This window comes from Pseudomonas sp. 6D_7.1_Bac1 (assembly GCF_025465945.1).
Classification (GTDB): Bacteria; Pseudomonadota; Gammaproteobacteria; order Pseudomonadales; family Pseudomonadaceae; genus Aquipseudomonas.
Genome location: NZ_JANLNW010000073.1, coordinates 1 through 56,898 on the forward strand (window position 1 = coordinate 1; position 56,898 = coordinate 56,898).

Consider the following 56,898-nt stretch of genomic DNA (forward strand, 5'->3'; position numbering starts at 1 on the left):
CAAAAAAGGCCGCTTTTGCATAAAAGCGGCCTTCCCGAAGTAGCTAAAGACCAGCAAAAATCAATTAAGTTCCGTCTATAAAACAACAACTTAGAGAATTTTCATAAGTCGTGTTATTCGTCGGATTTCGATTGTAACCATCGTGACACAGCCTCAGGATCGCGCCGTCATCCCTTTGAGGCTCCGCTAATGAAGTTCTCCTCGATTCTCTTGTTGTCCCTTGGCCTGATCAGTGGCGCCGCGTCTGCAGGTGGCACCGCCGAGGCAGGTGTGGGCGGCGCATTGGGCGGGGTTCTAGGCTCAGTGGTAGGTCAATCACTGGGTGGCAACACCGGCTCGACCATTGGCGCGGCCTTGGGCGGTGCGGGTGGCAGTGCGGTAGGTGCCAACAGACACAGCCGTGGCGAAGCAGCCATTGGTGGTGCGCTCGGCGCAGCCGGCGGTAACGTGGTTGGCCGAAGCATGGGCGGCACTTCAGGCAGCCTGATCGGCGCGGCAGCCGGCGGTGGTGCTGGTGGTGCGCTGGGTAACTACATGGGCAACCAGAGCAACAACGAAGGCGGTGGCCGTGGCTATCGCGACCATGACCGTCGCTACTACCGCGACGATGACCACCGCGGTCGTGGCCATGCTTACGGCCATCACAAGCATCGCCATTACGAACATGATCGCGACTGAAACCTTAAGTAGCATCACGTAAGAAATTCCAAAAAATCGCAGCCCCTGGGCTGCGATTTTTTCGTTTCACACCACCAACCGCTCCAGCGCCCCGCGCAACCCGGCAGGAATCGCCACCGGCTGATTCGATGCCCGATCCACAAACACATGCACAAAACGTCCTGCCGCGCAGGCGTCCTCTTCTTCCGCCTTGAACACCGCCAGTTCGTATTGCACCGAGCTGTTGCCCAACTTACCCACCCGCAATCCGATTTCAATGCGCTCGGGGAAAGCAATCGAGGCGAAGTAATCGCAGGCCGAACTCACCACGAACCCCACCACTTCACCGTCGTGAATATCCAGGCCGCCGACCTCAATCAAGTAGGTATTCACCGCCGTGTCGAAGAAGCTGTAGTAGGTCACGTTGTTCACATGGCCATAGACATCGTTGTCGTGCCAGCGGGTGATGATCGGCTGGAAGTGCAGATAGTCGGCGCGCTGAGGCATGCAGTCGGTCATTGGGTTATCTCTCACAAAAGGCAGGCAGTGTAATCGCCGTGACCATTAATCAGGCGACCTGAACATTGGCAAAACGCCCACCTTGGGCCGCCAGCGCACTGATCAACCGCGCAGGCTTCCACAGTTCACCTTGCTCGGCCTCAAGTCGCAGCAAACGCGTTTGGATATCTGCCAACCCTTGCTGATCCGCCCAGGCCATCGGCCCGCCTTTATCAGCCGGGAAACCATAGCCATTGAGGTACACCAGATCGATGTCGTGAGCCGACTCGGCAATGCCTTCCTGAAGGATCTTCGCGCCCTCGTTGACCAGCGCCAGCAGGCAGCGCTCGAGAATTTCCTCAGGGCCAATCTCTCGACGCTGATAGCCGAGCTCTTCGCTGACCCGCAGCACCAGTGCATCGACTTCCACATCATGCTCGGCCTGACGACTGCCCGCCTCGTAGTGGTAATAACCGTTGCCGCTCTTTTGACCGAAGCGACCCAGCTCGCACAAGCGGTTATCCACCTGAACCTCGGCTTCGTCCTGGCCGACACCCGCCAACTCCCGCGCACGCCATCCGAGGTCGATACCGACCACGTCGTACATGCGGAACGGCCCCATGGCAAAACCGAAGCCTTGCAGCGCGGCATCGACCTGATAGGGATAAGCACCTTCAAGGAGCATCTTGCGCGCTTCAAGCACGTAGGTATTGAGCATCCGGTTGCCAATAAAGCCGTGGCAATTACCCGCCACCACACTCACCTTGCCCATGCGCTGGCCCAGCTCTTTGGCTACCTTGAGCACCGCTGGTGCAGTCTGCGCACCCCGGACGATTTCCAGCAACTTCATGATATGCGCCGGGCTGAAGAAGTGCAGGCCCAGTACCTGTTGCGGGCGTCCGGTAACGGCGGCTATTGCATCAATGTCCAGCGCCGAGGTGTTGCTGGCCAGGATTGCTTCGGGCTTGAGCAGACTGTCGAGTTCGCGAAAAATCTTCTGCTTGAGTTCGAGGTTTTCGTAGACCGCCTCGATCACCAGATCCACCTCACTGATCGCCGGGTAATCAACCGCCGCCGTCACTCGGGCGATGCGCACATCGGCTTCAGCCTGGTCAATTCGGCCCTGACGCACAGTGTGTGCATAGGTCTCGGTCACGGCAGCGAGTGCTTGCTCGAGCATCTGTGCATTGTTGTCGACCCATTGCACCGGCACCCCGGCGTTGGCCAGACACATGACGATGCCTCGGCCCATGGTGCCTGCACCGATCACGGCGGCACGCTGAATCTGGAACGGCGTCTGGCTCATTGTTTGCTCTCTTGTTGGCGATCCAAAGACAGCATTCACCATAGTCAGCGCAGCAGCGTTTTTGAAATTTATTCCTGTGATGAGCGGCATTCAGCGGATGGATGTTCAATGGCTACCTCCAGACTTCACACCCCCCGTAGCAGCTGCCGAGCCTGCGAGGCTGCGTTCGGCTGCGAAGCAGTCGCTAAATCTGAATGTGCGATTCTCCAGAAAGATTACGATCGCCGGATGACGACCACTACGTGGCCGAACGCAGCCTTCGGCAGCTGCTACGCAATCCTCGTCAATCTGCCAGATGGATTCCGGCCCACTCGCGCACCTCGGCATACGGATAATCCTCCAGCGCCGCAAACCCCGGAATCGCCCGCGCCTTGAGCTTGGTAAACAGCGGCACGCTGATACCGCACAAGAACCGTGTCAGCCGCTCCGCGCCCGGCAAGCTGCCGTTGTACGCCTCATGCCTGTGGATAAAGTCACCACACAGCGCCTTGAAGTTTTTATCCACAAGTGCTGGCAGCTCAGGCGGTTCCGGCAGACGGGCAACCTGCCCATGGCACACCGAGCAATGCCCGCACTGCTGCGGCGCGTTATCGTCGCCGAAGTACTGCGCCAATCGATAGCCCAGGCAGTGCTCGGTGGCGAACAGATCGAGCATCGCGTGGATACGCGCGATTTCGGTGCGTTCATGCTGCGTGAAGTAGCCATGCAACTCGGCGCTCAACGCCAGGGCATCGAAGTCCGTCATCAGCAGGCTATAGACCTCGGTCATCTGCTTGCTTTCCAGCTCGACCCAGCCCTTCTCCTGAAAGTAATCCAGCGCCTTGACCACCCGATTGCGTTCAGCCTGATGCTGTTGGTACAGCGCATCGAAATTCACCGTGGCCCAGGTTCGCGCACGGCTGGAGGTCTGGATGATCGCCTCGACGAAGTCCCGCCGCTCGCCTTCGAAACGCGCCAGCAAAGCTTCAGGCTCCAGCAAAAACTTGAAACGGTACTCGGCAAAGTAGGCGTAACGCGGTGCGATCAAGCCTTTGAGTTCAAGCTGCACCAGTAAGGTCTTGAGCGGCAGTTGGCGAATATTGCTCTGGTCGGCCAAGGGGCCCAGCAAAAACTCCCATTGCCCATCCGGCGCGGCGGCTTGCAGTTCATCGAGCACACAACGGATGCCATCCAGCTCCGGCGTGTCACCGTAAACGAAGTTTTCCAACACGTTGAGGCTGTCGCGGTTGGCCAATACCAGGCAGTCGGATGGCTGCCCATCGCGCCCGGCACGACCGATTTCCTGGCTGTAGTTTTCGATGGATTTCGGCAAGTCGAAATGCACCACGTTGCGGATGTCGCTCTTGTCGATCCCCATGCCGAACGCGATGGTGGCGACGATGCAATTGGACTGCCCGCCCATGAACCGGCGCTGAATCGCTTCCCGTTGTTCATGGGGTAAACCGGCGTGATAGGCCTCGGCCTGAAGACCGTTTTGACTCAGGTGCTGGGCAATCTGCTCAGCGGTTTTCTGCAAGGTCACGTAGACGATGCTCGGCTGCCCGGCACGCTGCCCCATCCACTCCACCAGACGGCGGCGCTTGTCCTGCCCCCGCACCGGTTCAACCAGCAAATTAAGGTTGTGGCGATAGAAACCGGTGGTCACCACATCGTCCGCCGCGATGGCGAATTTCGCCTGCATGTCGGCGATCACTTTAGGTGTGGCGGTGGCCGTCAGCAGCAAGGTTTGCGGGATGTTGAACTGGCGCTGGTAGTCCGGCAGCTTCAAATAGTCCGGGCGAAAGTTGTGCCCCCATTCGGAGATACAGTGCGCCTCGTCCACCACCAGCAACGAGATCGGCACCTGCTGCAAAAAGTTGCGAAAGCGCTCGTTCTTCAGGCGCTCGACTGAAATCATCAAAATCTTCAACTCGCCCGACCGTGCCCGCGCCATCACCGCGTTGGCGTCGTCACGGCTCTGGGCCGAATCGATACTCGCCGCCGCAATCCCGTGGCGCTGCAAGAACGCCAGTTGGTCCTGCATCAACGCCAGCAAGGGCGACACCACCAGCGTCAGGTGCGGCAACAACAAGGCCGGCAACTGATAGCACAAGGACTTGCCGGACCCGGTCGGGAAAATCGCCGCCGCCGAGCGCCCGGCCAACACCGCACTGACCGCCGCCTCCTGGCCGGGCCGGAACTGTGGATAACCAAAGACCTGTTCGAGGGTGTTGTGCATAAGCTGTCACTCCGTTGACTGCTGCCATGCCAAAAGCCTAGCCGGCAAAAGCAGCGAGTCGAGAAAAGGTCGGGCGCAAAAGAGATACGGGATGATACAGGGAGAACGGCGCAAGGCCCGCGATGCAATCCGTTTGCTGATGTTGTTCAAATTCGAAATCGTAAACCACGAAACGCCCTACACAGTCTGGCGCAGGCGTTACTGCGGCTCTATTCGCCACGCCTGACAAGCGCGTGGGAAATTCGACCTTTTGGAAAGCGGCTGAAAAAACCTCGCAAACCCTGTAGGCCAAAGGCTCATGGGCCAGTAAACGCCCTACACAATCTGTCCATGCAGGCCGTCTTGCTGCGTTTTGCTGAACCTCTCTATAGTTTGCGGCGCGGCTGAAAAGTCACCTGCCGGGCGACTTCGCGAACGCGTACTGGACTGATCCCAATGCACACCTTCACTCCGTTTATCGACCGCTACCGCCCCCTCAAAACTACATTCACCGACACCCCGGTGCTGGTCATCGACACCCAGGCCAGCCCCCAAGCCCTGCTCGACGCCGCCCAACAACGCATCCGCGCCGCCAGCGACCTGCTCGAAACCCTTTACTGCCAGTGCTTCAATCAGGCTGACGTCAAAGACATTCCGCATATCGTTAATGCGCTTTATCTACTGACTCAGGATGGCAGTGATTTGCTTGAGGTGGTTCAGCAGCGGATGCCGAAATAGAACACACCGAACACAAGGTTGAATTCAATGACGGAAAAGATTCCCAAGGAGCGCGCCGAAACGCAAAACCCTATCGACAATGCGCGGTTGGCCGAGCAATTAAAGGCCTGTGTTGACGATCCACAGCCCAGCATTTCTCACGAAGAAGCCATGCGTCTGATGGACGAAGAAATTGAGGCCCTTAGCCAGAAAAAAGACCGACAGACAAGACTGTAGAAAGCCTGCTCCCCTTCCTACAACCTTCGGCTCTGTATCGCCATTAACGGGCCTGCGACTCACATGTATATTGATACCGTCGCTGAAAAACCAGCGAACCGGGTTTGGTCACTCGAGAACAGAGATCGGTGTACACATCCCTTGAACGAGGTAATTCTCAGTGGCCATATTGAATCCGTTTGCAGACCGCTTCCGTCCATTAAAAACCAACTTCACCGACACCCCGGTTCTGATCATCGACACAGAGACCGACCCACAAGACATCCTCGAAGCCGCCCTTCAACGCATCCGCGCCTCCAGCGACCTGCTCGAAACCTTGCACTGCCAATGCTTCAAACACGGCGATGTCAAAGACATTCCGCACATCACCCACGCCCTATACCTGCTGACTCAAGACGGCCGTGACCTACTTCAAGTCGCCCAGCAACGCATGCTGAACTGGAAAGCGCCGGCCTGAAGTCCGAGTGAACAGATCGTTCCCACGTTCTGCGTGAGAACGATCATGAGCAACAAGACCTAACCGCCGATGAACGCAAAGCGTTGAAAGCCGTCATCGAACACTGGAGATAACCATGAGCACGTTTTTTGATGAGCTGATGGAAAGCGTGCAACAGATGGACGAGATCGTACGGGGTGAACGCCTACCTTCCCACGAACTCCATGTTGACGTGTTGCAAGTCAGAGAAATTCGTAAGCGTGGGAACGATCAACCGCGTAGCAAGGGCCTTCCACCCAAACCCTGCGCCCCATAACATTCCTGCATGCCTCAACCGGACTGTTAACCATGTACCTCGCCCCCAACTTCCCCGACGACCACGCCATGCAGTTACTCATGCAGCTGCTGCACGAAGAACTCGGCCTGCCCGAACGCAAAACCATCAGCCTCACCACCTCGATCAATTTCGACCTCGGCTGCGACGGATCAGACGCTCGACACCTGATGGAAACCCTGGAAGAACAGTTCGCCATCGACTTCATCGACTACGACGCCTATCGCTACTTCCAACCGGAAGGCTTTGACGTGTTCCTCAAGCGTCGAGCGAAGGGACGTGGCGACAAAGTCCCGCTGACCATCGGCATGCTCTACCGGGCCATCAAGGTACAGCAGTGGAATACACAGGAATTGGAAGGCATTCAGCCGAACGCATAAGTGCCATTATTCTGGCCGTTTAGCGTCTTTTCAGCTTGAATATTGGTAGTTCTGTCTCCGCTGGCCTGAATTGCGCTCACAAAAAAGCCGCCCCTAAGGGCGGCTTTCTCTTACCTCAAACCACTACCGAATAATTACAACTTCGGCCCAGCAGCCTTGATCGCGTCGCTCACTTCAAACTTCTTGAAGTTCTCAACAAACAACCCGGCCAGCGCCTTGGCAGCCTCATCATAAGCAGCCTTGTCAGCCCAGGTGTTACGTGGGTTCAACAGGCCAGTCTCAACGCCTGGCACAGCCAATGGCACGTCGAGGTTGATGGTGTCGAGGTGTTCGGTGGCTGCACCGATCAACGCGCCGCTCTGGATCGCTGCGATCACGCCGCGAGTGGTCGGGATGTTGAAGCGTTTGCCGACACCGTAGCCGCCGCCGGTCCAGCCGGTGTTGACCAGGTAGACCTTGGAGCCGAAGCCGCGGATGCGCTTGATCAGCAGCTCTGCGTATTCGCCAGCCGGACGCGGAAAGAACGGTGCGCCGAAGCAGGTGGAGAAGGTCGACTTGATGCCGCTGCCCGAACCCATTTCGGTCGAGCCCACCAGTGCGGTGTAGCCGGACAGGAAGTGGTAGGCCGCTTGTTCTTCGCTGAGGATCGAGACTGGCGGCAGAACGCCGGTCAGGTCGCAGGTCAGGAAGATCACCGCGTTTGGCTCGCCACCGAGGTTCTTCTCGGAACGCTTCTCGACGTGCTCCAGCGGGTAGGCGGCGCGGCTGTTCTGGGTCAGGCTGACATCAGCGTAGTCGGCGTGCTTGGCGTCGTCGATAACAACGTTTTCCAGGACTGCGCCGTGTTTGATGGCTTTCCAGATGACCGGCTCGTTCTTCTCGGACAGGTCGATGCACTTGGCATAGCAACCGCCTTCGATGTTGAACACCACGCCCTCGCCCCAGCCGTGCTCGTCGTCACCGATCAGGTAACGGCTTTCGTCGGCGGACAGGGTGGTCTTGCCGGTGCCGGACAGACCGAAGAACAGGGTCACGTCGCCTTCTTCGCCGATGTTGGCGGCGCAGTGCATCGGCAGCACGTCGGCGGCCGGCAGCAGGAAGTTCTGCACCGAGAACATGGCTTTCTTCATTTCACCGGCGTAGCGCATGCCGGCGAGCAGCACTTTCTTCTGGGCGAAGTTGATGATCACGCAGCCGTCGGAGTTGGTGCCGTCACGCTCTGGCACGCACTCGAAGTTGGCGACGTTGAGAACTTGCCACTCTTCACGACCAGCCGGGTTGTACTGGGCCGGGTTGATGAACAGGCAACGACCGAACAGGTTCTGCCAGGCAGTCTGGGTAGTCATTTTCACGGCTAGGTAGTGCTCTTCAGCCGCACCTACGTGCACGTGGGAAACGAAATGCTCTTGCGCGTTGTTGAACGCCTCGACGCGAGCCCACAGGGCATCGAACTTGTCGGCCGGGAACTTGCGGTTGATCGGGCCCCAGGCGATGGCGGCCTGAGTGGTTGGCTCTTCAACGATGAAACGGTCGACTGGCGAACGACCAGTACGGTGACCGGTGCGAACCACCAGCGCGCCAGTGTCGGCAAGCTCGCCTTCACCGCGGTTCAGGGCTTCTTTAACCAGATCATCAACACTCAGATCGGTGTACACGGCGTTATTGGCTTGCGTCATGAGGTTCCCCGTCGGCCAGTGGCCGAGTGCTCCAAACGTTTTGTAGTAGAAAGTCGTGCACTACTACCGCGAAAAAAGTGGGCCGGATTATGCCAGAAAAGCCTGAAAAGAGTAGGGTCCTCCCGTCAGGACGGCGTTATTCCGGCGTTTACCAGTGAATTTACCTGCGCTGAAGCGTTTTAGTGACGAGTATCTGACGGTGTTTCCACACCCGCTCCAGCGAACAATTGAGTGATATCGGCCGCGTCGAACAGGTAACGCTGATTGCAGAACTGGCAGTCGATTTCGATGCTGCCATGGTGCTCGATGACCAGTGCCTGAGCATCTTCCAGACCCAGGCTAACCAGTGCATTAGCCGAACGCTCACGGGAGCAGCTGCAACGGAAGCGCAGTTTCTGCACGTCAAACAGGCGCACCTGCTCTTCGTGGTAGAGGCGGTGCAACACGGTTTCGTTGTCCAGGCTCAGCAGTTCATCGGCGGTCAGGGTGCTGCCCAGCGCGGTGATGTGCTGCCAACTGGCGGCGCGTTCTTCTTCGTCTTTCAGGCGGTCGGCCGGCAGTTGTTGCAGCAGCAAACCCCGGGCACGACGGCCATCGGCGTACAGCCAGAAGCGCGTGCCCACTTGCTGGGACATGACAAAATAGTTGGTGAAGCAGTCCGACAGGGTCGCACCGTCGAGGTCGACGATGCCCTGGTAACGCTGGCCCTGGGTCGGGTCGACGGTGAGTGCCAGCACGCCGTTGGGCATCATGTCGGCCAGGGTCGCGTCGGCGGCGATGTTGTCCGCGTCGTAACGCGCCAGGCCTCGGATTTCGCGCTCGCTGGAGCATTCGATCATCAGCAGCGATACCGGACCGTCGGAACGCGCCTGCAGGATCAGCAAGCCATCGAACTTCAAGGTGCCGACCAGCAGCGCCGCAGCCGCCATCAACTCGCCAAGCAGTTGTGCGACCGGCTCCGGATAGGGGTGTTTGGCGAGGACTTCGGCATAGCTACGCTCCAACGCCACCAGCTCGCCGCGGGTGTCGCTGTCATCGAAGATGAAGCGTTGGGTGTAGTCGGTATCCGGTAGATCAGTCATAGGTCTGGGTATCTGAAGTGAAAACTAAGGGTTACAAGGGTCGAGCATCGCGCCTTGCGCACCGTTTCGGTGCATTTCTTTTGATCATGACAGGCATTTTATGAACAATCCGGGTTTGTTCCAAGCAAGGTAGAACCGCGGCATATTGACGCTGTGTGATTTAGGCCTGTCAGGGGCCAGACCTCAATCGTTACTGCTGCCGTGGAACTTGAACAGGTCCCGGCGCTGTTTCTTGCTCGGCTTGCCGTCAGTGCTGACACCCAGGGCGCCGGCCTTGCGCAGGGCGGCGGCATTTTCGCGCTTGGCAATGCTGGCTTCGGTTTCAGCGTAGAGGGTTTGTGCTTCCGGTGCGCCACGACGAACGATCGACAGCGCCTGGACCACCACGGTCCGCTCTTCGAAACCGACGCGAATCTGGAACTCGTCACCCACTCTCGGTTCTTTGCCCGGTTTGCAGCGTTCGCCCCGACAATGCACCTTGCCGCTTTCGATAGCCGCTTTGGCCAGCGCGCGGGTTTTGTAAAAGCGCGCCGCCCACAACCACTTATCGAGACGGACTTTGTCGTCCTCTTCGTTTTTTTGTGCCATGGGATTTCCTCATTCTGAAATATTTCTGAACTGTACTACCGTTTCTGTCGTGCCATGATTTTCACCGGTTCAGCTTACAATGCGCGACGCTTTTGAGCCTCGCTCAGGCGCCTGAAATCCGGGCCGTAGATATCTGTCGCCTTTTACCTATTATTCTGCGTGAATACCGCGAATTCGGCCGCTTTGCGGCGCGAGCGGTTCCTCACCGGTTGAGCACTTTTGAAGACATTTGACCATTTGACCGTTGTGGGTCTGCGCGAGTGGGTGGCGCTCCCTGATTTGGGAGTCGCGGGCCTGCGGGCGAAGATCGACACCGGCGCCAGCACCTCCAGCCTGCACGCCACCGAAATCGAGCCGTTTGAGCGCGACGGGGAAACGTGGGTGCGTTTCAACGCGCACCTGGGCACGGTGGTGCAGCTGCGTCACCGCCGCTGTGAAGCGCCGCTGGTGACGATGAAAACCATTAAAAGCTCCAACGGCCACGCGCAGGTGCGTTACGTGATCAGTACCACCCTGGCGCTCGGCGATCGGGTTTGGCGAGTGCAGTTCACCCTCGCCTGCCGCAAGTCCATGCGTTATCGCCTGTTACTCGGTTCCAAAGCCCTGATCGACGGCCAGCTGGTGGTCAATCCGGGCATTAAATACGTTCAAGACAAGCCGGTGTTCCCGGTGTCCACTACCTTCTCCACAGGTGTTGCATGAAGATCGCTGTGCTGTCGCGGAACCCGCGTCTGTATTCCACTCGTCGCTTGGTTGAAGCCGGTACCGAGCGCGGGCATGAGGTGGTGGTGATCGATACCCTGCGCGCCTATATGAACATTGCCAGCCATAAGCCGCAGATCCATTACCGCGGCAAGCCGCTGGAAGGCTTCGACGCAGTGATCCCGCGGATCGGTGCGTCGGTGACGTTTTATGGCTGCGCGGTGTTGCGCCAGTTCGAAATGATGGGTGTGTTCCCGCTCAACGAGTCGGTGGCCATTGCCCGCTCACGGGACAAGCTGCGCTCGCTGCAATTGCTCTCGCGTCGCGGTATCGGCTTACCGGTTACCGGTTTTGCTCACTCGCCGGATGACATTCCCGACCTGATCGAGATGGTCAACGGTGCACCGCTGGTGATCAAGGTGCTGGAAGGCACCCAAGGCATCGGCGTGGTGCTGTGTGAAACCGCGACGGCGGCGGAGTCGGTGATCGAGGCATTCATGGGCCTCAAGCAGGACATCATGGTCCAGGAATACATCAAGGAAGCCGGCGGCGCGGACATCCGCTGCTTCGTGGTCGGCGACAAGGTGATCGCGTCGATGAAGCGTCAGGCCAAGCCGGGTGAATTCCGCTCCAACCTGCACCGTGGCGGTAGCGCCAGCCTGATCAAGATCACTCCGGAAGAACGCATGACGGCGTTGCGGGCGGCCAAGGTCATGGGCCTGAGCGTGGCGGGCGTGGATATCCTGCGCTCCAACCATGGACCGCTGGTGATGGAAGTGAACTCGTCGCCGGGGTTGGAAGGGATCGAAACCACCACCGGCAAGGACGTGGCGGGGATCATCATTCAGCATCTGGAGAAAAGCGGCGGGCCGAATATGACGCGGACCAAGGGTAAAGGTTGACCTCAAGCTGTTCGGTGGCAGGGACGCCGCCTTCGCGAGCAGGCTCGCTCCCACAAGGGTCTCGGTCGTACACAATTGTATGTTCGCTGAAGATCAAAATGTGGGAGCGAGCCTGCTCGCGAAGAGGCCCTCATTTCCAACAAAACCACCAGATACTTACACCGCGTCTCTTGGCAACATCAACCCCAACGGCAACCGCACCCGCGCTTCCAGACCGCCACCGGAGCGGTTGCGCAGTTCAACGTTGCCGCCATGCATCGAAGCAATACGCTTGACGATGGCCAGACCCAACCCGGTGCCCTTGCCGCCCCGCGCACGGTCGCCGCGGGTGAAGGGGTTGAAGATCGCTTCCAGCTCAGACGGATCGATCCCGGCGCCACGGTCCATGACGCTCAGCACCACGTAAGGCGCGCTGACATCCCCCGAGACATACGCCGCCACCTCAACGTCGCTACCCGCGTGATGCAAGGCGTTGCCAATCAGGTTGTTCAAGAGGCGTTTCATCGACACCCGACGCAACGGGAACGGCTGGATCGGCTCCAGACGCAAGCGCACCCGCTCCTCGTTCTGGTTGTAAGGTGCCGCCACTTCACGCACCAGATCACTCAGGTCGACCTCTTCGACCGACTCGTCCCGGCCATCGCGAATGAACGCCAGGAACTGATCGAGAATCGCGTCCATGTCTTCGATGTCGCGCACCATGTCGTCGCTCAGGTCGCTGTGGTTGCCCATCAGCTCCAGCGACAGACGCAAACGGGTCAGCGGCGTACGCAAGTCATGGGACACCCCGGCGAGCATCAATTCACGTTCGCGACCGGCCTGTTCAACATCTTCCGCCATCTGGTTGAAGGCCCGATACACCTCGGTCATCTCGCTCGGCGTGTCGCTGATCGGCAGGCGCACGCTACGCCCCTGACCCAGTTGCCGGGCGGCATCGACCAGACGTTTGAGCGGTTGGTTGAGCTGGCTGACAAAAATCCACGCCGACGCGGTGGATAACAAGCCGATGGCGAGGAACCAGCCGAGTACGTTCCAGATTTTCTGGCCGCGCAACGGATGCGGGTACAGCGGCACTTTCAGCCAGCCATCGCCCAGGCTTGGCGCCCGGACCCAGAGCGCCGGCGGTGAATGCATGCGCAATCGCACTTCCGTGTCGGCGCCCAGCTCGGCCTGCATCTGTCGTTGGTAGATTTCACTGTAGGGCCAATGCTGTTCGCCCTCGGGAACACCGGCGCCCACCACACGGATCAGTGTCGCGGCATCGGCAATCTTCGTTCGGTTTTCTTCGTCCGCTGCCCAGTAGGCACGCAAGGTCAGTGCGACACCGTGGCTGTATTGACGATCCACCAGCACGTCCTCGTTCATCAACAGATAAACCAGGGTCAGCGCCTTGGAAAACAGCACGACGATCAGCACCAGCCAGAGGGTGCGAGCGAAGAAACTCTGGGGGAACCACACGGGGGTTTTCATAGACAAGCGCTACACACTTTGCAGGAGCGAGCGAGGCTCGCAGAATTGCGGATCGCGAATCAACCGGGTGACGCATTACCCGGTTAACCCGCTCCTACAAATCATCGATCACTTGGTCGCGGTGCCGTCCGGAACGAACACATAACCCACGCCCCAGACTGTCTGGATGTAGCGTGGCTTCGACGGATCAGGCTCGATCATCCGGCGCAGGCGGGAGATCTGTACGTCGATGGAACGCTCCAGGGCATCCCATTCACGGCCACGGGCCAGGTTCATCAGCTTGTCGCGGGTCAGCGGTTGACGCGCGTTCATCACCAACGCCTTGAGGACCGCGAACTCACCGGTGGTGAGCATGTGTACTTCGTCGCCGCGCTTGAGTTCGCGGGTCGCCAACGACAATTCGTAATCACCGAAGGTCACGCTTTCGTCTTCACTGCCCGGTGCGCCCGGCACCGGAGCCGACTGACGACGCAGGACCGCTTTGACGCGAGCCATCAGTTCGTCCGGGTTGAACGGCTTGGCCAGGTAATCGTCGGCGCCCAGTTCCAGGCCCTTGATGCGGCTCAGCTCGTCGCCCTTGGCGGTGAGCATGATGATCGGGATCTGATTGTTCGCGCCGCGCAGACGGCGGCAGGCGGTCAGGCCGTCTTCGCCGGGCAACATCAGGTCGAGGACGACCAGGTTGAACACTTCACGCGTCAGCAGACGATCCATCTGTTCGGTGTTCGGTACGGCGCGCGCACGATAGCCCTTGCTGACGAAAAAACGTTCCAGCAGGCTGCTGAGCCCTGGATCGTCGTCAACGATAAGAATTTTTTCGCCTTCAGCAGTTTGTGCAGTGCTGCTCATTGGATGCTCCTTTGATCTCGGTGCGCATTATGGCGTAGCTGCCGTTATACGCACCGTGTGCATTGTTAGCAGATTTTTCCTGTGCCGCCAGCGATACAGCCTTTATGCCTACAGGCTGCGATGCCCCCATCGGGCAGAACGGCGGTTATAATGCGCGGCCTTTTGTGTCGGGCAACGTCTGATCGTTACTGTCAGCGGCGGCTTATTATTTTTCATCGCCTGGCAGTAATTGTTCGATTCCACGGGTCAACGGGATGCCTTTTGATCCAGGTAGCGGTGCTGGCCAGGCCGCTCAACCAGACTCGCCGGGCCTTATTCCCTGCGCCTGCGAGCCTGCTTTCACAATTTGTCAGGTGGTTTTATGGACAGCATCAACAGCCGCATCGCCGAGGAACTCGGTGTACGCCCACAACAGGTCGAAGCGGCCGTCGCGCTACTCGATGAAGGCTCCACGGTACCCTTCATCGCCCGCTACCGGAAAGAAGTGACCGGCAGCCTCGATGATATCCAGTTGCGGCACCTGGAAGAGCGTCTGCGCTACCTGCGAGAACTCGACGAACGGCGCATCAGCATCCTCGCCAGCATCGAAGAACAAGGCAAGCTGACCCCGCAACTTGAGCGTGACATCAAACTCGCCGACACCAAGACCCGCCTCGAAGACTTGTACCTGCCGTACAAGCAGAAGCGCCGCACCAAGGGCCAGATCGCCCTGGAAGCCGGCCTCGGCGAACTGGCCGACGGCCTGTTCAACGACCCAAGCCTGACGCCAGACACTGAAGCCGCACGCTTCGTCGACGCCGGAAAAGGCGTGGCTGACGTGAAAGCGGCCCTCGAGGGCGCCAAATACATCCTCATGGAACGCTTCGCCGAAGACGCCAACCTGCTTGAAAAACTGCGCAACTACCTGAAGCAGGAAGCCACCCTCAGTGCCCGCGTGATCGCTGGCAAGGAAGAGGAAGGCGCCAAGTTCCGCGATTACTTCGAACACGACGAACCGCTGAAAAGCATGCCGTCGCACCGTGCCCTGGCGATTTTCCGTGGTCGCAACGAAGGCATCCTCAGCTCCGCGCTGAAAGTCGGCGACGAACTGCCAGGCACCATGCATCCGTGCGAAGGCATGATCGGTCAGCAATTCGGCATCGCCAACCAGAACCGCCCGGCCGACAAATGGCTCGGTGAAGTGGTGCGCTGGACCTGGAAGGTCAAGCTCTACACCCATCTGGAAACCGACCTGCTCGGTGAGCTGCGTGACGGCGCCGAGACCGAGGCGATCAACGTCTTCGCTCACAACCTGCACGACTTGCTGCTGGCCGCTCCCGCCGGCCCACGCGCCACACTGGGCCTGGACCCGGGCCTGCGCACCGGCTGCAAGGTGGCGGTGGTCGACTCCACCGGCAAGCTGCTGGACCACGCCACGGTTTACCCGCACGTGCCACACAACAAGTGGGACCAGACCATCGCCGTGCTCGCGGCCCTGTGCGCCAAGCACTCGGTGGACCTGATCGCCATCGGCAACGGCACCGCCAGCCGTGAAACCGACAAACTCGCAGCTGACCTGATCAAAAAATACCCGGCGATGAAAATGACCAAGGTCATGGTCTCCGAAGCCGGCGCTTCGGTGTACTCGGCCTCGGAACTGGCGTCCAAGGAATTCCCGGACCTGGACGTGTCGATCCGTGGTGCGGTGTCGATTGCCCGTCGCTTGCAGGATCCGTTGGCTGAACTGGTGAAGATCGATCCGAAATCCATCGGTGTCGGCCAGTACCAGCACGACGTGTCGCAGCTGAAACTGGCGCGTGGCCTGGACGCTGTGGTCGAGGACTGCGTAAACGCCGTCGGCGTCGACGTCAACACCGCCTCCGTCGCGCTGCTGGCCCGCATCTCCGGCCTCAACGCGACCCTGGCGCAGAACATCGTGACCCACCGCGATGAGAACGGTGCGTTCAAAACCCGTGCTGCGTTGAAGAAAGTCGCCCGTCTCGGCGAAAAAACCTTCGAACAGGCGGCCGGCTTCCTGCGCGTGATGAACGGCGACAACCCGCTGGACTCGTCTGCGGTTCACCCGGAAGCCTATCCGCTGGTGCAACGCATCGCTGCTGAAACCGACCGCGACATTCGCTCGCTGATCGGCGACGCGAGCTTCCTCAAGCGTCTCGACCCGAAGAAGTACACCGACGAAACCTTCGGTCTGCCAACGGTCACCGACATCCTGCAAGAGCTGGAAAAACCGGGCCGCGACCCGCGTCCAGAGTTCAAGACCGCCGAGTTCCAGGAAGGCGTCGAAGACCTCAAGGACTTGCAGCTGGGAATGATCCTCGAAGGTGTGGTGACCAACGTGACCAACTTCGGTGCTTTCGTCGACATCGGCGTGCATCAGGACGGTTTGGTGCATATCTCCGCGCTTTCCGAGAAGTTCATCAAGGATCCGCGTGAAGCGGTGAAGGCTGGCGACGTGGTGAAGGTCAAGGTCATGGAAGTCGACATCCCGCGCAAACGCGTTGGCCTGTCGATGCGCATGAGTGACACCCCGGGCGAGAAGATCGACGGCGCTCGTGGCGCACGTCCGGGTTCGGCGCCACGTCAGTCTTCGAGCACCGCACCGCGTAAAGAAACCACGGCCGCGGCCCCGACCAACAACGCCATGGCCTCGCTGTTCGCCAATGCCAAGCAATTGAAGAAACGCTGATGGAGATCCCTGCGGGGTTGACCGAGAGCGCTTTTTTCAAGTTGCTGGGTTGCCGTTTGCACAGCCTTGAAGCCGGGGTGGCGCACGTCGCCCTGGCCCTTGAGCCGCAGCTGCGCAATCGCGGTGGCAAGCTGCACGGTGGGGCGCTGTTCAGCCTGGTGGACATTGCCATGGGGCTGGCCTGTTCCAGCACCCACGGCTTCGATCAACAGAGCGCGACCATCGAGTGCAAGATCAACTACATCCGCGCCGTGGCTGAGGGCGAGGTGATGTGCACGGCCCGGGTGATTCACCCGGGCCGGCGCACGCTGGTGGTCGAAGCCGATGTGATGCAAGGCGACAAACTGGTCGCAAAAGCACAAGGCACGTTCGCTGTCCTGTAGCTAGCGGTCATCAATTTGAGTTAATTTCGGCGCTGCGAAAGCTGCGCCGAAGTTTTCTGTGGGAGCGAGCCTGCTCGCGAAGGTGGGGTGTCAGGCAACTACAATGTTGAATGACACTCCCTCTTCGCGAGCAGGCTCGCTCCCACAGGGATTGCGGCGCTCAGTGCGGCTCCAAAACGAGGCGAAAACGCCAGTTTCAACTTCACCCTTGTAGACCGTCCTGCCCACCCCCATATTGGGGCGACTGACGCGTGAAGGAATCCAACTTGAGCGAACTTCTCAACCGCCGCCTGGCTCTGCTCGGCGAGCGCGCTAACCTCTCTCTGCTCGAACTGTGCCTGCACGGCATCGAGCGCGAATGCCTGCGCGTTACAGGCGAAGGTCGCCTGGCACAGACCCCGCACCCGGAAGCCCTGGGTTCAGCGCTGACCAACGAACAGATCACCACCGACTATTCCGAGTCGCTGCTGGAGTTCATCACGCCTGCGTTGGCCGATCCGGCAGACACGCTGGCGAGCCTGGACAAGATTCACCGTTTTGCCTACAGCAAGCTCGGCAACGAGTACCTGTGGAGTCCATCGATGCCGTGCCCGTTGCCGGCCGAGGAAGATATCCCGATCGCCTATTACGGCACCTCCAACATCGGTCAGCTCAAGTACGTCTACCGCAAGGGCCTGGCCCTGCGTTACGGCAAGACCATGCAGTGCATCGCCGGGATTCACTACAACTTTTCCCTGCCGGAAAAGCTCTGGCCGCTGCTCAAAGAAGCTGAAGGCTTTGTCGGCACCGACCGCGACTATCAGTCGTCGGCCTATATCGCGCAGATTCGCAACTTCCGCCGTTACAGCTGGTTGTTGATGTACCTGTTCGGCTCTTCGCCAGCGCTGGACGCCGGCTTCCTGCGCGGTCGTTCCCATCAACTGGAACAATTTGACGCCGAAACGCTGTATCTGCCGTACGCCACCAGCCTGCGCATGAGCGATCTGGGTTACCAGAGCAACGCGCAAGCCGGGCTGACGCCGTGCTACAACGACTTGAACAGCTATACCGACAGCCTGCGCAAAGCGGTGGCCACGCCTTACGCGCCGTACGTCGAAATCGGCACGCACCAGGACGGTGAGTGGGTTCAGCTCAACACCAACATCCTGCAGATCGAAAACGAGTACTACTCCAACATCCGCCCGAAACGCGTGACCTACACCGGCGAGCGGCCGATCCAGGCGCTGATGGCCCGTGGCATCCAGTACGTCGAAGTGCGCCTGCTGGACATCAACCCGTTCCTGCCGATGGGCATCGACCTGCAGGAAGCGCGGTTCCTCGACGCGTTCCTGCTGTATTGCGCACTGAACGAAAGCCCGCTGCTGACCGCCAACACCTGCGGCAACGCTACCTCGAACTTCCTCAGCGTAGTCAAGGAAGGTCGCCGTCCGGGCCTGCAACTGCAACGGGACGGCCAGTCGGTAGACATGAAAGAGTGGGCCAGCGAATTGCTGGAAAAAATCGCCCCGTTGGCCGCGTTGCTCGACCAGAGCCACGGTGGTGACGCCCACTGCAAGGCCCTCGATGCTCAACTGGCGAAAATCAAGGACACGTCCCTGACCCCTTCCGCCCAGGTGCTGGCGGCAATGACCGAACACAAGGAGAGCTTCAGCCAGTTCTCCCTGCGCCAAAGCCAGGCGCACGCCGAATTCTTCCGCAGCGAACCGCTGGCGGCTGACGAACAGGCGAAGTTTGAAGAACTGGCGCGCTCGTCGCTGACTCAGCAAACCGAGCTTGAGCAGCATGAAGTCGGCGATTTCGACGTGTTTGTCGGGTCGTATCAGGCGAGCATTCTGGCGATCAGTAACTAAATCGGAAGGTCCTTCGGACCTTATCGCGAGCAGGCTCGCTCCCACAGGATTCAGTGGTACCCACACAATTGTGGTCACACTGAAAATCCAATGTGGGAGCGAGCCTGCTCGCGATGACCGCGCAGCGGTCGCTGTTAGCGTTTTCCGCTCATAAGCTAATTCTAAAAAGTTATTTATTTTCGAATTCTTAGATCATTTAGTCTCATCACTCGCCGAAACCCCGGCCGCCTGATGAGGACTTTCATGATGAAACTGCACTTCCCTCTACGCCTCCTGGCGGCCGCTTCTCTGGCTGCAGCGAGCTTTTTCGCTCAGGCGGCAGACGTCACCGTCGCCTACCAGACCACCGTCGACCCGGCAAAAGTCGCCCAGGCCGATGGCAGTTACGAAACAGCCACCCACGCCAAGATCGACTGGCGCAAATTCGACAACGGTGCCGACATCATCGCCGCCATCGCCTCCGGCGACGTGCAGATTGGCTACCTCGGTTCCAGCCCGCTGACCGCTGCGATCACCCGCAAGGTTCCGGTCGAAACCTTCCTCATTGCCACCCAGATCGGCGCCGCCGAAGCGCTGGTCGCCCGCGACGGTTCCGGGATCAAAACCCCGCAGGACCTGATCGGCAAGAAAATCGCCGTACCGTTCGTGTCCACCGGTCACTACAGCCTGCTCGCCGCACTCAAGCACTGGAACATCGACCCGTCGAAAGTACAGATCCTCAACCTCGCACCACCGGCGATCATTGCCGCGTGGAAACGCGGTGACATCGACGCCACTTACGTTTGGGACCCGGCACTGGGTGTGGCCAAGGAAAATGGCAAGGTGTTGATCACTTCCGGCGAACTGGCCAGGTTCGGCGCGCCGACCTTCGATGCGTGGATCGTGCGCAAGGATTTCGCCGAGAAGCACCCGGAAATCGTCACTGCCTTCGCCAAAGTCACTCTCGACGCCTACGCCAACTACCGCAAAGACCCACAAGCCTGGCTGGCCGATAAGGGCAATGTCGACAAACTGGTGAAACTCTCCGGCGCCAAGGCCAGCGACATTCCATTGCTGCTGCAAGGCAACGTCTACCCGCTGGCGGCTGATCAGGTGCTCACCCTCGGCGCACCGACCACCAAGGCCATCACCGACACCGCCACGTTCCTCAAGGAACAAGGCAAGGTCGACGCCGTGCTGCCGGACTACGCCCCTTACGTCAGCGCCAAATTCATCACTAACTGATCGGAGTACATCGCGATGGCCTTGCTTGAGCTGGAGCGCATCAGCGCACAGTACCCCGGCGCTTTTGAGCCTGTATTGGCGGACATTTCCCTGAGCCTTGGGCCCCGGCAATTGCTGGTCGCCCTCGGCCCGTCCGGCAGTGGCAAGACCTCGCTGTTGAACCTGATCGCCGGTTTCGTCGAACCCAGCGCCGGGCGCATCACCCTCGATGGTGTGCCGGTCAAAGGCCCGGGCGCCGAGCGTGGCGTGGTGTTCCAGGACGACGCGTTGCTGCCCTGGCAGGACGTGTTGGCCAACGTCGGTTTCGGTCTGGAACTGGCCGGTGTGCCGCGTGATAAACGTGAGATCCGCGCTCGGGAAATGCTCGCATTGGTGGACCTCGCCGGTTTCGATTCGCGGCGCATCTGGCAACTGTCGGGCGGTCAGAAGCAGCGCGTCGGCCTGGCCCGTGCGCTCGCCGCCGACCCGCGCCTGTTGCTGATGGACGAACCGTTCGGCGCCCTTGACGCCTTCACCCGCGAACAGATGCAGGAGTTGCTGCTGCAAGTCTGGCGGCGCACCGCCAAACCGGTATTGCTGATTACCCATGACATTGAAGAAGCGGTGTTCCTGGCCACAGACCTGATTCTGTTGGCGCCGAACCCAGGGCAAATCGTCGAGCATCTGAGCCTGGATTTCGGTCAGCGTTACGCGGCCGGTGAACCGGCTCGGGCGATCAAATCCGACCCGCGCTTTATCGAAACCCGCGAACACGTCCTTGCCCGTGTGTTCTCCCAACGGCAGGAGCACGCCTGATGAGCAGCTTTGAAATCCCCGCCGCCACGGCCATACCGGCGGCCGGCCCCTCGACGGTGATCCCCCTCCGTCACAGCCTCAGCACCCGCTGGATCAGCCTGTTGACGCTGTTTGCGCTGCTCGGTCTCTGGTGGGCGGTGACCGCCAGTGGCCTGATCGAGCCGTTGTTCCTGCCGCCGCCCTCAGCCGTGCTGCAAAAAGGCTGGCTGCTGGCGACCACCGGTTACATGGACTCGACCCTCTGGCAGCATCTTGGCGCAAGCCTGAGCCGCATCGGCCTGGGTCTGGGCTTCGCTGTTTTGACTGCCGTGCCGGTCGGTATCGCCATCGGCCATAACCGCATCGCACGCGGCATTCTCGATCCGCTGATCGAGTTCTACCGCCCTATCCCGCCGTTGGCCTATCTACCTTTGATCGTGATTTGGTGCGGCATCGGTGAACTGTCCAAGGTGTTGCTGATTTACCTGGCGATCTTCGCCCCGATCGCCATCGCCACCGCGACTGGCGTACGCACCGTCGACCCGGCCAAGTTGCGCGCCGCGCAGTCGTTGGGCGCCACTCGGGCCCAACTGATTCGCCATGTAATTTTGCCAAGCGCCTTGCCGGACATTCTGACCGGTGTGCGCATTGGTCTTGGCGTGGGCTGGTCGACCCTGGTGGCTGCCGAGTTGATCGCCGCCACCAGCGGTCTGGGCTTCATGGTGCAGTCGGCTGCGCAATTTCTGGTCACTGATGTGGTGGTGCTGGGGATTCTGGTGATCGCGCTGATCGCCTTCGCCATGGAAATGAGCCTGCGCGCCCTGCAACGCAAACTGGTGCCGTGGCATGGCCAGGCTCACTGAGTATTCATGTGGGAGCGGGCTTGCTCGCTCCCACAGTCGACACCCCGGATTGAAGAGAAAGCCATGAGCAGCCTGACCATCACCCCACTCAGCAGCGCCCTCGGCGCGCAGATCAGCGGCGTCGATATCTCCCAGCCGCTGAACGTCGAACAACGTGACGCCATCGAGCAAGCGCTACTCAAGCATCAAGTGCTGTTCTTTCGCGAGCAGCCGATCAACCCGCAGCAACAAGCACGCTTTGCGGCGAGTTTCGGCGACCTGCACATTCATCCGATTTACCCGAACGTGCCGGAACAGCCGCAGGTACTGATCCTCGACACGGCCGAAACCGACGTGCGCGACAACGCGGTGTGGCACACCGACGTGACCTTCCTGCCGACCCCGGCCCTCGGCGCGGTGCTTAGCGCCAAGCTGTTGCCGGAGTTTGGTGGCGACACCTTGTGGGCCAGCGGCATTGCGGCATACGAGGCCCTCTCAATACCTCTGCAAAACCTGCTGCAAGGCCTGACCGCGACCCACGACTTCGTCAAATCCTTCCCCCTGGAGCGCTTCGGCACCACGCCTGAAGCCTTGGCCCAATGGGAAGAAGCCCGCAAGAAGAATCCGCCACTGTCGCACCCGGTGATCCGCACGCATCCGGTGAGCGGGCGCAAGTCGTTGTTCGTCAACGAAGGCTTCACTACCCGTATCAACGAACTCTCGGAAACCGAAAGCGAAGCGATTTTGAAGTTGTTGTTCGCCCATGCTACCCGGCCGGAATTTACGATTCGCTGGCGTTGGCAGGAAAACGACGTGGCGTTCTGGGATAACCGCGTGACCCAGCATTTTGCCGTGGATGATTACCGGCCAGCGCGGCGAGTGATGCACCGGGCGACGGTGTTGGGGGATGTGCCGTTTTACAGGTAAACACCCAGCTTCTTTGCTGACAGATAGGGCCCCATCGCGAGCAGGCTCGCGAAAGCGGTCTGACGAGCGCCAGAAGATCTGGCGCCGAACACTTACTCCGCCGTCGAAGGCTTCTCCCACAAGTTGATCCCGCCTTCCTGGGCAAACCGGTCAATCTCCGCCAGTTCCTCAACGCTGAAGCTCAAATTCTTCAGCGCCCCTACGTTCTCGATGATCTGCTCCGGGCGGCTGGCGCCGATCAGCGCCGAGGTCACCCGTGGATCGCGCAGAGTCCAGGCCAGGGCCATTTGCGCCAGGCTTTGGCCACGACGTTTGGCGATTTCGTTAAGGCCGCGCACAAGGGCAATGTTGGCATCGGACAGGTGCGAGGCTTGCAGCGAGCCACCACCCGGACGATTGACCCGCGCGTCAGCCGGCACGCCGTTTAGGTACTTGTCAGTCAGCAGGCCTTGAGCCAACGGAGTGAAGGCAATCACACCCGCGCCGAGCTCGTCGGTAGTGTCCAGCAGGTCTTTTTCCACCCATCGGTTGAGCAGGTTGTAAGCCGGTTGGTGGATGAGCAACGGGACTTTCCACTCTTTCAATAGCGCTGCCATTTCACGGGTTTTCGCCCCGGAATAGGACGAAATGCCGATGTACAACGCCTTGCCCTGCTGCACCGCTGTGGCCAGTGCGCTGGCAGTTTCTTCCAGTGGTGTGTCCGGGTCGAAGCGGTGGGAATAGAAGATGTCCACGTAGTCGACGCCCAGGCGTTGCAGGCTCTGGTCGAGGCTGGCCAGCACGTATTTGCGTGAGCCACCGCCCTGGCCGTAAGGGCCGGGCCACATGTCCCAACCCGCCTTGCTGGAGATGATCAGTTCATCGCGATACGGCTTGAAATCTTCGCGCAGCAAACGGCCGAAGTTGATCTCGGCGCTGCCGTACGGCGGGCCGTAGTTGTTGGCCAGGTCGAAGTGGTTGATGCCCAGGTCGAAGGCGGTACGCAGCAACGCTCGCTGGGTATCGATCGGCGTGCTGTCACCGAAGTTGTGCCACAGGCCCAGGGACAGTGCCGGCAGCACCAGCCCGCTGCGACCGACGCGGCGGTAAGGGATGGAGTCGTAACGATCAGCAGCAGCGGTGTAAGTCATCGAACCCTCTCTTGTTTTGAACGACGAAGTCGTCAGCGTTGCCCAGCATACGCCTAGACAACATATTCAAAACGGGGGGTCGACTAAATGCTGAAACGTTTCACATAATTTTACTCGGCGCCTGCGCAAACACTTCCGCCACCCAATCCACAAACACCCGCACCCGTGGCGACATGTGTCGGTTGTGCGGGTACAGCACGGAAACCGGCATCGGTGGCGGCGGTGTGTCGATCAACACCTCTTGCACTAACCCTTGGGAAATCTGCTCGGCCATGCGGTAGTGCGGGCATTGGATCAGCCCCAGCCCGGCAACCGCCGACGCTGCATAAATTTCTGCGCCGAACACCGACAGCGCGCCGTCGATGGCGACTTCCTTGAGCTCGCCATCGACCATGAATTCGAACGGGAACAGCTTGGCGGTGGTGCGCGAGACGTAGTTCACCGCGCGATGGTGAGTCAGGTCCGCCAGATTTTTCGGTTCACCGTATTTACGCAGGTAGGCCGGGCTGGCGCAGGTGATCTGGCGCAAAGTTGCGACACGCCGCCCAATCAACGCCGAGTCCCCCAACGTGCCGGCGCGCAGCACGCAATCCACTCCCTCGGCGATCAAGTCGACAAAGCGGTCCGCCTCGCTGATGGACAACTCGATCTGCGGGTAGCGCGCCATGAATTGCGGCAATGCCGGAATCACGAAGTACTTGGCCAAGGTGCCGTGTAAATCGACCCGCAACCGCCCTTTCGGCGCCACTGTCCGGAAGGCCTGTTCAGCCTCCTCCAACTCTGCCAGCAACTGCACACAACGCAGGTAATACGCCTCGCCGTCGAGCGTAGGACGGACGCGTCGCGTGCTGCGCTCCAGCAATCGGGTACCGAGCCAGGCTTCGAACTGGTTGAGGGTGTGGGTCAGGGTGGCGCGGGGCAGGTTCAAGTCATCGGCGGCGAGCGTGAAGCTGCTGCGCTCGTAGATCCGCACGAAAACCTTCATCGCTTTGACTTGATCCACGGGGTGCTCCTGGCACTCGATTGTTGGCGATTATTGAACAGTCAAGGCAACTCTCGTGCATTTATCGCCATGAGTAAACAGGTGAATCTAGCTCCACACCCCGCCAACAACCTCAAAGGAAACACCGCCATGACTACTCAAACATCGAAAGTTGCCATCGTGACCGGCGCCTCCCGCGGCATCGGTGCCGTGATCGCCAAACAACTCGCCTGCGAAGGTTTCGCCGTCGCCATCAACTACACCAGCAGCGCCAATGAAGCATCAAAATTGGTCGTCGAGCTGCGCCAGGCCGGACATCAAGCCATAGCGATCAAGGCCGACGTGTCCAACGCAGCCGACGTACGCCGGATGTTCGACGAAACCGAAGCGCAACTGGGCAAAGTCGATGTGCTGGTGAACAACGCCGGGATTCTCAAGGTGTTGCCGCTGGCACAGCACAGTGACGAGCTGTTCGAGCAGACGTTCGCCATCAACACCCGTGGCACCTTCAACACCCTGCGCGAAGCCGCGACCCGCCTGAATGCCGGTGGCCGCATCGTCAACTTTTCCAGCAGCACCGTGGCCATGAACCTGCCCGGCTACTCGGTGTATATCGCCAGCAAAGCGGCGGTGGAATCCTTCACCCAGGTGTTCGCCAAGGAACTGCGCGGTCGCAACATCACGGTCAATGCGGTGGCCCCAGGTCCAGTCGCCACTGAATTGTTCCTGCATGGCAAAAGCGAAGAGCAGATCCAGACCTTCGCCAAGATGCCGCCGCTGGAACGCCTCGGTCAGCCGGAAGACATCGCCAACGTGATTTCCTTTCTGGTCAGCCCGGCTGCCGCGTGGGTCAACGGGCAAATCCTGCGTGCCAATGGCGGGTTGGTTTAAGCGCCATTCTTCTGAACGACGCCTATGCTCGGTATGACGAACACCGGCTCAGGAGCACACCAACATGCACACCACCATCATCATCACCTTCGGCCTGGTCCTGCTGGCGCTGATGCTGTTCATCGGTCAGAAGCTCGGTTTCAGTCGGCAGACCCTGACCTACAGCTTCGTCGTCCTGTGGTTGGCACTGACGGTGATCAACGGTGCCATTGGCTTGATCACCGCCGGGCAACCGCTGACCTCCGAGCTGATGGTGGGCTTCATGGTGTTCGGTGTACCGGTGGCCGCTCTGGTCTTGTTCATGACGCTGAACACTTGATGCCAAAAGAGGCCTGAGCGCCACCGGGTCTCGGTCAGCGCACCAGATGCAAAAACTGCATGTGCCGCTCGTACTGGTCAAGGATGTCGTTGATGATTTGCTCCTTGGTGTAGCCCATCAAGTCGTAGTCCTGGCTGCCTTCGCTCAAGTGCACTTCAGCGCGGTAGTAGCGGCGATTGCGCAGCTCCTTCGGTCCCATCCCGCTACGGGCGAAGGACGGTGTGAAGTAACCGCGCATTTGCGCCTGATAGATGAACGAATGCTGATCGCCGTGACCGATTTCCAGGCTGACGCTGTCGTTGGCCGGGTCCGGTTGAGCGAGCACGTTCACCCCCTTCTCGACAAACACCGCCGTCACTTCTTCAATCGCCGGACGCACCGTCGTGTCGAGGAAACGGTACACCTCGTCACGCGACGGAAAGTGCACGGCCTGGCTCAAGCGCTGACGCCAGCCACCCTTGCCGCGCCGCGATGCCGAGACCGGCGCCAACGAATGCAACTGGGCGATCTGCTTCTGCGATTCGAGGTAGAACGCCTTGTGCAGCCCCCACATCATCAGCAGCAAAATCATCGAAAACGGCAACGAGGTCAGCACCACCGCTGACTTCAACGAGTCGATGCTGCCAGCGAACAACAGCGCACTGGTCACCAGTGCGGTCATCGCGCCCCAAAACACTCGCAGCCATTTCGGTCCGTCTTCATCGGCGTTACCGCCCTTGGCGGACAGCGTCGAGAGCACCACTGTGCCGGAGTCGGCCGAGGTGACGAAGAACACGAAGCTGATGAACACCGTCATGGCGATCACCGTTTTGCTCCACGGGTAGGTTTCCAGCAGCAGATAGAGGGTCATCGACGGGTTGTCGATGGCCGACAGGCCGAGGGCGCTCATGCCGTGGTTGAGTACTTGGTCGATGGCGCTGTTACCGAAGATCGACATCCACGCCAGGGTGAAACCGAGCGGAATCAGCAGCACGCCGAAGACGAATTCGCGGATGGTCCGGCCACGGGAAATACGGGCGATGAACAGGCCCACGAACGGCGACCATGCGATCCACCACGCCCAATAGAACACCGTCCAGCCGCCCAGCCAGTCGTTGGGTTTGTCGTAGGCGTAAAGGTCGAAACTCTTCATCGGCAAGGCGCCGAGGTAGTCGCCCAGGTTCTGGATCAGGGTGTTGAGCAGGTGCTGGGTGGGACCGGCGAACAGCACAAACAGCAACAGCGCGCAGGCCAGCAGCATGTTGATGTCGGACATTACCCGCACGCCTTTATCGACGCCGGCGACGGCGACAATGATCGCTGCGCCCATCATCAGCGTGATCAGGCCGACCTGAATCCATTGGGTGTGGGCAATGCCGAACAAGTAGTCGAGGCCAGAGTTGAGGTGCAACACGCCGAAGCCCATGTCAGCGCCCAGACCGAACACCGTGGCGATGATGCCGAAACCATCCACCGCGTAACCGATCGGGCCGTTGATGCGTTTGCCGATCAGTGGATACAACGCCGAGCGCAGGGCCAGCGGCAGGTTATGCCGGTAAGCGAAGTAGGCCAGCGCCATGCCGACAAAAGCGAATACGCCCCAACCATGCAGGCCCCAATGCAGAAACAGTATCTGCATCGCCTGGCGCGCTGCATCGGCTGTGCCGGCTTCACCCTGGGGCGGTTGCAGCATGTGCGTCAGCGGTTCGGACACACAGAAGAAAAACAGCGTGATGCTGATTCCGGCGGCGAACAGCATGCCGGCCCAGGACAGGTAACTGAATTCGGGCTCGTCGTGGTCGGCACCGAGCTTGATCTTGCCGTAGCCAGACAAGGCGGTGACCACCACGAAGACCAGATACAGAGTCATCGCCAGCATGTAGTACCAGCCGACCGTGTTGGCCGCCCAGTTTTGCGCCGCCAGCAGCCAGGCGCCGGACTGTTGCGGGAAGGCGATGACCACCAGGCCGAACAGTAAAATGAAGGTCGCCGCGAAGTAGAACACCGGCGGGTTCATGCGGATTTGACCGCTTGGAGGGGTGAATGATGCACTCATGGAAGGTGCACCTCGAGGGGGTAAAACGTGGCTGTCAGTAACAGACTCAGCAAAGGCTAGCCTCCTGTTGTGAGCGGGCAGCGAACCACCGGTTTAACTTGAATGAACGTTCAAGTTAAACATGGATGGGCTGTGAGGACTAATCGCAAGGCTCGGCGGTGCGTCTGTGGCGAGGGAGCTTGCTCCCGCTGGGACGCGCAGCGTCCCTAAAAACTCAGAAGCTGACGACTGCTTCGCAGCCGAGCGGGAGCAAGCTCCCTCGCCACCAAAATGAGTGCCTTCACGCTAGCTCAAGGAGGGTATGACGGGAACGATTATAAGGCTCAGCCTTACTTCTGCGTCCCATCATCATGCTGCAAATTAGCCTGGGTCAGGTTGCAACCAGCCGGCACGCTGCGGGTCAGCCAGACGTTGCCGCCGATCGTCGAGCCCTTGCCGATGGTGATCCGTCCAAGAATGGTCGCGCCGGCATAGATCACCACATCGTCTTCAACGATTGGATGGCGCGGATGGCCCTTCTGCAACTGGCCGTCTTCGTCGGCCGGGAAGCGTTTTGCACCGAGGGTCACGGCCTGGTAGATGCGCACCCGCTCGCCGATGATCGCAGTCTCGCCGATCACCACACCCGTTCCGTGGTCGATAAAGAAACTACGGCCAATCTGCGCGCCCGGGTGAATGTCGATACCGGTGGCCGAGTGGGCAATTTCCGCACTGATCCGCGCCAGCAACGGCAGCCCGGCGCGGTACAAATGGTGGGCCAGGCGATGGTGAATCACCGCCAGAATCCCCGGATAGCACAGCAACACTTCATCGACGCTGCGTGCTGCCGGGTCGCCGTGATAGGCCGCCAGCACATCGGAATCCAGCAGGCTGCGCAGGCCCGGCAAGGCCAGGGCGAAATCCTGGACCAGGCTGATCGCCCGCGCCTCGACTTCGGTATCGACCTGGGCACTTTGCCGCGCGACATAGCGCAGTTCCAACCGCGCCTGCGCCAACAACGCGTTCAGCGCCACATCCAGCGTATGCCCGACGTAGAAATCTTCGCTCTCTTCACGCAAGTCCACCGGGCCCAGGCGCATCGGGAACAGCGCACCACAGAGTGCTTCGAGAATATCTGCCATTGCTGCACGCGACGGCAGCTCGCGCCCACCCTGCTCGCCGCTGATACGACCGTTCTGTGCACGCCACTGGTCGCGGGCAGTACGCAGTTGGCTGACGATGGTCTGTAATTGCCAATGGCTGGAACGCTGGCTCACGGTAAACACTCCTCACGTGCTGCGGCCGGACGTTCTGGCCGCCTGAACGGCGTTCACTTTACGGTATGCGCTCAAAACGCAATTAAGAACGAATTGTGCTGTTCTCAGCACTTTTTGGCATAAGCGAAGTTGGCGGTTGCCCGAGTAAATCGGCCTGCCTATAGTCCAGTGACATTCTTCGACCCGTGCGACCCCATGATCAAACAACAGCTTGCTCGTTTTAATCGTCTGGACCTCCTCACCCATGCCACCGCGCTGGAAAAGCTCGAACGCTTGTCGGCCTGGCTAGGGCGCGATGTCTACGTCAAACGTGACGACCTGACACCGTTGGCCATGGGCGGCAACAAGCTGCGCAAACTCGAATACCTCGCCGCCGACGCCCTCGCGCAAGGCGCCGACACACTGATCACCGCAGGCGCAATCCAGTCCAACCATGTGCGCCAGACAGCCGCCCTCGCTGCCAGACTGGGCCTGGGTTGCGTCGCCTTGCTGGAGAATCCGATCGGTACCAATGACAGCAATTACCTGGGTAACGGCAATCGGCTGCTGCTGGATCTGTTTGATGCCAAGGTTGAGCTGGTGGACAACCTCGACAACGCCGACCAACAGTTGCAAGCCTTGGCCGAGCGTCAGCGCAGCAACGGCAAGAAACCCTATCTGGTGCCGATTGGCGGCTCCAACGCCTTGGGTGCGCTGGGCTATGTACGCGCCGGGCTGGAGCTGGCCGGGCAGATCGAAGATAGCGGTCTGGAGTTTGCCGCGGTGGTGTTGGCGTCGGGCAGCGCCGGGACACACAGCGGTCTGGCGTTGGCATTGAGCGAAGTACTGCCGAACTTGCCGGTGATCGGTGTCACCGTTTCGCGCAACGACGAAGACCAGCGACCGAAAGTTCAGGGCCTGGCCGAGCGCACCGCCGAACTGTTGGGCGTGAGCCTGCCGAAGAGCTTCAAGGTTCAATTGTGGGACGAATATTTCGCCCCGCGCTACGGCGAGCCAAATGCTGGCACCCTGGCTGCCGTCAAGTTGCTGGCCAGCCAGGAAGGTCTGTTGCTCGACCCGGTCTACACCGGCAAGGCCATGGCCGGCCTGCTAGATGGTGTTGGACGGCAACGCTTCAACGACGGGCCGATCATCTTCCTGCACACCGGCGGCGCACCGGCGTTGTTTGCGTACAACTCGGCGTTTTGAATCTGCCGGGAAAAGGTCTTCTGTGGCGAGGGAGCTTGCTCCCGCTGGGATGCGAAGCGTCCCCAAAACCCGCGACCCGCTTCTTGCAGATCCACCGCGTTGTAGGGATTTGCGGTTGCTGCGCCCGAGCGCGGACCGACCGGCGGGAGCAAGCTCCCTCGCCACAGGGATTGCACTCAAACCTTATATTCCAATAACGAATAACAAAGTGAATTTATATTATTTTCCTATCTAAAAGCCTCGTCATATAGTCCCGCCGCAGGCGCAATTGCCGCGAGACGCATACGCTGCTTTTAGGGCACGATGTCGCAGCCGTTCAATTCCCGGTTTTGCCTGCTTCTCCAAAAAAACGTCTTCATAAGAAAACACAGGGGCTAGTCATGAATTTTTCCGCGTTTCGTCGAAATCTGCTGGTGGGCTCGCTGGGCCTGGTACTCGGTGCTGGCCTGTTGGGGCAAGCGGTGGCCGGTGAGCAGCTGCAAAAAATCAAGGACGCCGGCGTGATCAACGTCGGTCTGGAAGGCACTTACCCACCGTTCAGTTTCGTCGATGCCGACGGCAAACTGGCCGGCTTCGAAGTGGAGTTCTCCGAAGCCCTGGCCAAAGAGCTGGGCGTGAAGGTCAAACTGCAACCGACCAAATGGGACGGCATCCTCGCAGCGCTGGAATCCAAGCGTCTGGACGCAGTGATCAACCAGGTGACCATCTCGGACGAGCGCAAGAAAAAGTACGATTTCTCTGAGCCGTATACCGTTTCCGGGATTCAGGCGCTGACCCTGACCAAGAACAAAGATACTATCAAGACCGCCGCCGACCTGGCCGGCAAGAAAGTCGGCGTAGGCCTGGGCACCAATTACGAGCAATGGGTCAAGGACAACGTTCCAAAAGCCATCATCAAGACCTATGACGATGATCCGACCAAATTCCAGGACCTGCGTGTCGGCCGTATCGACGCCATTCTGATCGACCGCCTCGCCGCACTGGAATACGCCAAAAAGGCCAAGGATACTGCCGCCGCCGGCGAAGCGTTCTCCCGTCAGGAAGCCGGCATTGCGCTGCGCAAAGGCGAGCCTGAACTGCTGGCTGCAGTGAACAAGGCCATCGACAAGCTGCGTGCCGACGGTACGCTGAAAAAGCTTTCGGAAAAATACTTCAGCGCTGACGTCACTCAATAATGGAAGAAGCTTTCCAACTCGCACTGGATTCCGCGCCCTTTCTGCTCAAGGGCGCGTATTTCACGGTCATCCTCAGCCTGGGCGGGATGTTCTTTGGTCTGTTGCTGGGGTTTGGCCTGGCCTTGATGCGCCTGTCGCGCTTCAAGCTGGTGAGCTGGATCGCTCGCGTCTACGTGTCGTTCTTTCGCGGCACGCCGTTGCTGGTGCAACTGTTCGTGATCTATTACGGCTTGCCGCAATTGGGTATCGAACTTGATCCGCTGCCGGCAGCCTTGATCGGCTTCTCGCTGAACATGGCCGCCTACGCCTGCGAAATCCTCCGTGCCGCGATCAGTTCCATCGAACGCGGCCAGTGGGAAGCCGCTGCCAGTATCGGCATGACCCGTGCGCAAACCCTGCGCCGGGCCATCCTGCCGCAAGCCGCACGCACGGCGCTGCCGCCACTGGGCAACAGCTTCATTTCGCTGGTCAAGGACACCGCGCTGGCGGCCACCATTCAGGTGCCGGAGCTGTTCCGTCAGGCACAGCTGATCACCGCTCGCACCTTCGAAATTTTCACCATGTATCTTGCCGCCGCACTGATCTACTGGATTCTTGCAACGGTGCTTTCGCACCTGCAAAACCAGTTGGAAGAGCGGGTCAATCGGCACGACCAGGAGTCCTGACCCCATGATTGTCGTGGAAAAACTGACAAAGCAGTTCAAGGGTCAAGTGGTGCTCAATGGCATCGATCTAAAGGTTGAAGAAGGCGAGGTGGTGGCGATCATCGGCCCTAGCGGCTCGGGCAAGACCACCTTCCTGCGATGCCTGAATTTTCTTGAAGAGCCCACCAGCGGCAGGATCAAGGTCGGCGACATCGAAATCGATGGCAGCCGCCCGCTGAACCAGCAGCAGAGCCTGGTGCGCCGTTTGCGCCAGCACGTCGGTTTCGTGTTTCAGAACTTCAACCTGTTCCCCCACCGCACGGCGTTGGAAAACGTCATCGAAGGCCCCTTGGTGGTGAAGAAGATCCCAAGGGATCAAGCGTTGGCGCTGGGTCGCAAACTGCTGGCCAAGGTCGGCCTGGCGGGCAAGGAAGACGCTTATCCGCGCAGGCTGTCCGGTGGGCAGCAACAGCGCGTGGCGATTGCCCGGGCGCTGGCCATGGAGCCGGAAGTGATCCTCTTCGACGAGCCAACCTCGGCGCTCGATCCGGAACTGGTCGGCGAAGTGCTGGCGACCATTCGTGGTCTGGCCGAAGAAAAACGCACCATGGTCATCGTCACCCACGAAATGGGCTTCGCCCGTGACGTGGCCAACCGGGTGGTGTTTTTCGACAAGGGCGTCATCGTCGAACAGGGCGAAGCGAAGGCGTTGTTCGCCCATCCAAAAGAAGAACGAACCCGGCAATTCCTCAGCAAGTTTCTCAACGCCTGAGGCGCTGCATAAAACCAGACGCACATTAACAACTGTCAACTTCCACGGATGGAAGAGACACTAAGCGTCATACCTGACTGAAATAACCCTTCACTCATCCGCTTTCAGCGTTACTTAATCCGCCCTACCAAGAGCGGTATATAGATACCTCCTGCAACAACCTCCTGTCGCGTAACCTCCAGCACGCTTTGCTCGCCCAAAAGCCATAAAGCTCAAGAAACACTGGCTCACATATCGCAAACACCTCAGAAAAAGTCAGACAGCATGTCCATCAATCACTGATGGTGAGTAGGAAACATCTGAATAGCCCGGCATTCCAAAGTTCTCAACTTTCGTCTATTGACACTCTATCGACCACTCTCTTATCTAGACACCCACAGGCACTTCACACGGCCTGAATAGACTTAACGACCCACTGCCAAACATCGAACAACCTGAATTGTTATTGAACTAATGCCTTCGACACTTTCGAAATGGACTTCGCTGCGATGTTTCAAGGAGAACACTCATGACTTGTCTGTCGAACAAAGTTGCACTGGCGGCTCCCCATCTGACGCAGTCGCTCGGATCGGCCATCAACATCACCTCCGCCGCTCACCTGCTAATCGAAATACCACCCTATGCCGGCATGGACGAAGGTGACCTGATCGAACTGTTCTGGGACAACTGCTATGTGGCTTCCAGGGTGCTCACCCGTACAGATATCGGCCAGCCACTCACCCTGCGGGTTCCGGAGAGTTTTATCCGCAATGGCAGCTCGCGTATCCACTACCGGCTCATGCAAGTCGGAAGAGACCCGGCGCTGTCCGCGGCGAAACGGGTTCAGGTCAAACTCGACTGCCCGGGCGGTCAGCCACACACCCTGTGCACAGATGAAAACCAGCGCCTGGAACCCTTGGGCATTCCCGAGATGATCCGCCGTCACGGGGTCAACCCGAACCAGATCAAACGCGGCGTACCGCTGACCATCGAACCCTATCTGAACATGGCGGCTGACGATGAAATCACCCTGCGCTGGGGCGACGTGCGCATGGACCTGCCCAAGGTCAAACCGAGCGACGTCGGCCAACCGATCAACGTCTGGGTGCCACCGGCGGTGATTCTCGAAGCCGGCGAAGACCATCGACTGGAAGTGACCTACTGCATCCTCGACCGGGTGGGTAACAACTCACGCTGGGCACCGGCACGCACCTTGAAAATCGGCGGCGCCAATCCTTACCTGAAAGTGCCACCCAAAGAGCCACGGCAATAAGGGGGCTTGCTGTGGCGAGGGAGCTAGCTCCCTCGCCACAAAGTCCGCGCTCGCTACGGCAGGCCTTCTATGCATATTCCTAAACGTTAGTTTATTAATTTTTAATACACGATTAGGGTATATGAACCGGACCACCGGACATTCTTGATTTTGATTTCGCCGCACGATGCGGCTTATCCATGAGATGTGAGGTAGGTATGGTCAGGAACAAAATCACCCCGGTGCAGATCGCCAGGGCATTGCGTGCAGCCAAGGAGCGGCGCTGATGTCTAATCTGGCAGATGCAAACGTCCAGAGTGATCTGGACATTCCCCCGCTGTTGTTGCCCGCGCAGGTTTTAAGCAACGACGCACAAGCCCTCGAAGCCGCCCGTGAACTCGCTCAGGTCGCCCGCCTGCAAGCCGCGCGACGCGATCAACAGCGCAAATTGCCGTGGGCAGAGATCGAACACTTCACCCGCAGTGGCCTGGGCAGTATTGCTATCGACAAAGCGTTCGGTGGCCCCGGTGTTTCATTCGTCACCCTCGCCGAAGTCTTCGCGATCATTTCTGCAGCCGACCCGGCGCTGGGACAAATCCCGCAGAACCAGTTCGGCATTCTCAACCTGCTCCAGCACACCGCCAACGAGCGGCAGAAAAAGCAGCTGTTCCAGAGCGTGCTCGACGGCTGGCGGATCGGCAACGCGGGGCCAGAACGCGGTACGAAAAACACCCTGGAACTCAAAGCCCGAATCACCGCCGACGGTGACGGTTACCTCATCAATGGTCAGAAGTTTTACTCCACGGGCGCACTGTTCGCTCACTGGATCGCGGTCAAGGCACTGAACGACGACGGCAAGCAAGTCATCGCCTTCGTCCGCCGCGGCACCCCGGGGCTGCGCATCGTCGACGACTGGTCGGGTTTCGGCCAACGCACCACCGCCAGCGGTACTGTGCTGCTGAACAACGTGCGGGTCGACGCCGACCTGGTGGTGGAAAACTGGCGGATCAACGACAGCCCGAACATCCAGGGCGCTGTGTCACAGCTGATTCAAGCGGCCATCGACGCCGGCATTGCACGCGGCGCCATCGACGATGCCATCAGCTTTGTTCGCGAACGCGCACGGCCATGGATCGATGCCAAGGTCGAACGCGCCAGCGATGACCTTTACGTGATTGCCGACATCGGCAAACTGAAAATCGAACTGCACGCCGCCGAAGCACTGTTGCGCAAGGCCGGGCAGATCCTCGATCAAGTCAGTGCCGCACCGGTCACCGCCAAGTCCGCCGCCCGCGCTTCGATTGCCGTCGCCGAAGCCAAGGTGCTGACCACCGAGATCTCGCTGTTGGCCAGCGAAAAACTCTTCGAACTGGCCGGCAGCCGCGCCACCCTCGCCGAATTCAACCTCGACCGCCACTGGCGCAACGCACGCGTGCACACCCTTCACGATCCGGTGCGTTGGAAGTACCACGCGGTGGGCACCTATCACCTGAACGGCACCTTGCCTTCACGGCATTCCTGGATCTGAACGACCAGAACACTTTTGACCAGATCTCTGGAGAAACACATGACTCTTTCTCACCCCGTCGCGGTCATCACCAGCGATGAACAAGCCCTCGTCGTCGCCAGCGATCTGGCCGAAGACTTCAAACGCGACAGCGCCCTGCGCGACCGTGAACGACGCCTGCCCTACCCCGAACTGGAAGTCTTTTCGCGCTCAGGTCTGTGGGGCATCAGCGTGCCCAGGGAATTCGGCGGCGCAGGCGTTTCCAACGTCACCCTGGCCAAAGTCATCGCGCTGATCGCCCAGGCCGACGGTTCGCTGGGGCAGATCCCGCAGAACCATTTTTATGCCCTCGAAGTGCTGCGCGTGAACGGTACGCCCGAGCAGCAAAAGCGCCTGTACGCTGAAGTCCTCGCCGGTCAGCGCTTCGGCAATGCACTGGCCGAACTCGGGACCAAAACCGCTCACGACCGGGTCACTAGCCTGACGAAAGAGGGCGACGGCTTTCGTATCAACGGCCGCAAGTTCTACTCCACCGGGGCGATCTACGCGCAACGGATTCCGACCACGGTGGTCGATGAGCACGGCGTCCAACAACTGGCCTTCGTCCCGCGCGACAGCCAGGGCCTGACGGTGATCGACGACTGGAGCGGCTTCGGCCAGCGCACCACCGGCAGCGGTTCGGTGGTGTTTGAAGATGTCTACGTTTCGGCTGATGACGTGATCCCGTTTCAAAGCGCCTTCGAACGTCCAACCCCGGTCGGGCCACTGGCGCAGATTCTCCATGCGGCCATCGACACCGGCATCGCTCGCGCCGCCTATGAAGACGCGCTGCATTTCGTGCGGACCAAAACCCGGCCGTGGATCGATTCCGGTAACGACAAGGCCACCGAAGACCCGCTGACGATCAAGAGCTTCGGCCACCTGAGCATTCGCCTGCACGCGACGGAAGCACTGCTCGAACGCGCAGGAGAATTTCTCGATCGCGCCCAGGCCGACACCAACGCCGAAACCATCGCAGCGGCCTCGATTGCCGTGGCCGAAGCGCGTGCCATCAGTACGGAAATCTCCCTGGCGGCCGGCAGCACGCTGTTCGAACTGGCCGGCAGCCAGGCCACCCTGGCCGAACACGGCCTGGACCGTCATTGGCGCAACGCCCGCGTGCACACCCTGCACGACCCGGTGCGCTGGAAGTATCACGCGGTGGGCAACTACTACCTCAACAATGAAAACCCGCCACTGCGGGGGACGATTTGATGGGTACGCCTGCGAAACCGAAAAAAAAGATCCTGCTCAATGCCTTCAACATGAACTGCATCGGGCACATCAACCACGGTCTGTGGACCCACCCACGGGACAACTCGACCCAATACAAGAGCGTCGAATACTGGACCGAGCTGGCGCAGTTGCTGGAGCGCGGGCTGTTTGACGGGCTGTTCATTGCCGACATCGTCGGGGTGTACGACGTGTACCAGCACTCGATCGATGTGCCGCTCAAGGAGTCGATCCAGTTGCCGGTCAACGACCCGTTGCTGCTGGTGTCGGCCATGGCCGCCGTGACTCGAAACCTTGGTTTCGGTCTGACTGCCAACCTGACGTATGAGCCGCCGTACCTGTTCGCCCGGCGTCTGTCGACACTCGATCACCTGAGCCGTGGCCGGGTCGGCTGGAACATCGTCACCGGCTACCTCGACAGCGCCGCCAAGGCCATGGGCCTCAGCGAACAGGTCGAACATGACCGGCGTTACGACCAAGCCGATGAGTACCTTGAGGTGCTGTACAAACTCTGGGAAGGCAGTTGGGAAAACGACGCAGTGATCAATGATCGCGAGCAGCGGGTCTACGCCCAACCGAGCAAAGTGCACAAGGTCGAGCACCACGGCGAGTTCTATCAGGTCGAGGGTTATCACCTCTGCGAGCCTTCACCACAGCGCACACCCGTGCTGTTCCAGGCCGGTAGCTCGGAGCGTGGCCTGGTGTTCGCCGGGCAACACGCCGAGTGCGTGTTCATCAGCGGCCAGAACAAGGCTTCGACCAAGGTGCAGGTGGACAAGGTGCGTGCCAGCGCCGCTCGTGCAGGTCGCAACCCGCACGACATCAAGGTCTTCATGGGCTTGAACGTGATCGTCGGTGCCAGCGAAGAACTGGCCTGGGCCAAGCACGCCGAGTACCTGAGCTACGCCAGCGCCGAGGCCGGGGTGGCGCATTTTTCCGCGTCGACCGGGATCGACTTTTCCGAGTACGAACTCGACGAGCCGATCCAGTACGTGAAAAGCAACGCCATCCAGTCCGCCACCAAAAACCTGCAAAACAACGATTGGACCCGGCGCAAGTTGCTGGAGCAACACGCCTTGGGCGGACGCTACATCACCGTGGTCGGCTCGCCCGGGCAGGTCGCCGATGAACTGGAATCCTGGATCGCTGAAACCGGCCTGGACGGCTTCAACCTGACCCGCATCGTTACCCCGGAAAGCTATGTCGACTTCATCGACCTGGTGATTCCCGAGTTGCAACGGCGCGGGTCTTACAAGACTGCTTACGACGAGGGCACCTTGCGCGAAAAGCTGTTTCACGCAGAGGCGCATTTGCCCGAGCAACACACGGGCTCGGTATTCCGCCGCTAAAAGCATCGCGAGCAGGCTCGCTCCCACAGGGAAAGCGTGAACACCGGAGATCCACTGTGGGAGCGAGCCTGCTCGCGATGAGGCCCAACCAGACACCACTAACTTCATGCACTGACTGGAAACCCATCATGAAAAACAACCTGCTCACCCTCCCAGTCAAAGCACTGGCCCTGGCCCTCGGCCTCTTCAGTTCGGTGGCGTTCGCCGCCGACGCGCCGCTGAAAATCGGCACCACCGCCGCCTTCGCCATCCCGCTGGAAGCGGCGGTCGAAGAGGCCGGCAAACAAGGCTTGAAGGTCGAACTGGTGGAGTTCAGCGACTGGATCGCACCGAACGTCAGCCTGGCCTCGGGCGACATCGATGTGAACTACTTCCAGCACATCCCGTTTCTGGAAAACGCCAAGGCCGCCGCCGGTTTTGACCTGGTGCCGTTCGCACCGGGCATCATCAACAACGTCGGCCTGTACTCGAAGAAATACAAACGCCTGGACGCGCTGCCCGAGGGCGCCAGCGTGGCCATCGCCAACGATCCGATCAACAGCGGTCGCGGTCTGCAACTGCTGGCCAAGGCCGGGTTGATCACCCTCAAACCGGGTGTTGGCTACAAGGCCACCGAAGACGACATCGTCGCCAATCCGAAAAAACTGAAAATCCTTCAGGTCGAAGCCGTGCAGCTGGTACGCGCTTATGACGATGCCGATCTGGTACAGGGCTACCCGGCCTACATTCGTCTGGCCAAAACCTTCGATGCCGGCTCGGCGCTGCTGTTCGACGGCCTCGACCACAAGGAATACGTGATCCAGTTCGTGATCCAGCCGAAAAGTAAAACCGACCCGCGCCTGATCAAGTTCGTCGACATCTACCAGCATTCGCCGGTGGTTCGCGCAGCCCTGGATAAAGCCCACGGCAAGCTCTATCAAGCGGGCTGGGAAGGTTAACCATGAATGCCGCCAACGCCCAGCTTCGACTGGTGACCCCGCCGTCTCGCAGCGCCGAACAGACCGAACTGCACCCAGAGCTCAATCGCGCCCACGTGCGGTTTATCGGTCTGGGTAAAACCTACAACGGCCAGCAAGGCCCCGTGGATGCGCTGCGCGGGATCGACCTGGCGATCCAGCGCGGTGAAGTGTTCGGCATCATCGGCCGCAGTGGCGCCGGCAAGTCGTCGCTGATCCGCACCATCAACCGTCTCGAACAACCGAGCACGGGCCGGGTGCTGATCGATCAAGTGGACATTGGCGAGTTCGATGAGGACCGCCTGGTAGCGCTGCGTCGGCGCATCGGCATGATCTTTCAGCACTTCAACCTGATGTCGGCCAAAACCGTGTGGCAGAACGTCGAGCTGCCGCTCAAGGTCGCGGGCGTGCCGAAACCCGAACGCGAACAAAAGGTTCGTGAGTTGCTGGAACTGGTCGGCCTGCAAGGCAAACACAAGGTCTATCCGGCGCAACTCTCGGGCGGGCAAAAACAGCGCGTCGGCATCGCCCGGGCGCTGGTGCACGACCCGGCGATTCTGCTCTGCGACGAAGCCACCTCGGCCCTCGACCCGGAGACCACGCAGTCGATCCTCGGCCTGCTGCGCGAGATCAATCAGCGCCTCGGGCTGACGATCATTCTGATCACTCACGAAATGGCGGTGATCCGCGATCTCTGTGATCGGGTGGTGGTGCTCGAACACGGACGAATCGTCGAGCAAGGGCCGGTCTGGGAAGTGTTTGGCAACCCGCAGCACGAGGTCAGCAAAACCCTGCTGGCACCGCTGCAACATGGCTTGCCGGAAGAACTGAAAAACCGTTTGCAGGTGCAGCCGCAATCGTCGGAATCCGCACTGGTGCTGCGCTTGCAGTTCACCGGCAGTAGCTTTGATGAGCCGGACCTGGCGGCGCTGTTCAGTGCCCTCGGCGGGCGAGTGCGCTTGCTGCAAGGCGGTGTCGAACGGATTCAGGGCCATGCCCTTGGGCAATTGTTGTTGGCGGTGAGCGGTTCATCGCTGGGCGCCGAAGAGCTGCGTCAACGCGCCAGCCACTGGGCGCAACAGGTGGAGGTGCTGGGTTATGTGGTTTGATCGATTGCTGCAGGGCGTTATCGACACCTTTCTGATGGTCGGTGTCTCGTCGCTGATCGCGCTGTTGGCGGGTATTCCGCTGGCGGTGATTCTGGTCACGAGCGACAAGGGCGGGATCTACCAAGCGCCCGCGCTGAACCGTGCACTGGGGGCCTTCGTCAACCTGTTCCGCTCGATCCCGTTTCTGATTCTGATGGTCGCGCTGATTCCCTTCACTCGGCTGATCGTCGGCACCACTTACGGCGTCTGGGCCGCCGTGGTGCCGCTTACCATCGCTGCCACGCCATTCTTTGCCCGTATCGCCGAGGTCAGCTTGCGCGAGGTCGACCATGGCCTGATCGAAGCCGCCCAGGCGATGGGCTGCCGGCGTTGGCATATCGTCTGGCATGTGCTGCTGCCTGAGGCGTTGCCGGGGATTGTGGGTGGTTTCACCATCACCCTGGTGACCATGATCAACTCCTCGGCCATGGCTGGGGCCATTGGTGCCGGCGGGCTGGGCGACATTGCCTACCGTTACGGTTACCAGCGTTTCGACAGCCAGGTCATGCTCACGGTGATCGTGTTGCTGGTGATACTGGTGGCGGTGATTCAGTTGGGTGGGGATCGGTTGGCGCGGGGTTTGAACAAGCGGTAATCCCCCCACAACGCAAAACGCTTATAGTCGGTGCATGTCCCCTCACCTGCGCAGCCGCCATGAAACACACACCTGACGACCTCGAACAGATCACCGCGACCACTCTGGGCCACTACAACCAGGTCGCCGAAGATTTCCGTGAAGGCACACGTGACCACGATGTCAGCCAGAACATCGATGCGCTGTTGCGGCACATTCAGGGTACGGCGCCGTTCACGGTGCTCGATTTTGGCTGTGGTCCGGGCCGTGACCTGAAAACCTTCACCGCCATGGGCCACATTGGCATCGGCCTGGATGGCTGCGAGCGTTTTGCACAGATGGCCCGCGACGACAGCGGTTGCGAAGTCTGGCAGCAAGACTTTCTGAAACTCGATCTGCCGGCCGAACGCTTCGACGGAATTTTCGCCAACGCGGTGCTGTTTCATATTCCGGTTCAGGAATTACCACGGGTTTTGAAGCAACTGCACGGAACGTTGAAACCGGGTGGCGTGTTGTTCAGTTCGAATCCGCGAGGGGACAACCGTGAGGGCTGGAATGGCCCGCGCTTTGGGGCGTATCACGATCTCGCGGCGTGGCAGGAACTGCTGACGGCGGCGGGGTTTGTCGAGTTGGAGCATTACTATCGGCCGGCAGGGCTGCCGAGGGATCAGCAGCCTTGGTTGGCGAGTGTCTGGCGTAAAGCGGCGTAGCCTGTCAGGACGCTATCGCGAGCAGGCTCGCTCCCACATATGATCTTCAGTGGACACAAATTCTGCGCCCAACGCGGTTCAGTGTGGGAGCGAGCCTGCTCGCGATGAGCGCGAAGCGCTCGCCATTACTGCACTGTTTTCTTTGGCTCCTTGATCTTGTACCAGGCCACATACAGCGCCGGCAGGAACAACAGCGTCAGCAAGGTGGCGACGATGATCCCGCCAATCATCGCGTAGGCCATCGGCCCCCAGAACACCTCCCGGGCAATCGGGATCATGCCCAGGCTGGCCGCAGCGGCCGTCAGCAGGATCGGGCGGCGGCGGTGTTCGGTGGCTTGCACCACGGCGTCCCACGGTGAATATCCGTTGCGCTCGAACTCGTCGATCTGGGTCACCAGAATCACCGAGTTACGGATGATGATGCCGATCAGCGCGAGAATCCCCAGAATCGCCACGAAGCCCATCGGCGTCCCCGACGGAACCAGCGCCAACACCACGCCGATCAAGCCCAGCGGCGCGACACTCGCCACCAGAAACAGCTTCTGTACGCTGTGCAACTGGATCATCAGGAACGTCGCCATCAGAAACAGCATCAGCGGCACGACTTTGGCGATCGGCCCTTGGGCCTTGCCGCTTTCTTCGACCGTACCGCCCGTGGCGACCTTGTAGCCCACCGGCAACCCGGCGGCGAAGGTGTCGATAGCCGGTTTCAGCAGTTTCACCAGGTCAGTCGGCTGAATCTCGTCGCGCACTGCGGCCTTGATGGTAATGGTCGGTTTGCGGTCGCGGCGCCAGACCAGTGGCTGCTCCAGTTCATAGCGCACAGTGGCGAAGGCCAGCAACGGGATCGACGTTCCGCCAGGCGTGACGATTTGCAGGTTTTGCAGGGTCTCAGGCGTACCGCGCTCGGCGTCCACGGCGCGACCAACCACGTTGATCAGGTAGATGTCATCGTCGACCTGAGTCACCGCCGAGCCACTGACGATGCTGTTCATCAGGTTCGCCACGTCTGCGGACGACAACCCGAGTTGCCGCGCCTTGTCCTGGGCGATGTCGATGCGCAGGACTTTGCCCGGTTCGTTCCAGTCGAAAATGATCTCGCCAATGTGCGGGCTCTTGTCCAGTTCACTGGCCAGGTCGATGGCATGTTTGCGCACCTGATCGATATCCGGACCGCTGACCCGGTATTGCATCGGCCGGCCCACGGGTGGGCCCATTTCCAGGGCCTGCACGTAGCTGCCTATGCCGACGAAGTCCTTGCGCAGCCGTTCGCGCAAGCGCTCGCTCAGCACTGCCCGGGACTTGAAGTCCTTGCTGACGATCACCAGTTGCGCGTAGTAGGGGTTCTGCAGTTGCTGGTCGAGCGGCAGGTAAAAGCGAATCGCGCCCTGACCGATGTAGGTGCTCCAGCGCACGATATCCGGGTCGCCCTTGAGGGTCGCTTCGAGACGATCGACGGCCTTGCGGGTTTCATCCATCGAGGCGTTTTGCGGCAGGTTCAGGTCGACGAGGATTTCCGGACGATCCGACGACGGGAAGAACTGATTCTGCACAAAACGCATGGAAAACACCGCCAGCAGGAAACACAGCACCGTGATGCCGATGGCCCACCAGCGATTGCGCATGCTCCACAACAAGCCACTGTTGAAGGCCTTGCCGATGCGCCCGGGCTCCGCAGCATGCGGTTTCACGTTAGCGCTGAGGATGTGCACGCCGATCACCGGGGCGAACAGCACCGCGACAATCCACGACACGATCATGGCCACGGCAATGACCGCAAACAAGGTGAAGGTGTACTCACCGGCAGAGCTGGCGTTCAGGCCAATCGGCACGAAGCCTGCGACCGTTACCAAGGTCCCGGTGAGCATCGGGAACGCGGTCGAGGTGTAGGCGAAAGTTGCCGCCTGCTCCTTGGTTTCGCCCATTTCCAGACGCGTGACCATCATCTCGACGGTGATCATCGCGTCGTCCACCAACAGCCCAAGGGAAATGATCAGCGCCCCGAGGGAAATCCGTTGCATGGTGATGCCGCTGTACTCCATGAACACGAAGACCATCGCCAGCACCAGCGGAATCGAGCAGGCCACCACCAATCCGGCGCGCACGCCAAGGCTGATGAAACTGACCAGCAGCACGATGATGACCGCCTCGAACAGTGCGCTGGTAAAGCCGCCGACCGCCTCTTCCACCACTTCGGCCTGATCCGACACCTTATGCACACCGACGCCCACCGGCAGGTCGGCGGTGAGTTCGTCAATACGTTTGTGCAGCGCCTTGCCGAAGGCCTGAATGTTGCCGCCCTTCTGCATGGCAATCGCCAGGCCGATGGCCGGCTGCCCGTTGAAGCGGAACAGCGGTGACGCCGGGTCGACGTAACCGCGAGTGATTTCAGCGATGTCGGCCAACCGATAGAAACGGTCATTGAGCCGCAAGTTGACCGCCGCCAGGTCTTTCTCCGACGCGAACTGCCCGGACGTGCGCACGGAAATCCGCTCAGGCCCCGCCTCGATCACCCCGGCCGGGGTTACCGCGTTCTGGGTTTGCAGGCTCTGCACCACCTGGCGCTGGTCGATGCCCAGTGCCGCCAGTTTGCGGGTGGAGAAGTTCAGATAAAGCACTTCGTTCTGCTGGCCGACCATTTCGATCTTGCCCAGCCCCGGTACGTCGCGGATCTCGACACGGGCCTGCTCGACGTAGTCGCGCAACTGGCGCATCGACAGACCGTCGGCGGTAAAGGCGTAGATCGAACCGAACACATCACCGAACTCGTCGTTGAACGACGGCCCCTGTATGCCCTGGGGGAAGGTGCCGCGAATGTCATTTATCTTCTTGCGCACCTGATACCAAATTTCCGGGATGTCCTTGCCACTGGTGGTGTCACGCAAGTAGACGTACACCGTGGATTCGCCGGGGCGGGTGTAGCTTTTCACGTAGTCGAGCGAGTCGAGCTCTTCGAGTTTTTTCTCGATACGGTCAGTGACCTGCTTGAGGGTTTCTTCCTGGGTCGCGCCGGGCCAACGGGTCTGGATCACCATGGTTTTGATGGTGAACGACGGGTCTTCTTCGCGCCCCAGGTTGAGGTACGAGAACACCCCCATCAGCAAGGCGACGAACATCAGGTACCAGACGAAGGACTGATGCTTGAGGGCCCATTCGGATAAGTTGAAGCTCCCTTTCATCGCGGGCTGTCCTCGTCGACTTTGACTTTTTGCCCCGGTTTGAGGCTGTTCACACCGGCGCTGACCACTCGCTCACCGCTTTTGACACCGTGCCCGAGAATTACGCTGTCAGCACCACGGCTGAGCAGGGTGACGTCTCGCGGGGAAACGGTTTGGGTCTGTTTGTCGACCACCCAGATACGGGTTTTGCCGTCGACTTCCTGCACGGCCGTCAGCGGCAATTCGATACGCGGCTCGATGGCTGAGCTCAAGGTCACGCTGATCGCCGTGCCAAGACGAAAACCCGGTGGAGTCTCGGCCAGAGTCAAACGAGCGCGACGGGTACGGGTCGCACTTTGCGCCTGCGGCTCGATCTCACGGACGGTGGCCGTGGCGTGAATGGTGGGATCAAGTTGCGCCGCCACTTCAAACACGACGTCGGTGGGCAGCCGCTCGGCGAGGCCCGCCGGCAGGTCGATCACCGCCTCCTTGATGTCCGGCCGCGCCAACGTCACCACTTGCTGGCCCGCCGTGACGACCTGCCCGGCCTCGGCGTTCCAGGCCGTGACAATCGCGGCGTGGTCGGTGCGCAGTTCGGTGTAATTGAGCTGGTCATTGGCCTGGCTGACCGAGGCGTTGGCTTGATCCAGCGAAGCCTGGGTGGTTTTCAGGTTGGTCTGGGCGATGTCCAGTTGCGCCTGGGCACCCACACCTTGGTTGAACAGTTCCTGCTGACGGCGTGCATTGGCCTGGGCGTTGATCAACTGCGCCTCGATCTTCGCCAGATCGCCCTGGGCGGCACGTAACTGGTTCTGCTGGTCGGTCGGGTCGAGGGTCGCCAGCAGGGCGCCCTTCTTGACCTCACTGCCGACATCCACATTGCGGCTGGCGATTCGTCCCGGCACACGGAAACCGATGTTGCTTTCAAAGCGCGCCTGAATGTTACCGGCGAAACGCCCGAGGTCTTGCTGGTCCAGAGACTGCACTTCGATGGACAGCACCGGGCGCACAGGCTCTGGCGGCGCCTCCTGTTTCGAACAGGCAGCCAATAGCAGGCCCACCGATAACAGCAACACACGCTTCATGGCTGGGCTCCCGACGATTGAGCCGAACCTTCGGCGGGCGGTGTGACGATCTCTACCAACACATCGGGATGCAACAATTGGCCGCCGGCCGTGACGACTTTCTCGCCGCCGTTCAGGCCTTCGCTGATGATCACTTTGCCGGTCAGATAGCGGCCGACCTTGACCGTGTGTAACTGAGCCTTGCCATCAGCGTCCACTGTCCACACGGCTGGCTCGCTGAGGTTCTTGGTCAGCGCCGCCCAGGGCAACTCGACCACAGACTTGCCCGGCACTTTGGCCGTGGCACTGACCACCGAGCCCAGCCGCATGCCTTCGGGCAATTCGCTGAGGGTAACTTTGACCTGCACCGTACCGGTTTGCGCCGACACCGCCGGGGTGATTTCGCGCACAGTACCGGTGGTTTTGATCTTCGGATTGTCGAGCAGACTGACCATCACCGATCGGTCCGATGGCGGTGCGCTCAACAACGATTCATAGATATTGAACACCGCGTCACGCTCGCCATCCCGAGCCAGACTGAAAATCGGCACCGTGGCCTGCACTACCTGGCCGACTTCAGCCTGACGCGCGGTGATCACACCGGGCGCGTCGGCCACCAGCGCGGTGTAACTCAATTGTTCGCGGGCATTGGCCAACTGCGCCTGCGCGGCGGTCAACGCGCTCTGGTTGCTACTCAACGCAGCTTGAGCGGAATCGTATTCGCTTTGGCTGGTGTAGCCCTTGGGCAGGAGTTTTTGCTGGCGCACGAAGGCAGCGGCGGCCTGCTTGACCCGCGCCTGCTCGGCGACCACCTGGGCCTGGGCTGAATCAACACTGCTCTGCAGGTCTTTCGGGTCGAGTCTGGCCAACACTTGTTTGGCCGAAACGCGATCGCCGATATCCACCATGCGCTGGATGATCTTGCCGGCAACGCGGAACGACAACTGCGTCTGAACCCGTGCCTGTACATCGCCGGTCAAGGTGACCGAGGCCGCGAAATTCGCAGGCTTGACCTCTTGCACAAACACCCGTGGACGTTCCTTATCGACCGGCTTCTTGTCACCGCACGCGGCCAATAGGGCAAAGAGACTCAGGCCAACGATACATTTCAATCCGGGACCAGCCATGCAGGCTCCTTTGCGTAATACGGGCGGACAAGTGTCGATACGACTGTGAGCTTAGATCAGGGTTCAGCCGCTGTACCCAGAGGCTGAAAATTGAGGGCGCTTTGTGGCGAGGGGAGCGGGCTGGATACACTGTGTGGAACTGGCCGGATTGATTGGCGACTGACACACCCAATCGCGAGCAGGCTCGCTCCCACAGGGGATCGTCGGTGAGCACTTATTTTGTGTTCACTGAAGATCAATGTGGGAGCGAGCCTGCTCGCGATGGCGTCCGAAAGATCACCGCAAAGGTCAGTGACTCACCCCCGCCACTTCCCGCCTTCGACAATCACGCTCTCAGGCTGGGTGTCGTCGCTCAGTTCTTTACGCACGTACTGGTCGTAGAGTTTGAGCAGGTACTTGTCTTCACCCAGCTTCGCCAGCTCGGCGTTGACCCAGTCGCGCAGTTCGATGTTGCCCTTCTTCACCGCTGGCGCGATGGGCGCCTCGGCACCGAGGGTTTCGGTCAACACGCGGTAGCCCGGGTTTTGCTTGGCCCAGCTGAACAGCACCAGGTTGTCTTGGGCATACGCATCGCCGCGACCACTGGCCAGGGCTTGCAGCGACTCGGTGTTTTTCTCGAACTTGAGCAACTTCCAGTCCGGATGGTTCTTGGTCAGCCAGATATCGGCGGTGGTGCCAGTGGTCACGATAGTGGTGCGGGTTGCCAGGTCATCGAGGCTCTTCACCAGGCTTGCCTGCGGCACCAGCGCCTGCACCGCGACCTTGAGGTTCGGGTTGGTGAATTCCACCGCTTCCTTGCGCTCAGGGGTAACGGTCATGTTGGCGAGGATCAGGTCGACCTTGTCGCTTTGCAGGAACGGAATCCGGCTCGCCGGCTCGACCGCGACGAATTCGACCTTGTTCTCGTCGCCCAGCAGATCCTTGGCAAATTGACGGCCGATGTCGGTATCAAAACCCACATAGCGCCCTGCCTCATCGACGAAACCGAACGGCGGTTTGTCGGTGAATACGCCGACGATCAGCTTGTCCCGGGCTTTGATTTTTTCCAGGTAGCTGGCCGCAGGCGCCGCGCTGGCGGCAGAGGCCGCGGGCTTGGCGGCTTCTTCGGATTTGTTGCAACCGGCCAACAGCGCGAGGCCAAACAATGGGAGTAGCAGCAGTGAAGACTTGGCAGTTTTCATGACAGTTCCAATTCCTTTTCAAGAGTCTTTTTGGGCAGTGCTTCGACGTAGGAGAACTTCTCCAGGAACTGCTGCGCTCGTGCGGTTTGCGGGTTCGTAAAGAACATCTCGGGAGGGTTTTGTTCAAGGATGCGCCCGGCATCCATGAACACAATGCGGTCGGCCACCGCGCGGGCGAAGGCCATTTCGTGGGTGACGATCAACAGGGTCATGCCGTCGCGGGCGAGGCCTTGAATCACCTCCAGCACCTCCTTGACCATCTCCGGATCAAGGGCTGCAGTGACTTCATCGAACAGCATCACCTGTGGGTTCATGCACAGCGAACGAACGATGGCGATCCGTTGTTGCTGACCACCGGACAGCTGTCGCGGGAAAGCGTCACGCTTGTCCGCCAGGCCGACCCGCTCCAGCAGCGTTAACGCTTGCCCCCGGGCTTCACGTAGTGGGCGTTTTTGCACCTTGAGTGGGCCAAGCAGGAGGTTGTCAAGCACGCTCATGTGCGGGAACAGGTGATAACTCTGGAACACCATGCCGATCTGCTGGCGCACCTCGCGCCAGTCGGTGGCCTTGCTCAGCAACTCGCGTCCGGCAAAGCGCAGCTCGCCACTGTGGGCGACCTCCAGGCCGTTGAGGCAACGCAGTAAGGTGCTTTTACCGCAGCCGCTGGGGCCGAGGATGACGATCACTTCGCCGGTTTCGACGCTCAAGTCGATCCCGTTGAGGACCTGGTGTTCTCCGAAGAATTTGTTGAAACCCTTGAACTCGATCAATGCGTTCATGCTTGCGTCCAGCGCCGTTCCAGCACGCGTGAGGCGGCCGAGAGCGGGTAGCAGATAAAGAAGAAAAACAGGAATAACGCGCCGTAGATCAACACCGATTCGTAGGTGCGTTCGATGATCTGCTGGCCGACCTTGATCACGTCGACCACGCCGATCAACACCGCCAGCGAGCTGGTCTTGATGATCCGCGTGTAGACGTTGATGGTCGGTGGCGTCATGCGTTTCAGTGCCTGGGGCAGCAGCACGTAACCGAAGAGTTGCGGGCCGGAAAGCCCGATCGACAGCCCCGCTTCACGCTGGCCACGGGGCAAGGAATGCAGTGCACCGCGCACCACTTCGCCGACTTCACTGGCGCCCCACAACGACAGCACCAGCACCGCGCACCCGAAGCTCGGAAGGCTCAGGCCAAAAAAAATCGGCAGACCGAAGAACAGCAAATACAACCAGACCAGCACCGGGATCGCCCGGAACAGCTCAAGATAGACCCGCAGCAACGCGTTCAGCCATGTCGAATTCAGGCTGCGCAACACGCCGTAGAAGACTCCGCCAACGGTACTGATGGCGATGCTCAAAAAGGAAATCGACAAGGTTTGCCCAGCGCCTTTGGCCAACTGCGGCAAGGACACCCAGAGCAGCTCAAGACCCGAACTGGCCATGCTGGAGCCTCCTTTCCAGACGGCTGAGCAGCAGCGACAACGGCAAGAACAGCAGCACGCAGATCAACGTCAGCACGGCGAGCATTTCGTAGGTTTTGTAATACAGCGCGATGTAGCTCTTGGTGGTGTAGAGAATCTCCGGCACCGCCACCGCCGACACCACGGTGGTCTCCTTGAGCAGGAAAATGAAGTTGGCGAACAGCGAAGGCAGGCTGAGGATACCCGCTTGCGGCAGGATCACGTAGCGCAGCAACTGCCAGTGGGACAGACCGATGGAGCGCCCCGATTCCAGTTGCGCCGCGGGCACCGCTTCAACGCCGGCCCGCAGTACCTCGGTGAGGTAGGCACCGCCCAGAAAGGTCATGGTGATGATCGCCGCCGCAAAGCCGGAAACCTTCACCCCAAGCGCGGGTAAGGCGAAATAGACGAAGAACAGTTGAATCAGCAGCGGAGTGTTGCGCGCCAGCTCCACGTACAACGCCACCAGGCGCTGCAAGTACGGCGTGCGGAACACCAGGAGGGTCGCGTTGATCAGCGCCACCAGCAGCGAAGTGCCGATGGCGATCAGGCCGACCTGCAGCGTCACGCCCACGGCGCGCAGAAACGCCGGCAGAGTGCTGAGGATGAAAGCGTAATCGAACGTCATTGAAGATCCTGAACGCCGCAGGGTAAGCGACGGTGGCGCAGTCCATTGGGCTGTGGATAACAGCCCGGCAGGCACCGACTTTAAAGGTATAAAAAGAAACATTTAAATACCGATAAAGCATATTGATATCACGCAAAAAACTATCTGACGGATTGGCGCTGTCAGCGAGAGACAGCTATTTTCCTTTGCGCTGTAGGAAGGATCTATTTTTCGAAATCCCCCTCCAAGGACATGCAGCGTGCGGCCACACTCCCCCCGGCCGAACCATCACAAGGACGATAAAAATGGCAGACGTAAAAACACCCCAGCGGCTGGATCCGCAGGAGATCGTGAAGTTATTGGTGGCGTTGCGTAGGGCGTTGGAGGCCAAAGCGGCCTGATCGATCTTTTGATCCTGTGGCGAGGGAGCTTGCTCCCGCTCGGGTGCGCAGCAGCCGCATAGCCTGCCGGTGAGATGTATCAGACAGAATGTTTTGGGGTCGCTTCGCAACCCAGCGGGAGCAAGCTCCCTCGCCACAGGTGGAAGCATAAAAAACGCCGACGCTATCGAAAGCCGTCGGCGTTGAAACCTTGAAAAGGGTTTACCGCTCAATCAGAACGCTGGCAGTACCGCGCCGCCGTACTTCTTGGCGATGAATGCTTTCACTTCAGGGCTGGTCAGGGCCTTGGCCAGTTTCTGGATCGCCACGCTGTCCTTGTTGTCTGGACGCGCGACCAGGAAGTTCACGTACGGCGAATCCGCCCCTTCGATCACCAGCGCGTCTTTAGCCGGGTTCAGACCCGCTTCCAGCGCGTAATTGGTATTGATCATGTCCAGGTCGACCTGATCCAGCACACGCGGCAGCATGGCCGATTCCAGTTCCTTGAACTTGAAGTTGTGCGGGTTCTTGGCGATGTCTTTTGGAGTCGCCAGGGCGTTTTTCGGGTCTTTCAACTCGATCAGGCCGGCTTTCTGCAACAGGATCAGCGCACGGCCGCTGTTGCTGCCTTCGTTCGGGATAGCGATGGTCGCGCCATCTTTCAACTCAGCCAGGGTTTTGACTTTCTTCGAATAGCCGCCGAACGGTTCGACGTGCACGCCGATCACGGTCACCAGGTGAGTGCCTTTGCCTTCGTTGAAGCTGTTCAGGTACGGCAGGGTCTGGAAGTAGTTGGCGTCCAGACGCTTCTGATCGACCTGCACGTTCGGTTGTACGTAGTCGGTGAAGACCTTGATTTCCAGATCCACGCCTTCTTTGGCGAGGGTTGGCTTGATCAGTTCGAGAATCTCGGCGTGCGGCACTGGCGTTGCGGCAACCACCAGTTTCTCGCCAGCCTGGGCCAGACCAGTGGTCAGGGCAGCCGCCAGTGCGGTGAACAACAGAACCTTTTTCATGCAGTGTCCTTATTTGTCGTTGTCGACAACGGCTAAAAAATGAAGTGCCAGTGAAGTGCTATCGCTGGTGTGGAGCGGACAATACCGAGATTTTTTATTCCCGAACAATATCTTTTATTCACTTTCATATTCCATTTTGTTCGCACACCAAAAAAGACACTTAACCCTGTGGCGAGGGAGCTTGTCGGAACGCCGCACCGTCCCGTTCGATTGCGCAGCAATCGCAATCCGATGAACGCGACTTGCCTGACAGAAATCGGTTGCTGATTTTGGGGTCGCTTCGCAACCCAGCGGGAGCAAGCTCCCTCGCCACAGAGTTACAGGGTCTGCGTCAGGCTTTCGAGCACGCGTTTAAGCGCTGCGCGCTCACCGGCAGAACCGGTTTTGATGACCTGCGTTGTCTGTCGTTCGATCAACTCCAATGGCGACAACACCTGCGGCAGGTTCAAATGCGCAGGCTTTATTTCCTCGCCACTGCTCACCAGCAACGCAAAGTGAATGACATTTTCCAGTTCACGGGTATTGCCCGGCCAGCTGTGCTGTTCCAGAACCTGCTGGGCCGCGTCGCTGATGAACGGCACCGGCAAGTCAAGGCGTTGGCTGTAGATGCCGAGGAAATACTCGGCCAATGATTGAATATCACCGACTCGCTCACGCAAGGCCGGCAGTTCGAGTTGCCCTTCGCTGAGGTAGTGGTAGAGCCGCTCATGGAATTTGCCGGCCGCCACAGCTTGTGCCAGATCGATGCTGGTCGCCGCCACGAGCCGCACATCCACCGGGCTCGGTTGCTGCGCCCCCACACGGGTGACTTCGTGATTCTCCAGGGCGGCGAGCAATTTGATCTGAATCAGCAACGGCAAATCGCCGATTTCATCCAGGTACAACGTCCCGCCATTGGCTGAACCAAACCAGCCGGCGCGACTGCTGGCCGAACCACTGAAACTGCCGCCGGCATAACCGAACAGCTCAGCGTCAGCGTAGGTCGGGCTGATGGCGCCGCAGTTGACCGACACGAACAGACCGCCGCGATCACTGGCACGGTGAATGTGCCGTGCCAGCAACTCTTTACCGCTGCCGGTTTCACCGCGAATCAACACCGAAATCGAGCGTGGCGCCAGTTGCTCCAGTTCCTGGCGCAACTGGCGCGAGCGCGGGTCGACGAACACCAGCGCCTTGGCGCGAATGCTTAGCGGGCTTTTTTCAGCGTCGGGAAAGGTCAGCAATGGCTGACCGAAAGACTCATGCAAACTCATGGCAGACTCCCGCCCCAAACCGCCGGCAGACGGGGGCGTTTAAATAAAAAATAGATTCAAGCGCGACGCAGGGCGTGTTGTTCCATGCGGTTTTGCAAGCGATACAGGTAGGCAAAACCCTGCTCCCAACGATGGTGACCGGACTTCACATTGATGTGCCCGGCCCCCGCCAGAATCCCCGCTTCGGCGCCCCAGTGACGTGCCAGCTCAAGCGCCCGTGGAGCGCTGACGGCGGCGTCGTTGTCGGAGCTGACGACCTGGCTCGGGAACGGCAGCAGGTGCGTCGCAATGGGTGCAAAGTTACGCAACGCAGGCGAGCAGGCCGGGCGTTCGACATCGGCAGGCGCCACCAGCAAGGCCCCGCGAACCTGACGCAACGCCTGCAACGGCGCAGTGGCAGCCCAATGCGCAACGGTGATGCAGCCCAGGCTGTGAGCGATCAGGATCACCGGCGTGCTGTCGGCATCAATGGCTTCAGCCAGCGCCGCAACCCAATCCTCACGGCGCGGCGTCAGCCAATCGGCCTGCTCCACCCGTGCGCTGTTCGGCAGGCTGTTCTGCCAATGGCTTTGCCAATGATCATCTGGCGATCCTTGCCAGCCCGGCACAATCAGGTAGCGAATTGATTCGTTGCGCATGGGGGAGCTCTCCGGTGCGTGTCTGTTCCTGATCGAGTATAGGGACGGGATTTATATTCGTTAAGGAATAAGAAGCTATTTATTAAGACCTGTATCGAATATATGAAATGCCCCCCTGTGGGAGCGAGCCTGCTCGCGATAGCGGTTTACCAGCCACCATTGATGCTGAATTTGATGACGTCATCGCGAGCAGGCTCGCTCCCACAGGGTTTGCTGACGGGCACTTTGTTGAGGACAAAAAAAGGGCCGTACCCTGCCAAGGAGACGGCCCCGGAAATCAAAAATCTGTTAACGCGCGGTGATGACCGACAGCTTGGTAATCCCCGCCCGTTCGATAGATGCCATGGCCCGCGCCACTTCGCCGTAGTTCACAGCGTTGTCCGCTTGCAACTGCACGCGCACTTCGGGGTCTTTGGCCTTGGCCGCCTGCAGGTTGAATTCGAGCAGGTCCGGCTGAATTTCATCCTTGTTGATAAACAGCTTTCCGGCGCCGTCGATGCTCACCACCAGCGGGTCCTTTTGCTCCACGGGCGCGACCGCTTCGGTCTTCGGCAGGTTGATCGGGATCGCGTTGGTCAGCAGCGGCGCGGTGACGATGAACACCACCAGCAGCACCAGCATGACATCCACCAGCGGCGTGACATTGATCTCGCTCAGCACTTCATCGCTGTCCTGGGTTGAGAAGGCCATATCAGGACGCCTCCTTCACTTTCTGCGCGCCACCCTGGACGGTGTTTTTGTGCGCCGTCGGGTGGATCAACACGCGAAACGAGCTCTTCTGCGCCAGGCTGTAGAAGTCGTGAGCAAAGTCATCGAGGTCAGCGGCAGTCAATTTCAGGCGCCGCAAAAAATAGTTGTAAACCAGCACCGCCGGCACGGCGACGGCAATCCCCACGCCGGTCGCCACCAGCGCGGCACCGATGGGTCCAGCGACGGTTTCGAGGCTCGCAGAACCTGCGGCACTGATGCCTTTCAACGCCTCCATGATTCCCCACACGGTGCCGAATAAACCAATGAACGGCGAGGTGCTGCCGATACTCGCAACCACGGCCAGACCGTTTTCCAGCGAGCGACGCTCCCGGACAATTTGCTGACGCAGAGCGCGCTCAAGGCGATCCTGATGATTGATCGCCTGACTCAGGTCCGCCGCATGCGCCGCTTCGCCCACTTGAATCGCCGCGTAACCCGCCTGTGCGACACGGGCGGCAGCGCCGGGCTGGGTCTCGCTCAGTTCAGCCGCCGAAGCGAGGCTGGACGCGGCCCAGAACTGTTTATGAAATTTACGATCCTGGGCTTTCAAGCGACCGAACTGCACGCCTTTGAGCAATGCCAAACCCCAGGTGGCGACGGAAAAAACCACCAGCAGCCAGATCACCGCGCTTTCGATGGATTGGAGTGGAGATGCCAGTAACGTCATGATGTATTCCCCTCTGTGTAAACGTTTAGCGCGAATAGATTGCGGTTCAATGAATCCTGAAATCGATAGGCACGCTGACCCAGCCGTCCTGGGCGACATCACCCTGCCTGGCGGGCACGAAACTCCAACGTTTGACGGCCGCTAACGCCGCGTCGTCGAGTTGCTGGCGACCACTGCTTTTCTGAATCTGGATCTCTCCAGGCTTACCGCTGGCCAGTACCTGCACCCGCAACAACACCGTGCCTTCCCAGCCGCGCCGCTGGGCCAGCGAGGGGTATTCCGGTGCCGGGTTTTTCAGGTACGCGGCGTTGGCCGAGGCCGGGGTCACTGGCGCGGGCGCCGGTGGGGCCGGGGCCGCTACGGGCGCTACGGGCGCTGCCGGTTGTGGCGGTGCAGGTGGTTGAGCAAAGGCCTTGGGCGCGGGTTTCGGCGCCGGCTTCACCACGGGTTTTGGTTTCGGCTTGGGTAGCGGCTTAACCGCCAGTTCGTCCTGTACCGGTGGCGGTGGCTCAACCACCGGCGGCGCGGGTTGCGGTGGCGGCGGTTCAACGACTGGCGGCGCCGGGTGAGAAAACTCGATGGTCATCGGTGGAATCTGCGGCGGCACGATCGGCAGCGCCGGGGTCGGTTGCTGGTTTACCCAATAAATCACCGCACCGTGCACCAGCACCGCCAGCACCCCGAGCAAAATCGCCTCACGACGGCTCAAACTGCCCTTGGGCGTCTGTTGCAGTCGCAATTGGCCCAACGGCAGCCGATGCGGGCGGCCGAGGTCGACCAACTCACCACTGGGTGCCTGGCGCCACAACACGTCATGTGCACTGGCGGCGGTCTGGACATTGCCCATTGATTGACTCCCTGCGGTCTCTTTACGAATAACCCGAAAGGCCGGCGCTTGAAGCCCTCACGCGGCCGTTTCGATGGGTCAATCATTGGGTCAGACGCTTATCTCTTAAAGTAATTTTTAAGGCTTAATTTAGATCTTAAACGAATATGAAAACCCTTCATTTTGTGCAAAGCCACGCCACTCAAGGGCCGTAGCCAAGCATCGAAAAGACGATGCTTTACGAGCATTTAAAGTATTCGTGGAAGGCATGAGTTTCAGGGAGGGGAAGTTGGATATCAATTAACCAAAAATAGTTATTCGACAATAGCCATAAGACAAAAACAAACCATAAATAAAAAACAGGCCGAGCGTACTTGTCAGTACGTTCGGCCTGTTGATTGCTTCAATAAAGTTTATTGTTTAACGAACTCGCCAGCCAGGCCAACTACATCGCCATCGAAGTTATTGCGAGAACCAAATGCCTTGAGTTTTGAGTAGTTGTGATCCGGCGAAAACAGTGTCCACGCCTGATAGCCCACGCCATCGTTAAGGGCAGCAACCGTGATGATGGTCGGGTTGCCAGAGCTGTTCTGGAAGTGGTAGTGCCCATAACTGACATCGTAATTCACACCGTTCTGGCTCAGCTTGCCGCTGAATGTTCCATTCGAATCATTGCCGTCGGTAATGACCAGTTTGGCGCCGGCGTTAGCGTTCACATAAGTCCCGTTAATACTCGACATGATGATTTTCCTTTGCAGTGAAATAAGTGTCTTCCGATGAGTGCAAGTTCTCTCCTGAAAACTCACGAAACAGAGCATGGTTGGACTTTCAATTATTGTCCACGGAGAAACCGGTTATTGTCGGACGAAAACGCTATAGACACTAAACGAACGACTCATAACTTATGACGATACTCAATATA

The 56,898-nt window shown here is 59.7% G+C and carries 54 protein-coding genes and 1 pseudogene; 29 read left to right on the forward strand and 26 right to left on the reverse strand.

Annotated elements, in window-relative coordinates; translation table 11 throughout:
• Nucleotides 1–189 precede the first annotated feature (189 nt).
• Nucleotides 190–678: a glycine zipper domain-containing protein gene (locus NTD87_RS20745; protein WP_262116055.1), complete on the forward strand. Its 489-nt coding sequence runs from the start codon at nt 190–192 to the stop codon at nt 676–678.
• A gap of 66 nt (nt 679–744) precedes the next feature.
• On the opposite strand, the gene NTD87_RS20750 is transcribed toward NTD87_RS20745, so the two are convergent.
• From NTD87_RS20750 to NTD87_RS20760, 3 genes are all read right to left on the reverse strand, one after another.
• Nucleotides 745–1,176 carry an acyl-CoA thioesterase gene (locus NTD87_RS20750; protein WP_262116056.1) on the reverse strand — a complete coding sequence of 144 codons (432 nt, stop codon included), beginning with the start codon at nt 1,174–1,176 and terminating at the stop codon, nt 745–747.
• 49 nt (nt 1,177–1,225) lie between these two features.
• A complete protein-coding gene (locus NTD87_RS20755) occupies nt 1,226–2,461 on the reverse strand; it encodes a 3-hydroxyacyl-CoA dehydrogenase (protein WP_262116057.1) in 1,236 nt (411 codons plus the stop codon).
• Between the two features lie 283 nt (nt 2,462–2,744).
• Nucleotides 2,745–4,679, reverse strand: coding sequence for an ATP-dependent DNA helicase RecQ (locus NTD87_RS20760; RefSeq protein WP_262116058.1), 1,935 nt, complete (start codon nt 4,677–4,679; stop codon nt 2,745–2,747).
• A gap of 435 nt (nt 4,680–5,114) precedes the next feature.
• On the opposite strand from NTD87_RS20760, the gene NTD87_RS20765 reads away from it, so the two are divergent.
• From NTD87_RS20765 to NTD87_RS20785, 5 genes and pseudogenes are all read left to right on the forward strand, one after another.
• Nucleotides 5,115–5,396, forward strand: coding sequence for a hypothetical protein (locus NTD87_RS20765; RefSeq protein ID WP_262116059.1), 282 nt, complete (start codon nt 5,115–5,117; stop codon nt 5,394–5,396).
• 27 nt (nt 5,397–5,423) lie between these two features.
• Nucleotides 5,424–5,612, forward strand: a complete 189-nt coding sequence (locus NTD87_RS20770; RefSeq protein ID WP_262116060.1) for a hypothetical protein — start codon at nt 5,424–5,426, stop codon at nt 5,610–5,612.
• 160 nt (nt 5,613–5,772) lie between these two features.
• Nucleotides 5,773–6,069 (forward strand): hypothetical protein, encoded by a 297-nt coding sequence (locus tag NTD87_RS20775; protein ID WP_262116061.1) that lies wholly within the window; start codon nt 5,773–5,775, stop codon nt 6,067–6,069.
• Between the two features lie 115 nt (nt 6,070–6,184).
• Nucleotides 6,185–6,307 (forward strand): annotated as a pseudogene (locus NTD87_RS20780) (transcriptional regulator); the annotation flags it as partial.
• A gap of 89 nt (nt 6,308–6,396) precedes the next feature.
• Nucleotides 6,397–6,762 (forward strand): DUF1493 family protein, encoded by a 366-nt coding sequence (locus NTD87_RS20785; protein ID WP_262116062.1) that lies wholly within the window; start codon nt 6,397–6,399, stop codon nt 6,760–6,762.
• 134 nt (nt 6,763–6,896) lie between these two features.
• Here NTD87_RS20785 and NTD87_RS20790 read toward each other — a convergent pair whose 3' ends face one another.
• The 3 genes from NTD87_RS20790 to NTD87_RS20800 form a co-directional block, all read right to left on the reverse strand.
• Nucleotides 6,897–8,438: a phosphoenolpyruvate carboxykinase gene (locus NTD87_RS20790; protein ID WP_262116063.1), complete on the reverse strand. Its 1,542-nt coding sequence runs from the start codon at nt 8,436–8,438 to the stop codon at nt 6,897–6,899.
• A gap of 179 nt (nt 8,439–8,617) precedes the next feature.
• Nucleotides 8,618–9,520, reverse strand: a complete 903-nt coding sequence (hslO, locus tag NTD87_RS20795; protein ID WP_262116064.1) for an Hsp33 family molecular chaperone HslO — start codon at nt 9,518–9,520, stop codon at nt 8,618–8,620.
• A gap of 183 nt (nt 9,521–9,703) precedes the next feature.
• Complete coding sequence (locus NTD87_RS20800) at nt 9,704–10,108, reverse strand: RNA-binding S4 domain-containing protein (RefSeq protein ID WP_262116065.1); 405 nt, start codon at nt 10,106–10,108, stop codon at nt 9,704–9,706.
• A 219-nt stretch (nt 10,109–10,327) separates the two neighbouring features.
• On the opposite strand from NTD87_RS20800, the gene NTD87_RS20805 reads away from it, so the two are divergent.
• Both NTD87_RS20805 and rimK read left to right on the forward strand, forming a co-directional pair.
• On the forward strand, nt 10,328–10,810 hold the full coding sequence (locus NTD87_RS20805; protein WP_262116066.1) for an ATP-dependent zinc protease: 483 nt from the start codon (nt 10,328–10,330) through the stop codon (nt 10,808–10,810).
• Nucleotides 10,807–11,712, forward strand: coding sequence for a 30S ribosomal protein S6--L-glutamate ligase (gene rimK, locus NTD87_RS20810; RefSeq protein WP_262116067.1), 906 nt, complete (start codon nt 10,807–10,809; stop codon nt 11,710–11,712). The genes NTD87_RS20805 and rimK overlap by 4 nt, the downstream gene beginning before the upstream one ends.
• A gap of 156 nt (nt 11,713–11,868) precedes the next feature.
• Here the strand turns inward: rimK and NTD87_RS20815 are convergent, their stop codons facing one another.
• Together NTD87_RS20815 and ompR are read right to left on the reverse strand one after the other, a co-directional pair.
• Nucleotides 11,869–13,182 carry an ATP-binding protein gene (locus NTD87_RS20815; RefSeq protein WP_262116068.1) on the reverse strand — a complete coding sequence of 438 codons (1,314 nt, stop codon included), beginning with the start codon at nt 13,180–13,182 and terminating at the stop codon, nt 11,869–11,871.
• A 108-nt stretch (nt 13,183–13,290) separates the two neighbouring features.
• A complete protein-coding gene (gene ompR, locus NTD87_RS20820) occupies nt 13,291–14,031 on the reverse strand; it encodes a two-component system response regulator OmpR (protein ID WP_262116069.1) in 741 nt (246 codons plus the stop codon).
• 361 nt (nt 14,032–14,392) lie between these two features.
• On the opposite strand from ompR, the gene NTD87_RS20825 reads away from it, so the two are divergent.
• The 7 genes from NTD87_RS20825 to tauD all read left to right on the forward strand — a co-directional run bounded on the left by NTD87_RS20825 (nt 14,393) and on the right by tauD (nt 22,717).
• The gene (locus tag NTD87_RS20825) at nt 14,393–16,717 is read left to right on the forward strand and encodes a Tex family protein (protein ID WP_262116070.1); all 2,325 of its coding nucleotides are present in this window, start codon (nt 14,393–14,395) and stop codon (nt 16,715–16,717) included.
• Nucleotides 16,717–17,100: a PaaI family thioesterase gene (locus NTD87_RS20830; protein ID WP_262116071.1), complete on the forward strand. Its 384-nt coding sequence runs from the start codon at nt 16,717–16,719 to the stop codon at nt 17,098–17,100. The genes NTD87_RS20825 and NTD87_RS20830 overlap by 1 nt, the downstream gene beginning before the upstream one ends.
• Nucleotides 17,101–17,366: 266 nt before the next feature.
• Complete coding sequence (gene gshA / locus NTD87_RS20835) at nt 17,367–18,950, forward strand: glutamate--cysteine ligase (protein ID WP_262116072.1); 1,584 nt, start codon at nt 17,367–17,369, stop codon at nt 18,948–18,950.
• 246 nt (nt 18,951–19,196) lie between these two features.
• Complete coding sequence (gene tauA / locus NTD87_RS20840; RefSeq protein ID WP_262116110.1) at nt 19,197–20,174, forward strand: taurine ABC transporter substrate-binding protein; 978 nt, start codon at nt 19,197–19,199, stop codon at nt 20,172–20,174.
• Nucleotides 20,175–20,189: 15 nt separating this feature from the next.
• Nucleotides 20,190–20,969 carry a taurine ABC transporter ATP-binding subunit gene (gene tauB, locus NTD87_RS20845; protein ID WP_262116073.1) on the forward strand — a complete coding sequence of 260 codons (780 nt, stop codon included), beginning with the start codon at nt 20,190–20,192 and terminating at the stop codon, nt 20,967–20,969.
• Nucleotides 20,969–21,811: a taurine ABC transporter permease TauC gene (tauC, locus tag NTD87_RS20850; RefSeq protein ID WP_262116074.1), complete on the forward strand. Its 843-nt coding sequence runs from the start codon at nt 20,969–20,971 to the stop codon at nt 21,809–21,811. Before tauB ends, tauC begins: the two co-directional genes overlap by 1 nt.
• A 63-nt stretch (nt 21,812–21,874) precedes the next feature.
• Complete coding sequence (gene tauD / locus NTD87_RS20855) at nt 21,875–22,717, forward strand: taurine dioxygenase (RefSeq protein WP_262116075.1); 843 nt, start codon at nt 21,875–21,877, stop codon at nt 22,715–22,717.
• A gap of 92 nt (nt 22,718–22,809) precedes the next feature.
• On the opposite strand, the gene mgrA is transcribed toward tauD, so the two are convergent.
• Nucleotides 22,810–23,847 (reverse strand): L-glyceraldehyde 3-phosphate reductase, encoded by a 1,038-nt coding sequence (gene mgrA / locus NTD87_RS20860; protein WP_262116076.1) that lies wholly within the window; start codon nt 23,845–23,847, stop codon nt 22,810–22,812.
• 100 nt (nt 23,848–23,947) lie between these two features.
• Nucleotides 23,948–24,850: a LysR family transcriptional regulator gene (locus NTD87_RS20865; RefSeq protein ID WP_262116077.1), complete on the reverse strand. Its 903-nt coding sequence runs from the start codon at nt 24,848–24,850 to the stop codon at nt 23,948–23,950.
• Between the two features lie 129 nt (nt 24,851–24,979).
• Between NTD87_RS20865 and NTD87_RS20870 the strand changes: the two genes are divergently transcribed.
• Together NTD87_RS20870 and NTD87_RS20875 are read left to right on the forward strand one after the other, a co-directional pair.
• A complete protein-coding gene (locus NTD87_RS20870; RefSeq protein ID WP_262116078.1) occupies nt 24,980–25,720 on the forward strand; it encodes an SDR family oxidoreductase in 741 nt (246 codons plus the stop codon).
• 64 nt (nt 25,721–25,784) lie between these two features.
• Nucleotides 25,785–26,039 carry a hypothetical protein gene (locus tag NTD87_RS20875; protein ID WP_262116079.1) on the forward strand — a complete coding sequence of 85 codons (255 nt, stop codon included), beginning with the start codon at nt 25,785–25,787 and terminating at the stop codon, nt 26,037–26,039.
• A gap of 34 nt (nt 26,040–26,073) precedes the next feature.
• Here the strand turns inward: NTD87_RS20875 and betT are convergent, their stop codons facing one another.
• Nucleotides 26,074–28,035 (reverse strand): choline transporter BetT, encoded by a 1,962-nt coding sequence (gene betT / locus NTD87_RS20880; protein ID WP_262116111.1) that lies wholly within the window; start codon nt 28,033–28,035, stop codon nt 26,074–26,076.
• A 368-nt stretch (nt 28,036–28,403) separates the two neighbouring features.
• Nucleotides 28,404–29,330, reverse strand: coding sequence for a serine O-acetyltransferase EpsC (gene epsC / locus NTD87_RS20885; RefSeq protein WP_262116080.1), 927 nt, complete (start codon nt 29,328–29,330; stop codon nt 28,404–28,406).
• Nucleotides 29,331–29,525: 195 nt separating this feature from the next.
• Here epsC and NTD87_RS20890 point away from each other — a divergent pair, with 195 nt between their 5' ends.
• The 12 genes from NTD87_RS20890 (at nt 29,526) to NTD87_RS20945 (ending at nt 41,856) form a co-directional block, all read left to right on the forward strand.
• Entirely contained in the window at nt 29,526–30,518 is a 993-nt protein-coding gene (locus NTD87_RS20890; RefSeq protein ID WP_262116081.1) for a D-cysteine desulfhydrase, read from the forward strand.
• A 380-nt stretch (nt 30,519–30,898) separates the two neighbouring features.
• Complete coding sequence (gene tcyJ, locus NTD87_RS20895) at nt 30,899–31,693, forward strand: cystine ABC transporter substrate-binding protein (protein WP_262116082.1); 795 nt, start codon at nt 30,899–30,901, stop codon at nt 31,691–31,693.
• Nucleotides 31,693–32,358, forward strand: coding sequence for a cystine ABC transporter permease (gene tcyL, locus NTD87_RS20900; RefSeq protein WP_262116083.1), 666 nt, complete (start codon nt 31,693–31,695; stop codon nt 32,356–32,358). Before tcyJ ends, tcyL begins: the two co-directional genes overlap by 1 nt.
• A gap of 4 nt (nt 32,359–32,362) precedes the next feature.
• Nucleotides 32,363–33,109 (forward strand): L-cystine ABC transporter ATP-binding protein TcyN, encoded by a 747-nt coding sequence (tcyN, locus tag NTD87_RS20905; RefSeq protein ID WP_262116084.1) that lies wholly within the window; start codon nt 32,363–32,365, stop codon nt 33,107–33,109.
• A gap of 508 nt (nt 33,110–33,617) precedes the next feature.
• Nucleotides 33,618–34,361, forward strand: coding sequence for a hypothetical protein (locus tag NTD87_RS20910; protein WP_262116085.1), 744 nt, complete (start codon nt 33,618–33,620; stop codon nt 34,359–34,361).
• Between the two features lie 265 nt (nt 34,362–34,626).
• Nucleotides 34,627–35,868, forward strand: coding sequence for an SfnB family sulfur acquisition oxidoreductase (locus tag NTD87_RS20915; protein WP_262116086.1), 1,242 nt, complete (start codon nt 34,627–34,629; stop codon nt 35,866–35,868).
• A 39-nt stretch (nt 35,869–35,907) separates the two neighbouring features.
• The gene (locus NTD87_RS20920) at nt 35,908–37,101 is read left to right on the forward strand and encodes an SfnB family sulfur acquisition oxidoreductase (protein WP_262116087.1); all 1,194 of its coding nucleotides are present in this window, start codon (nt 35,908–35,910) and stop codon (nt 37,099–37,101) included.
• Nucleotides 37,101–38,468 carry an LLM class flavin-dependent oxidoreductase gene (locus NTD87_RS20925; protein WP_262116088.1) on the forward strand — a complete coding sequence of 456 codons (1,368 nt, stop codon included), beginning with the start codon at nt 37,101–37,103 and terminating at the stop codon, nt 38,466–38,468. Before NTD87_RS20920 ends, NTD87_RS20925 begins: the two co-directional genes overlap by 1 nt.
• A gap of 128 nt (nt 38,469–38,596) precedes the next feature.
• On the forward strand, nt 38,597–39,406 hold the full coding sequence (locus tag NTD87_RS20930) for a MetQ/NlpA family ABC transporter substrate-binding protein (protein WP_262116089.1): 810 nt from the start codon (nt 38,597–38,599) through the stop codon (nt 39,404–39,406).
• Between the two features lie 2 nt (nt 39,407–39,408).
• Nucleotides 39,409–40,533 (forward strand): methionine ABC transporter ATP-binding protein, encoded by a 1,125-nt coding sequence (locus NTD87_RS20935; protein ID WP_262116090.1) that lies wholly within the window; start codon nt 39,409–39,411, stop codon nt 40,531–40,533.
• The gene (locus NTD87_RS20940; protein WP_262116091.1) at nt 40,523–41,167 is read left to right on the forward strand and encodes a methionine ABC transporter permease; all 645 of its coding nucleotides are present in this window, start codon (nt 40,523–40,525) and stop codon (nt 41,165–41,167) included. The genes NTD87_RS20935 and NTD87_RS20940 overlap by 11 nt, the downstream gene beginning before the upstream one ends.
• Before the next feature lie 59 nt (nt 41,168–41,226).
• Nucleotides 41,227–41,856, forward strand: coding sequence for a class I SAM-dependent methyltransferase (locus NTD87_RS20945; protein WP_262116092.1), 630 nt, complete (start codon nt 41,227–41,229; stop codon nt 41,854–41,856).
• Nucleotides 41,857–41,981: 125 nt separating this feature from the next.
• On the opposite strand, the gene NTD87_RS20950 is transcribed toward NTD87_RS20945, so the two are convergent.
• From NTD87_RS20950 to NTD87_RS21015, 14 genes are all read right to left on the reverse strand, one after another.
• Nucleotides 41,982–45,035 (reverse strand): efflux RND transporter permease subunit, encoded by a 3,054-nt coding sequence (locus NTD87_RS20950; RefSeq protein WP_262116093.1) that lies wholly within the window; start codon nt 45,033–45,035, stop codon nt 41,982–41,984.
• Complete coding sequence (locus tag NTD87_RS20955; protein ID WP_262116094.1) at nt 45,032–46,099, reverse strand: efflux RND transporter periplasmic adaptor subunit; 1,068 nt, start codon at nt 46,097–46,099, stop codon at nt 45,032–45,034. The genes NTD87_RS20950 and NTD87_RS20955 overlap by 4 nt, the downstream gene beginning before the upstream one ends.
• A complete protein-coding gene (locus NTD87_RS20960; protein WP_262116095.1) occupies nt 46,096–47,205 on the reverse strand; it encodes an efflux RND transporter periplasmic adaptor subunit in 1,110 nt (369 codons plus the stop codon). The genes NTD87_RS20955 and NTD87_RS20960 overlap by 4 nt, the downstream gene beginning before the upstream one ends.
• A gap of 296 nt (nt 47,206–47,501) precedes the next feature.
• Nucleotides 47,502–48,386, reverse strand: coding sequence for a transporter substrate-binding domain-containing protein (locus NTD87_RS20965; protein WP_262116096.1), 885 nt, complete (start codon nt 48,384–48,386; stop codon nt 47,502–47,504).
• Nucleotides 48,383–49,165 carry an amino acid ABC transporter ATP-binding protein gene (locus tag NTD87_RS20970; protein ID WP_262116097.1) on the reverse strand — a complete coding sequence of 261 codons (783 nt, stop codon included), beginning with the start codon at nt 49,163–49,165 and terminating at the stop codon, nt 48,383–48,385. Before NTD87_RS20970 ends, NTD87_RS20965 begins: the two co-directional genes overlap by 4 nt.
• Nucleotides 49,162–49,821, reverse strand: a complete 660-nt coding sequence (locus NTD87_RS20975) for an amino acid ABC transporter permease (RefSeq protein ID WP_262116098.1) — start codon at nt 49,819–49,821, stop codon at nt 49,162–49,164. The genes NTD87_RS20970 and NTD87_RS20975 overlap by 4 nt, the downstream gene beginning before the upstream one ends.
• On the reverse strand, nt 49,802–50,467 hold the full coding sequence (locus NTD87_RS20980) for an amino acid ABC transporter permease (RefSeq protein ID WP_054595068.1): 666 nt from the start codon (nt 50,465–50,467) through the stop codon (nt 49,802–49,804). Before NTD87_RS20980 ends, NTD87_RS20975 begins: the two co-directional genes overlap by 20 nt.
• A gap of 592 nt (nt 50,468–51,059) precedes the next feature.
• Nucleotides 51,060–51,842, reverse strand: coding sequence for a MetQ/NlpA family ABC transporter substrate-binding protein (locus NTD87_RS20985; RefSeq protein ID WP_262116099.1), 783 nt, complete (start codon nt 51,840–51,842; stop codon nt 51,060–51,062).
• Nucleotides 51,843–52,159: 317 nt separating this feature from the next.
• Entirely contained in the window at nt 52,160–53,095 is a 936-nt protein-coding gene (locus NTD87_RS20990) for a sigma 54-interacting transcriptional regulator (RefSeq protein ID WP_262116100.1), read from the reverse strand.
• Between the two features lie 56 nt (nt 53,096–53,151).
• Nucleotides 53,152–53,733 carry an alpha/beta hydrolase gene (locus tag NTD87_RS20995; protein WP_262116101.1) on the reverse strand — a complete coding sequence of 194 codons (582 nt, stop codon included), beginning with the start codon at nt 53,731–53,733 and terminating at the stop codon, nt 53,152–53,154.
• A 288-nt stretch (nt 53,734–54,021) separates the two neighbouring features.
• The gene (locus tag NTD87_RS21000; RefSeq protein WP_262116102.1) at nt 54,022–54,423 is read right to left on the reverse strand and encodes an ExbD/TolR family protein; all 402 of its coding nucleotides are present in this window, start codon (nt 54,421–54,423) and stop codon (nt 54,022–54,024) included.
• A gap of 1 nt (nt 54,424) precedes the next feature.
• The gene (locus NTD87_RS21005; protein WP_262116103.1) at nt 54,425–55,150 is read right to left on the reverse strand and encodes a MotA/TolQ/ExbB proton channel family protein; all 726 of its coding nucleotides are present in this window, start codon (nt 55,148–55,150) and stop codon (nt 54,425–54,427) included.
• A 46-nt stretch (nt 55,151–55,196) separates the two neighbouring features.
• Nucleotides 55,197–55,997 (reverse strand): energy transducer TonB, encoded by an 801-nt coding sequence (locus NTD87_RS21010; protein WP_262116104.1) that lies wholly within the window; start codon nt 55,995–55,997, stop codon nt 55,197–55,199.
• 392 nt (nt 55,998–56,389) lie between these two features.
• Entirely contained in the window at nt 56,390–56,716 is a 327-nt protein-coding gene (locus NTD87_RS21015; RefSeq protein ID WP_262116105.1) for a hypothetical protein, read from the reverse strand.
• Nucleotides 56,717–56,898: the final 182 nt, after the last annotated feature.

Excerpts from the sequence above, each read along its gene's own strand:
- NTD87_RS20745 (WP_262116055.1), top strand. The coding sequence starts at position 190 with ATGAAGTTCTCCTCGATTCTCTTGTTGTCCCTTGGCCTGATCAGTGGC.
- NTD87_RS20750 (WP_262116056.1), bottom strand. The coding sequence starts at position 1,176 with ATGACCGACTGCATGCCTCAGCGCGCCGACTATCTGCACTTCCAGCCG.
- NTD87_RS20755 (WP_262116057.1), bottom strand. The coding sequence starts at position 2,461 with ATGAGCCAGACGCCGTTCCAGATTCAGCGTGCCGCCGTGATCGGTGCA.
- NTD87_RS20760 (WP_262116058.1), bottom strand. The coding sequence starts at position 4,679 with ATGCACAACACCCTCGAACAGGTCTTTGGTTATCCACAGTTCCGGCCC.
- NTD87_RS20765 (WP_262116059.1), top strand. The coding sequence starts at position 5,115 with ATGCACACCTTCACTCCGTTTATCGACCGCTACCGCCCCCTCAAAACT.
- NTD87_RS20770 (WP_262116060.1), top strand. The coding sequence starts at position 5,424 with ATGACGGAAAAGATTCCCAAGGAGCGCGCCGAAACGCAAAACCCTATC.
- NTD87_RS20785 (WP_262116062.1), top strand. The coding sequence starts at position 6,397 with ATGTACCTCGCCCCCAACTTCCCCGACGACCACGCCATGCAGTTACTC.
- NTD87_RS20790 (WP_262116063.1), bottom strand. The coding sequence starts at position 8,438 with ATGACGCAAGCCAATAACGCCGTGTACACCGATCTGAGTGTTGATGAT.
- hslO (WP_262116064.1), bottom strand. The coding sequence starts at position 9,520 with ATGACTGATCTACCGGATACCGACTACACCCAACGCTTCATCTTCGAT.
- NTD87_RS20800 (WP_262116065.1), bottom strand. The coding sequence starts at position 10,108 with ATGGCACAAAAAAACGAAGAGGACGACAAAGTCCGTCTCGATAAGTGG.
- rimK (WP_262116067.1), top strand. The coding sequence starts at position 10,807 with ATGAAGATCGCTGTGCTGTCGCGGAACCCGCGTCTGTATTCCACTCGT.
- NTD87_RS20815 (WP_262116068.1), bottom strand. The coding sequence starts at position 13,182 with ATGAAAACCCCCGTGTGGTTCCCCCAGAGTTTCTTCGCTCGCACCCTC.
- ompR (WP_262116069.1), bottom strand. The coding sequence starts at position 14,031 with ATGAGCAGCACTGCACAAACTGCTGAAGGCGAAAAAATTCTTATCGTT.
- NTD87_RS20825 (WP_262116070.1), top strand. The coding sequence starts at position 14,393 with ATGGACAGCATCAACAGCCGCATCGCCGAGGAACTCGGTGTACGCCCA.
- NTD87_RS20830 (WP_262116071.1), top strand. The coding sequence starts at position 16,717 with ATGGAGATCCCTGCGGGGTTGACCGAGAGCGCTTTTTTCAAGTTGCTG.
- tauA (WP_262116110.1), top strand. The coding sequence starts at position 19,197 with ATGAAACTGCACTTCCCTCTACGCCTCCTGGCGGCCGCTTCTCTGGCT.
- tauB (WP_262116073.1), top strand. The coding sequence starts at position 20,190 with ATGGCCTTGCTTGAGCTGGAGCGCATCAGCGCACAGTACCCCGGCGCT.
- tauC (WP_262116074.1), top strand. The coding sequence starts at position 20,969 with ATGAGCAGCTTTGAAATCCCCGCCGCCACGGCCATACCGGCGGCCGGC.
- tauD (WP_262116075.1), top strand. The coding sequence starts at position 21,875 with ATGAGCAGCCTGACCATCACCCCACTCAGCAGCGCCCTCGGCGCGCAG.
- mgrA (WP_262116076.1), bottom strand. The coding sequence starts at position 23,847 with ATGACTTACACCGCTGCTGCTGATCGTTACGACTCCATCCCTTACCGC.
- NTD87_RS20870 (WP_262116078.1), top strand. The coding sequence starts at position 24,980 with ATGACTACTCAAACATCGAAAGTTGCCATCGTGACCGGCGCCTCCCGC.
- NTD87_RS20875 (WP_262116079.1), top strand. The coding sequence starts at position 25,785 with ATGCACACCACCATCATCATCACCTTCGGCCTGGTCCTGCTGGCGCTG.
- betT (WP_262116111.1), bottom strand. The coding sequence starts at position 28,035 with ATGAACCCGCCGGTGTTCTACTTCGCGGCGACCTTCATTTTACTGTTC.
- NTD87_RS20890 (WP_262116081.1), top strand. The coding sequence starts at position 29,526 with ATGATCAAACAACAGCTTGCTCGTTTTAATCGTCTGGACCTCCTCACC.
- tcyJ (WP_262116082.1), top strand. The coding sequence starts at position 30,899 with ATGAATTTTTCCGCGTTTCGTCGAAATCTGCTGGTGGGCTCGCTGGGC.
- tcyL (WP_262116083.1), top strand. The coding sequence starts at position 31,693 with ATGGAAGAAGCTTTCCAACTCGCACTGGATTCCGCGCCCTTTCTGCTC.
- tcyN (WP_262116084.1), top strand. The coding sequence starts at position 32,363 with ATGATTGTCGTGGAAAAACTGACAAAGCAGTTCAAGGGTCAAGTGGTG.
- NTD87_RS20910 (WP_262116085.1), top strand. The coding sequence starts at position 33,618 with ATGACTTGTCTGTCGAACAAAGTTGCACTGGCGGCTCCCCATCTGACG.
- NTD87_RS20915 (WP_262116086.1), top strand. The coding sequence starts at position 34,627 with ATGTCTAATCTGGCAGATGCAAACGTCCAGAGTGATCTGGACATTCCC.
- NTD87_RS20920 (WP_262116087.1), top strand. The coding sequence starts at position 35,908 with ATGACTCTTTCTCACCCCGTCGCGGTCATCACCAGCGATGAACAAGCC.
- NTD87_RS20925 (WP_262116088.1), top strand. The coding sequence starts at position 37,101 with ATGGGTACGCCTGCGAAACCGAAAAAAAAGATCCTGCTCAATGCCTTC.
- NTD87_RS20930 (WP_262116089.1), top strand. The coding sequence starts at position 38,597 with ATGAAAAACAACCTGCTCACCCTCCCAGTCAAAGCACTGGCCCTGGCC.
- NTD87_RS20935 (WP_262116090.1), top strand. The coding sequence starts at position 39,409 with ATGAATGCCGCCAACGCCCAGCTTCGACTGGTGACCCCGCCGTCTCGC.
- NTD87_RS20940 (WP_262116091.1), top strand. The coding sequence starts at position 40,523 with ATGTGGTTTGATCGATTGCTGCAGGGCGTTATCGACACCTTTCTGATG.
- NTD87_RS20945 (WP_262116092.1), top strand. The coding sequence starts at position 41,227 with ATGAAACACACACCTGACGACCTCGAACAGATCACCGCGACCACTCTG.
- NTD87_RS20950 (WP_262116093.1), bottom strand. The coding sequence starts at position 45,035 with ATGAAAGGGAGCTTCAACTTATCCGAATGGGCCCTCAAGCATCAGTCC.
- NTD87_RS20955 (WP_262116094.1), bottom strand. The coding sequence starts at position 46,099 with ATGAAGCGTGTGTTGCTGTTATCGGTGGGCCTGCTATTGGCTGCCTGT.
- NTD87_RS20960 (WP_262116095.1), bottom strand. The coding sequence starts at position 47,205 with ATGGCTGGTCCCGGATTGAAATGTATCGTTGGCCTGAGTCTCTTTGCC.
- NTD87_RS20965 (WP_262116096.1), bottom strand. The coding sequence starts at position 48,386 with ATGAAAACTGCCAAGTCTTCACTGCTGCTACTCCCATTGTTTGGCCTC.
- NTD87_RS20970 (WP_262116097.1), bottom strand. The coding sequence starts at position 49,165 with ATGAACGCATTGATCGAGTTCAAGGGTTTCAACAAATTCTTCGGAGAA.
- NTD87_RS20975 (WP_262116098.1), bottom strand. The coding sequence starts at position 49,821 with ATGGCCAGTTCGGGTCTTGAGCTGCTCTGGGTGTCCTTGCCGCAGTTG.
- NTD87_RS20980 (WP_054595068.1), bottom strand. The coding sequence starts at position 50,467 with ATGACGTTCGATTACGCTTTCATCCTCAGCACTCTGCCGGCGTTTCTG.
- NTD87_RS20985 (WP_262116099.1), bottom strand. The coding sequence starts at position 51,842 with ATGAAAAAGGTTCTGTTGTTCACCGCACTGGCGGCTGCCCTGACCACT.
- NTD87_RS20990 (WP_262116100.1), bottom strand. The coding sequence starts at position 53,095 with ATGAGTTTGCATGAGTCTTTCGGTCAGCCATTGCTGACCTTTCCCGAC.
- NTD87_RS20995 (WP_262116101.1), bottom strand. The coding sequence starts at position 53,733 with ATGCGCAACGAATCAATTCGCTACCTGATTGTGCCGGGCTGGCAAGGA.
- NTD87_RS21000 (WP_262116102.1), bottom strand. The coding sequence starts at position 54,423 with ATGGCCTTCTCAACCCAGGACAGCGATGAAGTGCTGAGCGAGATCAAT.
- NTD87_RS21005 (WP_262116103.1), bottom strand. The coding sequence starts at position 55,150 with ATGACGTTACTGGCATCTCCACTCCAATCCATCGAAAGCGCGGTGATC.
- NTD87_RS21010 (WP_262116104.1), bottom strand. The coding sequence starts at position 55,997 with ATGGGCAATGTCCAGACCGCCGCCAGTGCACATGACGTGTTGTGGCGC.
- NTD87_RS21015 (WP_262116105.1), bottom strand. The coding sequence starts at position 56,716 with ATGTCGAGTATTAACGGGACTTATGTGAACGCTAACGCCGGCGCCAAA.